At 71.5% G+C, this 55,604-nt stretch carries 52 protein-coding genes and 1 tRNA gene (1 of these 53 cut by a window edge); 24 read left to right on the top strand and 29 right to left on the bottom strand.

Translation table 11 applies throughout. From position 1 onward, the window contains the following. The first annotated feature begins 572 nt into the window (after positions 1-572). Positions 573-1,241 carry an HNH endonuclease family protein gene (locus ACYVOO_RS33685; protein WP_461019522.1) on the top strand — a complete coding sequence of 223 codons (669 nt, stop codon included), beginning with the start codon at positions 573-575 and terminating at the stop codon, positions 1,239-1,241. 80 nt (positions 1,242-1,321) lie between these two features. Here the strand turns inward: ACYVOO_RS33685 and ACYVOO_RS33690 are convergent, their stop codons facing one another. The 7 genes from ACYVOO_RS33690 to ACYVOO_RS33720 all read right to left on the bottom strand — a co-directional run bounded on the left by ACYVOO_RS33690 (position 1,322) and on the right by ACYVOO_RS33720 (position 5,761). Then, a complete protein-coding gene (locus tag ACYVOO_RS33690) occupies positions 1,322-1,876 on the bottom strand; it encodes an EF-hand domain-containing protein (protein ID WP_461019523.1) in 555 nt (184 codons plus the stop codon). 263 nt (positions 1,877-2,139) lie between these two features. Then, the gene (locus ACYVOO_RS33695; RefSeq protein WP_461019524.1) at positions 2,140-2,643 is read right to left on the bottom strand and encodes a hypothetical protein; all 504 of its coding nucleotides are present in this window, start codon (positions 2,641-2,643) and stop codon (positions 2,140-2,142) included. A gap of 21 nt (positions 2,644-2,664) precedes the next feature. Next, positions 2,665-2,949: a hypothetical protein gene (locus tag ACYVOO_RS33700; protein WP_461019525.1), complete on the bottom strand. Its 285-nt coding sequence runs from the start codon at positions 2,947-2,949 to the stop codon at positions 2,665-2,667. Next, positions 2,946-3,263, bottom strand: coding sequence for a hypothetical protein (locus tag ACYVOO_RS33705; protein ID WP_461019526.1), 318 nt, complete (start codon positions 3,261-3,263; stop codon positions 2,946-2,948). The genes ACYVOO_RS33700 and ACYVOO_RS33705 overlap by 4 nt, the downstream gene beginning before the upstream one ends. Then, positions 3,260-3,688, bottom strand: coding sequence for a hypothetical protein (locus tag ACYVOO_RS33710; RefSeq protein ID WP_461019527.1), 429 nt, complete (start codon positions 3,686-3,688; stop codon positions 3,260-3,262). Before ACYVOO_RS33710 ends, ACYVOO_RS33705 begins: the two co-directional genes overlap by 4 nt. Positions 3,689-4,072: 384 nt before the next feature. Continuing rightward, entirely contained in the window at positions 4,073-4,387 is a 315-nt protein-coding gene (locus ACYVOO_RS33715) for a 4a-hydroxytetrahydrobiopterin dehydratase (RefSeq protein WP_461019528.1), read from the bottom strand. A gap of 12 nt (positions 4,388-4,399) precedes the next feature. Beyond that, on the bottom strand, positions 4,400-5,761 hold the full coding sequence (locus tag ACYVOO_RS33720; protein ID WP_461019529.1) for a helix-turn-helix domain-containing protein: 1,362 nt from the start codon (positions 5,759-5,761) through the stop codon (positions 4,400-4,402). Positions 5,762-5,817: 56 nt separating this feature from the next. Here ACYVOO_RS33720 and ACYVOO_RS33725 point away from each other — a divergent pair, with 56 nt between their 5' ends. The 3 genes from ACYVOO_RS33725 (at position 5,818) to ACYVOO_RS33735 (ending at position 9,295) form a co-directional block, all read left to right on the top strand. Further along, the gene (locus ACYVOO_RS33725; protein ID WP_461019530.1) at positions 5,818-7,041 is read left to right on the top strand and encodes a Clp protease N-terminal domain-containing protein; all 1,224 of its coding nucleotides are present in this window, start codon (positions 5,818-5,820) and stop codon (positions 7,039-7,041) included. A 126-nt stretch (positions 7,042-7,167) separates the two neighbouring features. After that, positions 7,168-8,613, top strand: a complete 1,446-nt coding sequence (locus ACYVOO_RS33730) for a sensor histidine kinase (RefSeq protein ID WP_461019531.1) — start codon at positions 7,168-7,170, stop codon at positions 8,611-8,613. A 16-nt stretch (positions 8,614-8,629) separates the two neighbouring features. Further along, the gene (locus tag ACYVOO_RS33735) at positions 8,630-9,295 is read left to right on the top strand and encodes a response regulator (protein WP_461019532.1); all 666 of its coding nucleotides are present in this window, start codon (positions 8,630-8,632) and stop codon (positions 9,293-9,295) included. A 367-nt stretch (positions 9,296-9,662) separates the two neighbouring features. Here the strand turns inward: ACYVOO_RS33735 and ACYVOO_RS33740 are convergent, their stop codons facing one another. The 4 genes from ACYVOO_RS33740 to ACYVOO_RS33755 form a co-directional block, all read right to left on the bottom strand. Next, a complete protein-coding gene (locus tag ACYVOO_RS33740; RefSeq protein WP_461019533.1) occupies positions 9,663-9,947 on the bottom strand; it encodes a hypothetical protein in 285 nt (94 codons plus the stop codon). Next, positions 9,944-10,201 carry a hypothetical protein gene (locus ACYVOO_RS33745; RefSeq protein ID WP_461019534.1) on the bottom strand — a complete coding sequence of 86 codons (258 nt, stop codon included), beginning with the start codon at positions 10,199-10,201 and terminating at the stop codon, positions 9,944-9,946. The genes ACYVOO_RS33740 and ACYVOO_RS33745 overlap by 4 nt, the downstream gene beginning before the upstream one ends. Positions 10,202-10,254: 53 nt before the next feature. Further along, positions 10,255-10,689 (bottom strand): hypothetical protein, encoded by a 435-nt coding sequence (locus ACYVOO_RS33750; protein WP_461019535.1) that lies wholly within the window; start codon positions 10,687-10,689, stop codon positions 10,255-10,257. Positions 10,690-10,786: 97 nt separating this feature from the next. After that, entirely contained in the window at positions 10,787-12,043 is a 1,257-nt protein-coding gene (locus ACYVOO_RS33755; RefSeq protein WP_461019536.1) for a helix-turn-helix domain-containing protein, read from the bottom strand. A 276-nt stretch (positions 12,044-12,319) separates the two neighbouring features. On the opposite strand from ACYVOO_RS33755, the gene ACYVOO_RS33760 reads away from it, so the two are divergent. Then, entirely contained in the window at positions 12,320-12,829 is a 510-nt protein-coding gene (locus ACYVOO_RS33760; RefSeq protein ID WP_461019537.1) for a GNAT family N-acetyltransferase, read from the top strand. Positions 12,830-13,241: 412 nt separating this feature from the next. On the opposite strand, the gene ACYVOO_RS33765 is transcribed toward ACYVOO_RS33760, so the two are convergent. Further along, positions 13,242-14,366, bottom strand: coding sequence for an aminopeptidase P family protein (locus tag ACYVOO_RS33765; RefSeq protein WP_461019538.1), 1,125 nt, complete (start codon positions 14,364-14,366; stop codon positions 13,242-13,244). A gap of 128 nt (positions 14,367-14,494) precedes the next feature. Between ACYVOO_RS33765 and ACYVOO_RS33770 the strand changes: the two genes are divergently transcribed. From ACYVOO_RS33770 to ACYVOO_RS33785, 4 genes are all read left to right on the top strand, one after another. Next, positions 14,495-14,893 carry a TraR/DksA family transcriptional regulator gene (locus tag ACYVOO_RS33770; RefSeq protein ID WP_461019539.1) on the top strand — a complete coding sequence of 133 codons (399 nt, stop codon included), beginning with the start codon at positions 14,495-14,497 and terminating at the stop codon, positions 14,891-14,893. 150 nt (positions 14,894-15,043) lie between these two features. After that, positions 15,044-16,891 carry an alkaline phosphatase D family protein gene (locus ACYVOO_RS33775; RefSeq protein WP_461019540.1) on the top strand — a complete coding sequence of 616 codons (1,848 nt, stop codon included), beginning with the start codon at positions 15,044-15,046 and terminating at the stop codon, positions 16,889-16,891. A 116-nt stretch (positions 16,892-17,007) separates the two neighbouring features. Continuing rightward, positions 17,008-18,999 carry an FAD/NAD(P)-binding protein gene (locus ACYVOO_RS33780; RefSeq protein WP_461019541.1) on the top strand — a complete coding sequence of 664 codons (1,992 nt, stop codon included), beginning with the start codon at positions 17,008-17,010 and terminating at the stop codon, positions 18,997-18,999. A gap of 141 nt (positions 19,000-19,140) precedes the next feature. Continuing rightward, positions 19,141-19,677, top strand: a complete 537-nt coding sequence (locus tag ACYVOO_RS33785; protein WP_461019542.1) for a DoxX family protein — start codon at positions 19,141-19,143, stop codon at positions 19,675-19,677. A 102-nt stretch (positions 19,678-19,779) separates the two neighbouring features. Here ACYVOO_RS33785 and ACYVOO_RS33790 read toward each other — a convergent pair whose 3' ends face one another. Continuing rightward, positions 19,780-20,508, bottom strand: a complete 729-nt coding sequence (locus ACYVOO_RS33790; RefSeq protein WP_461019543.1) for a superoxide dismutase family protein — start codon at positions 20,506-20,508, stop codon at positions 19,780-19,782. Positions 20,509-20,748: 240 nt separating this feature from the next. Between ACYVOO_RS33790 and ACYVOO_RS33795 the strand changes: the two genes are divergently transcribed. The 6 genes from ACYVOO_RS33795 (at position 20,749) to ACYVOO_RS33820 (ending at position 26,828) form a co-directional block, all read left to right on the top strand. Then, complete coding sequence (locus ACYVOO_RS33795; protein WP_453349871.1) at positions 20,749-21,417, top strand: DedA family protein; 669 nt, start codon at positions 20,749-20,751, stop codon at positions 21,415-21,417. Between the two features lie 93 nt (positions 21,418-21,510). Continuing rightward, on the top strand, positions 21,511-22,161 hold the full coding sequence (locus ACYVOO_RS33800; protein ID WP_461019544.1) for a GNAT family N-acetyltransferase: 651 nt from the start codon (positions 21,511-21,513) through the stop codon (positions 22,159-22,161). 190 nt (positions 22,162-22,351) lie between these two features. After that, positions 22,352-23,503, top strand: coding sequence for a glycoside hydrolase family 26 protein (locus tag ACYVOO_RS33805; RefSeq protein ID WP_461019545.1), 1,152 nt, complete (start codon positions 22,352-22,354; stop codon positions 23,501-23,503). 84 nt (positions 23,504-23,587) lie between these two features. After that, positions 23,588-24,955 (top strand): ABC transporter substrate-binding protein, encoded by a 1,368-nt coding sequence (locus tag ACYVOO_RS33810; RefSeq protein WP_461019546.1) that lies wholly within the window; start codon positions 23,588-23,590, stop codon positions 24,953-24,955. A gap of 176 nt (positions 24,956-25,131) precedes the next feature. Next, on the top strand, positions 25,132-25,932 hold the full coding sequence (locus ACYVOO_RS33815; RefSeq protein ID WP_461019547.1) for a carbohydrate ABC transporter permease: 801 nt from the start codon (positions 25,132-25,134) through the stop codon (positions 25,930-25,932). Positions 25,933-25,946: 14 nt separating this feature from the next. After that, complete coding sequence (locus ACYVOO_RS33820) at positions 25,947-26,828, top strand: carbohydrate ABC transporter permease (RefSeq protein WP_461019548.1); 882 nt, start codon at positions 25,947-25,949, stop codon at positions 26,826-26,828. Between the two features lie 112 nt (positions 26,829-26,940). On the opposite strand, the gene ACYVOO_RS33825 is transcribed toward ACYVOO_RS33820, so the two are convergent. Next, on the bottom strand, positions 26,941-28,143 hold the full coding sequence (locus ACYVOO_RS33825; RefSeq protein WP_461019549.1) for an RNA-guided endonuclease InsQ/TnpB family protein: 1,203 nt from the start codon (positions 28,141-28,143) through the stop codon (positions 26,941-26,943). A gap of 146 nt (positions 28,144-28,289) precedes the next feature. On the opposite strand from ACYVOO_RS33825, the gene ACYVOO_RS33830 reads away from it, so the two are divergent. Continuing rightward, positions 28,290-30,971 carry a glycoside hydrolase family 2 protein gene (locus ACYVOO_RS33830; RefSeq protein WP_461019550.1) on the top strand — a complete coding sequence of 894 codons (2,682 nt, stop codon included), beginning with the start codon at positions 28,290-28,292 and terminating at the stop codon, positions 30,969-30,971. Next, a complete protein-coding gene (locus ACYVOO_RS33835; RefSeq protein WP_461019551.1) occupies positions 30,968-32,029 on the top strand; it encodes a LacI family DNA-binding transcriptional regulator in 1,062 nt (353 codons plus the stop codon). Before ACYVOO_RS33830 ends, ACYVOO_RS33835 begins: the two co-directional genes overlap by 4 nt. A 34-nt stretch (positions 32,030-32,063) precedes the next feature. Here the strand turns inward: ACYVOO_RS33835 and ACYVOO_RS33840 are convergent, their stop codons facing one another. After that, a complete protein-coding gene (locus tag ACYVOO_RS33840; RefSeq protein ID WP_453349881.1) occupies positions 32,064-32,276 on the bottom strand; it encodes a hypothetical protein in 213 nt (70 codons plus the stop codon). Positions 32,277-32,370: 94 nt separating this feature from the next. Here ACYVOO_RS33840 and ACYVOO_RS33845 point away from each other — a divergent pair, with 94 nt between their 5' ends. Beyond that, the gene (locus ACYVOO_RS33845; RefSeq protein WP_461019552.1) at positions 32,371-33,216 is read left to right on the top strand and encodes a DUF4231 domain-containing protein; all 846 of its coding nucleotides are present in this window, start codon (positions 32,371-32,373) and stop codon (positions 33,214-33,216) included. Between the two features lie 304 nt (positions 33,217-33,520). Here ACYVOO_RS33845 and ACYVOO_RS33850 read toward each other — a convergent pair whose 3' ends face one another. Further along, positions 33,521-34,063 carry a methyltransferase domain-containing protein gene (locus tag ACYVOO_RS33850; protein WP_461019553.1) on the bottom strand — a complete coding sequence of 181 codons (543 nt, stop codon included), beginning with the start codon at positions 34,061-34,063 and terminating at the stop codon, positions 33,521-33,523. 103 nt (positions 34,064-34,166) lie between these two features. Then, positions 34,167-34,238, bottom strand: a tRNA-Val gene (locus ACYVOO_RS33855). 180 nt (positions 34,239-34,418) lie between these two features. On the opposite strand from ACYVOO_RS33855, the gene ACYVOO_RS33860 reads away from it, so the two are divergent. Together ACYVOO_RS33860 and ACYVOO_RS33865 are read left to right on the top strand one after the other, a co-directional pair. Next, positions 34,419-35,672, top strand: coding sequence for a hypothetical protein (locus tag ACYVOO_RS33860; RefSeq protein WP_461019657.1), 1,254 nt, complete (start codon positions 34,419-34,421; stop codon positions 35,670-35,672). 51 nt (positions 35,673-35,723) lie between these two features. Beyond that, positions 35,724-35,951 carry an FmdB family zinc ribbon protein gene (locus tag ACYVOO_RS33865; protein ID WP_461019554.1) on the top strand — a complete coding sequence of 76 codons (228 nt, stop codon included), beginning with the start codon at positions 35,724-35,726 and terminating at the stop codon, positions 35,949-35,951. A gap of 43 nt (positions 35,952-35,994) precedes the next feature. On the opposite strand, the gene ACYVOO_RS33870 is transcribed toward ACYVOO_RS33865, so the two are convergent. The 3 genes from ACYVOO_RS33870 to ACYVOO_RS33880 form a co-directional block, all read right to left on the bottom strand. After that, positions 35,995-36,873: an HAD family hydrolase gene (locus tag ACYVOO_RS33870; RefSeq protein ID WP_461019555.1), complete on the bottom strand. Its 879-nt coding sequence runs from the start codon at positions 36,871-36,873 to the stop codon at positions 35,995-35,997. Then, positions 36,870-39,389 (bottom strand): phosphoribosyltransferase, encoded by a 2,520-nt coding sequence (locus ACYVOO_RS33875; RefSeq protein ID WP_461019658.1) that lies wholly within the window; start codon positions 39,387-39,389, stop codon positions 36,870-36,872. Before ACYVOO_RS33875 ends, ACYVOO_RS33870 begins: the two co-directional genes overlap by 4 nt. A 116-nt stretch (positions 39,390-39,505) precedes the next feature. Continuing rightward, entirely contained in the window at positions 39,506-40,702 is a 1,197-nt protein-coding gene (locus tag ACYVOO_RS33880) for an HpcH/HpaI aldolase/citrate lyase family protein (protein ID WP_461019556.1), read from the bottom strand. A 232-nt stretch (positions 40,703-40,934) separates the two neighbouring features. On the opposite strand from ACYVOO_RS33880, the gene ACYVOO_RS33885 reads away from it, so the two are divergent. Next, entirely contained in the window at positions 40,935-42,116 is a 1,182-nt protein-coding gene (locus ACYVOO_RS33885; protein ID WP_461019557.1) for a TerD family protein, read from the top strand. A 135-nt stretch (positions 42,117-42,251) separates the two neighbouring features. Here the strand turns inward: ACYVOO_RS33885 and ACYVOO_RS33890 are convergent, their stop codons facing one another. The 6 genes from ACYVOO_RS33890 to ACYVOO_RS33915 form a co-directional block, all read right to left on the bottom strand. Then, complete coding sequence (locus ACYVOO_RS33890; RefSeq protein WP_453349891.1) at positions 42,252-43,010, bottom strand: TerD family protein; 759 nt, start codon at positions 43,008-43,010, stop codon at positions 42,252-42,254. A 215-nt stretch (positions 43,011-43,225) separates the two neighbouring features. Then, the gene (locus ACYVOO_RS33895; protein WP_461019558.1) at positions 43,226-44,404 is read right to left on the bottom strand and encodes a DUF475 domain-containing protein; all 1,179 of its coding nucleotides are present in this window, start codon (positions 44,402-44,404) and stop codon (positions 43,226-43,228) included. 39 nt (positions 44,405-44,443) lie between these two features. Next, positions 44,444-45,028 (bottom strand): TerD family protein, encoded by a 585-nt coding sequence (locus ACYVOO_RS33900; RefSeq protein WP_461019559.1) that lies wholly within the window; start codon positions 45,026-45,028, stop codon positions 44,444-44,446. Between the two features lie 271 nt (positions 45,029-45,299). Beyond that, on the bottom strand, positions 45,300-45,875 hold the full coding sequence (locus tag ACYVOO_RS33905) for a TerD family protein (RefSeq protein WP_453349894.1): 576 nt from the start codon (positions 45,873-45,875) through the stop codon (positions 45,300-45,302). Between the two features lie 125 nt (positions 45,876-46,000). Continuing rightward, positions 46,001-46,459, bottom strand: a complete 459-nt coding sequence (locus tag ACYVOO_RS33910; protein ID WP_461019560.1) for a peroxiredoxin — start codon at positions 46,457-46,459, stop codon at positions 46,001-46,003. Positions 46,460-46,764: 305 nt separating this feature from the next. Further along, the gene (locus ACYVOO_RS33915) at positions 46,765-47,205 is read right to left on the bottom strand and encodes a DUF3052 domain-containing protein (RefSeq protein ID WP_453349896.1); all 441 of its coding nucleotides are present in this window, start codon (positions 47,203-47,205) and stop codon (positions 46,765-46,767) included. 693 nt (positions 47,206-47,898) lie between these two features. Between ACYVOO_RS33915 and aceE the strand changes: the two genes are divergently transcribed. Continuing rightward, a complete protein-coding gene (aceE, locus tag ACYVOO_RS33920; RefSeq protein WP_453349897.1) occupies positions 47,899-50,646 on the top strand; it encodes a pyruvate dehydrogenase (acetyl-transferring), homodimeric type in 2,748 nt (915 codons plus the stop codon). A 537-nt stretch (positions 50,647-51,183) separates the two neighbouring features. On the opposite strand, the gene ACYVOO_RS33925 is transcribed toward aceE, so the two are convergent. The 3 genes from ACYVOO_RS33925 to ACYVOO_RS33935 form a co-directional block, all read right to left on the bottom strand. Continuing rightward, positions 51,184-51,495: a small hydrophobic protein gene (locus tag ACYVOO_RS33925; protein WP_453349898.1), complete on the bottom strand. Its 312-nt coding sequence runs from the start codon at positions 51,493-51,495 to the stop codon at positions 51,184-51,186. 142 nt (positions 51,496-51,637) lie between these two features. Continuing rightward, complete coding sequence (locus ACYVOO_RS33930; RefSeq protein ID WP_461019561.1) at positions 51,638-52,030, bottom strand: peptidase inhibitor family I36 protein; 393 nt, start codon at positions 52,028-52,030, stop codon at positions 51,638-51,640. A gap of 208 nt (positions 52,031-52,238) precedes the next feature. Beyond that, positions 52,239-53,858, bottom strand: a complete 1,620-nt coding sequence (locus tag ACYVOO_RS33935; RefSeq protein ID WP_461019562.1) for an MFS transporter — start codon at positions 53,856-53,858, stop codon at positions 52,239-52,241. Positions 53,859-53,982: 124 nt separating this feature from the next. Here ACYVOO_RS33935 and ACYVOO_RS33940 point away from each other — a divergent pair, with 124 nt between their 5' ends. Both ACYVOO_RS33940 and ACYVOO_RS33945 read left to right on the top strand, forming a co-directional pair. Next, positions 53,983-54,633, top strand: a complete 651-nt coding sequence (locus ACYVOO_RS33940; protein WP_461019563.1) for a TetR/AcrR family transcriptional regulator — start codon at positions 53,983-53,985, stop codon at positions 54,631-54,633. A gap of 376 nt (positions 54,634-55,009) precedes the next feature. Then, on the top strand, positions 55,010-55,604 hold the 5' end (the start) of the coding sequence (locus ACYVOO_RS33945) for an alpha/beta hydrolase (RefSeq protein WP_461019564.1). The gene runs 644 nt beyond the window's last position; the window shows 595 of its 1,239 coding nt (coding positions 1-595); it begins with the start codon at positions 55,010-55,012; its stop codon lies off the right edge, out of view.

Raw genomic sequence — 55,604 nt, forward strand, 5'->3', positions numbered from 1 at the left:
CGAAAGCCGACAACGAGACCTTCACGCCGAGGAGACACCCCACCCCGGCACCGGACACCCACCACCCACGCGCCCCACACGGCCACCGTCGGACACCAAGAATCACGCGGCGCCAGCCGCGACGCACCGGTCCATACGCCGCGCCGTAGCCACCCGCCCGCACCCGGCGACGAAACCCCAAGACGCACCCAGCGACACCCTCGCCGGGCGACGGCGCCAAAAAGTTGTGGGCAATCGTCCCGCAGGCGGGACGGGTGGGCACAACCCGTGCCACCGGCCCGCAACACGCGAACGAAACCCCAAAGGGGCACCCACAACAGGCGCACCCCCACCAGAAACACGCACCCCGTGTGACCATCACCCCGCACCCCGTGAAGCGGCACAGCCCGGTGAAGGGGCAACCCCCCGTTTCCTTTTCCTGACGCACCCCGCGAAGGGGACCCGTTCGGGGGGTTGATGTGACGTGAACACGTCGTCACTCTGTTACCTGTCGCCCGTCGGGAGGAAACCTGGCGTCGGCAGCATGAAACTCTCCGCTCCACTCAACTTCCCCCCACACCAAGGGAGTTCGTATGCAACGCATGCGCCGCAAGCTCTACGCGCGTCGACGGAGGCCGGCCCTCGTCGCCCTGTTCGCCGCCCTCTTCGCGGGTCTGCTGATGTTCACCACCGGCGCTCCGGCGGCCCAGGCGGAACCGCCCACCCCGCCCTCCGCCTCCGAGGCGAAGACGATGCTCGGCGGGCTGTCCGAGGAGGCGGAAGGTTCCTCCGACGGTTACAGCCGCGACAAGTTCCCCCACTGGATCGACCAGGGCAGCGGCTGCAACACGCGGGAGGCCGTGCTGAAGCGGGACGGCGAGGGCGTCGAGACGGGCAGCGACTGCTACCCGACCAGCGGTAGCTGGACCAGCCCGTACGACGGCGAGACCTGGACCGACCCCTCCGACGTGGACATCGACCACGTCGTCCCGCTCGCGGAGGCCTGGCGCTCCGGCGCGTCGGGCTGGACCCAGTCCGAACGCCAGGCCCTGGCCAACGACCTGGACACGGCCCAGCTCCTCGCCGTCACGGACAACGTCAACCAGTCGAAGGGCGACAAGGACCCGGCCGAGTGGATGCCCTCGAAGACGGGCTACCACTGCCAGTACGCCCGCATGTGGATCTGGGTCAAGGACACCCACGGCATGACGGTCGACTCGGCGGAGAAGTCCGCGCTTACGGAGGCACTGGGCACGTGCTGATCGCTGCGCTCGGCTGAAGGGGTGGGGCGGCGGTGCGCTCGGCTGTGGCGGCGCCGCCCGACCCCTGGCCGCGCGGGCCCTCAGGTGGCCTGGTCGATCGGGCCGAGCAGCCAGTTCCCGGCGGCCTTCGGGTCGGCGCTCAGGTAGAACTCGGTGATGGCTGACCTGAATTCAGCGTGGCTTAGTGCACCGTCGCCGTCCTGGTCGAGCAGCCGGAACGCCGCCTCGGAGTGGACCGGAGGAATCCCCAGAGCGTCGTACATCCGGACGTACTCCGCCTGGCTCAGCATTCCGCTTCCGTCGGTGTCCAGCGCCCGCATCAGCGCGTCGGCGATCGCCAGCACGGCTTCCTCGAAGTGCCGGGGGTCGGTCACGTTGGTCTCCATGACCGTGATGAACTCCTGCCTGGAGATCTGCCCGCTTCCGTCGGAGTCGCCGTGGGCGAGGAGTAACTGCCACCACGTCTCGAAGGCGTTCCGCATCGCCGACGCGTTCTCCTTGTCGCCCGCACGCGCCAGACCGGCGAACAGCTCGGCCATCCCTTGCAGGTCGTCGTGGGTGAGCAGCCCGTCCCCGTTCTGGTCGAACCAGCGGAAGAGGGTGCTGAACTTCTGGGCCTTCACGTCCTCCGTCATGCGTGCTCCTTTTCCAGGTCGTCGCATCTGGTGACGGGCGTGGCGGGAGCCTGCCAGAGCCAATGACCGCGCCCCCCGGAAACGCTAGGAGCGCGGGGGCCGGAGGCCCAGGGCAGTTGAGGCCGTTCTTCTCCTTCGCCTTGGCAGGACCCGGCGTGGGGCCCCGGCACGGGGTCCGGGTGCCGGGCGCCGTCGCGCCCACGCCGGGAGATGAGGCCCGTCCCCTGGACCGCTGCCGACGGTTTCCCCAGGAGACGGGGGTCTTATGAGGTCACGTCGCGCGGAGACACGGTGACCAGTTGGAGCGTGCGTCCGCCGACGAGGGGTGCGGTGAGGATGACGGTGCGTCCCTCGTGTGCCAGAGCCTTGCCGATACGGGCATGGCGGGCGTGCCACCAGCGCCGGGGGGCGAGGAGGGTGGACACGCAGTCGCGGGGTTCGCCGTCCACCGTGAGGCGTTCGCCCTTCTCGCGCAGGCGCAGGGGGTGGCAGGCGTGGGCGGTCAGGAGGGTGGCCATGTTTCCCTCCATGATCTCGACGACCTGCCCGGAGGGCATCCAGCGCGGGTAGGTGGTGAGGAAGGCGGTGCCATGGGGGAGTTCGTACATGAGGCGCACGGCCCGGTCCTGGATGCGGCGCATCACGAAGCGCGCCTGCTGGCCTTCCAGAACGGCGACGGGGAAGCCTGCGGTGGTGGCCCAGCCGTGGGGGTCGTAGAAGACATCCTCGGGGTCGGCGGGGATGAGAACGGTGTGGTCAGGAGGCACAGGGTTGCTCCAGGTCGGGGGTCAGGGTGTGCGCACCACGCGCAGGACGACGGGTGCCGGTTCGGCGTCCGGCTCGGGTTCGGTGTCGGTGCGGCGTTTTCCGGCGCCGGAGAGGACGGCGATGGCGCGGGCCAACTCCTCACCCGTCACGGCGATGCGGTCCAGCGCGCGTCCGGCGTACCAGCGGTGGCGGTCACACAGGAACAGCGGCCGGTAGTAGGGGCTCGCCCCCGCGGTGACGTGTTCGCGTACGTCTCCCTCGTGCGCCGTGTCCTCGATGCCGCATTCGTGCTCGGGCTCGGTCACCGTGCCGCCTCCGGGTTCCGGGCGCGGGCCTCGTCCTCGGCGGCGATGTCGGCCGCGCACCCGTCACACACCTTCACGGGAACGATGCGCGTGCGCGTCTGCGGGCTCGCACCCCGTTCGTCGCCGGAGTACAGGTCGAGGACAACCTGCGTGCCGGGGGCCCGGCGGCAGCGGAAGCAGAGCGCGGCGGCCCGTCGCGCGCAGTCGTCGCAGAGCTTCACCGGAACGGTGCGCGGGGCCGCCTCGCCCCTGGGCAGAACGTAGATCTCCACCGCGCCCGGCCGCTGGCGGCAACGGCCGCAGCGCGCGCTCATCGCTGGGCCCCGCTCTCGTGCTCGCGGGGCCCGTGCTCGGCGAGGATCACGGCGTCGAGCACCACGTACAGCAACCGTGCGTCGGTGAGCCCGTGCTCCGCCCACCCCCGCACCCAGTGCGTGAAGGCCGACCGCGTGCACCAGCCAGGCGGAACCGTCACATGCTGCGCAACGCTGAGCAGTTGCACACACGTGGCCTCGGGCACGACCCACCCCTGCGTCGTGCCGGGCGGCACCAGCCAGATGAGCCGGTGCCCGTACGGATCGCAGATGACCGCCCCCGACTCACGGCCGAGCCGCGCCAGCACCCGATCCCCCAGATACGACGGGACGACCACCGCCTCCCAGTGGACTCCGGCGGGCAGTAACTCGGCGGCCACTCCCGTGGGCGGTGCCCACGGCGGTGTACTCGTCAGAGCCTTCATCGGGACGCCCCTGCCTCGGAGAGAGACAGGTCGGTAGTCTTCGGCACGTTGACGCTCCTCTACAGCGTTGGCCACGCCCCCGGGCCGTTCGCGCGGTCGCGGGGGTCTTGTCTGAGCAGCCATCACATCTCGGGTGATCCAACGAGGAAAGAGCTCAGAGGGGGGCCAGGAGGGGGCCAGGAGGGGGCCAGGCTGTCGGAGGAGGGGGCCGCGAGTGCATACGGGCGAGTGCGCGGTCCCGCCCCGCGCCGACTGCTCGCGCGGTTCGGGACCGCAGCTCACTCGCAGGAAGAAACCGAGACGGCCCAGACCGATCCTGTCGTCGGCGTGCCCGTCGCACCATGCCCACGGAGCGGGCCGCAGGAGGGGCTGCGGAGGTGAGGCTCAGGGGGCGGTCGTGGCACCGTGCGCGGCTGTGATGCGCTCCAGCTCGGCGACCAGATTGAAGTCGAGCGCGGTGACGACGGCGCCCGCCGTGTAGGTGGTGATGCTGAACGTCAGCGTCTGCCAGCGCAGGTCGACGTCGGGGTGGTGCTGGAGCCGCTGTGCGGTCTCGGCCATCTCGTTGATGACGGTGATGCTCGTGTAGTAGTCGAGCTGGTAGGTCTTGGAGATGCGGCGGGTGTCGCCGCTCCATCCGTCCCAGCGTGCGAGGTGCTCGCGGACCTGGTCCTCTGTCAGCGGGTCGCGCTCTGCCATGGTGGTGCCCCTTCACTCGTGGGCGGTCAGGCCGATACTGCCGAGCAACTCGTGGGCGCGGCGGCCGGGCCCGTCGTGCTGCCATGGCGACAACGCGGCGGCGGCCGTCCGTACTTCCCGGCGCAGCCGGGCGGATTCGACCTCGGCCACGACCTCGATCGCCGCCTCCAGCGCGATGACCGCTTCCTCCGGCCGCCGGGCGGCGGCCAGCGACCGCGCGTACCGGGCGGTGAAGACACCACTGTTGCGGCGGGACGCGGAGCCTTGGACCTGGTCCCACAAGCGCACCGCTTCGGCCCCGAGACCGAGACGCGTGTAGCAGGTGGCGCGCTGGATCTCCAGGTATGAGGAAGTATGGGGGGCGTTGCCCCAGCCGTAGGGGTCGTCCATCTGGTCGATCAGTGGAAGCGCGCTGTCGAGGGCGTGGTCGACGGCCGCGCGGTCGCCGAGCAAGGCGTGCCCGTGCGCGGCCTGCTGGAGTGCCTGGACGCGGACCTTGGCGCACAGGCCGTTTCCTTCCAGGGCCGCGGTGGCCATCTCCACCGTGGTGGGGCCGTCTCCGATGTCCGTGTCCAGCATCGCGCGGTTGGCCAGTGCGTGGGCGACCAGTTGGGCATCGTGGGCGCGGTGGGAGAGTTCCAGCGTGCGGACGCTCCAAGCGGCGGCCCGACTCATCTGTCCGGCATCCTGGCAGAGCCAGGTGGCCAGCCCGGACCAAGCCGCGGCTGTCTGCCACAACTCCCGGCGCACCGAGCCGGTGGCCCGGCCTGCCACGTGTTCCAGCACTTTGAACTGCGCTGTGACAGTGGCGCGGTGCCGCGGGCCCTGCACGGCGTCCTCTCTCCAGTGCCCGTCCAGACGGTCGCGGAAGTAGTCGACGGCCTCGGGCGGCACGGGCGAGTTGGGGCTCACTGGCAGTGCGGACAGCGCGAGGCCGCCACTGTCGGTCAGGAAGGTACGCCGGTCGATCGCCATGCCCACGTCCACTTCGAGATCGGCCAGGACCGCGTCGATCGGGTCCGTGACGCCCGTCAGCTCATCGGAGGACATTCCGAGAGCCCCCGCGATGAACGGTAACCAGTCGACAGGGCGGCGCCCACCGTGCTCGTAGCGTTTGATCTCGGTGCGGGTGAGTCCTCCGGATGCCAGTCCGGCGAGTAGATTCGCCCGCCTGGCCAGGGCGTTCTGGCTCAGGCCGAGGGCGATGGTGCGGGCGCCCGTGGGCTGCGGCGTCGGCAGGGAGTGGGCGCCGTCCGTCGCGGAGGCGGCCGGGTGGGCGGGAGGGTCTGGACGGTTGGACCGGAAGCATGGCCGGTCGGCCGAGGCGGAGCCGGAACGCGCGCGGCTAGCGTCCTTCTCGGCAGGTGACCCCACGGAACCCCACGGAACCCCGCGGAACCTCACAGAACCCCCACGGAGAGGAATGCCCGATGGACCAGCGCACGTCAGAGCGCAGCGCCGGCGCGACCACCGAGTTCGAGAGGGACGTCTTCACGCTGTTGCTGGAGACCGTACGCACGGTGGCCAAGCAGGAACGCGACGACATCGGTACGGAGAGCCTGCTGAGCGCACTCGTGGCGGGCGACTCCGCCGCGGGTTCCGCGATCGCCCCCGGCATGAAGGCCGCGGGCACCCTCGGCGGTTCGATCGGCGTCCGGGGGACAGCCGTGTGGATCAGCGACGACGCGGGTGACGGCACGGCGGGGAGCCCGGACGACGAGCGGGAGGTCGACGCGTTCTGGCGAGAGGTCCTGCACGAGGAGGCCAAGAGGCTGCGCTGGAAGAACCGGAAGAAGGCGGACGACGAGCGCGGCAGCCTTGAACTCCCGCCGATGACCGGCGCGTTGCGGGCGTGTCTGCGCAAGGCGCTGGAGGCCGCGCGGGAGGAGGGCAGCATCTCCGTGCGCGTCCGCCATGTGGCGCGCGCACTGGTCGAGCTGCCCGACACACGTGCCCGCGAGGCGTTGGTGGTGGAGAAGCTGGACGTCGCGGCTGCCACGGCCGCGCTCGACGCGTTGCGCGGGAGCGACGAGACGCCCGAGCCCGGCCCGGTGCTGGTGCTGCGCAAGGCGGGGACCTTCGGGAAGAGCGGCAATCCGCTGGCCCGGAAGTTCTTCGCCTGGATATTCGGGGGCGGCGCCGGATTCGGCTCCGCGGTCGTGGGCGTGGTGGGCACGGAGGCGCGACGCGCTGCGGTGCGGCGCGGGGTGCCGGAGCAGGAGCCCGTCGACATACTGCTGGGCATCCTGGGGCTGGACCGGGCGCTGACGGTCGCGGGGCGTGAGCTGCCCGAGAAGCTGACGGGCGCGAACCAGGGGGCGGAACTCCTGCGCCGGTACGGCGTACGGCAGGATGCTGTCGCCCGGGTGCTGCTGCCCACCACCGGGGTCGCGGCGGGGGAGCCCCCGGAGATCCGCGGCGGCGCCGACTTCGAACGCAGGCTCCTGCACGTCACAGAGTTCACCGCCTCCGCCCAGGACTCGCCGACGGTCGGCACGACCCACCTGCTGGCCGCGCTGCTCGACGAGACCGGTACGGACGCGGAGTCCGCGGCGGAGATCGAGCGTGTGCTGACCGAGGCGGGCGCCGACGTCGCCGGGCTGCGGGCCGAGCCAGAGCTGCGGGTTCCGGGAGGCGCCGCACGAAGTGCCTGACGCTGATGTCGCGGCGGTTCGCCGACGCGTACGACGAGAGCGCCTGAGCATCGGTGGAGAACGGCACCTGCACGGAGCAGCACGGCGCCGCGCAGAGCCGCACGCAGCCACACGGAGGAAGAGACCATGAGCCCGGCAGTGCGACCGCGACCGCGACTGCGGCCCCGCCCCTGGAAGCGGGTGCGCGGCGAGACCGTCGCGATCCGGGAGGCGGTGCGCGCCGCGCCCCGGCGGACGGTCGTCACCGAGTCCGTACTCGCCGGACTGGTCCTGCTGTGCTCGCTCGTACCGGTGCCACTGACCCCGGCGCCCCACCCGGTGACGGCGACCCTCCTGGGAGTGTGGACGGCGCTGCTCGTGCCCGCGCGGCGGAGGTACCCGGCCCTCACGGTGCTGGGCTGCGTGCCGGTGGCCGCCGGGGACAACGTGTGGGCGGCGGCGGTGGTGCCGTACGTCGTGTGGTCCGCCGTGCGCCGCATCGCCCCCGCACGGCGCGCCTGGGCGGTGGTCGGGGCAAGCTGCGTCGGTGTCGTGCTCGTGCTGCTCGCCGCCCAGTCCCTCACCGGGCTCCCGGAGATGCCGTATCTGGCGGGCGGCCTCGGCATGGGCGCGCTGTTCATCCTGCTGCCCGCGCTGTCCGGGCTGATGCTGGCGCGTCGCCGCCCGCTGACGCGGCTGCTGCGGGAACGCAACGCCTACCTCGAACACGCCCGCTTCCTCACCGACGAGGCGGCCCGCATGGAGGAACGGGCGCGCATAGCCGCCGAGATGCACGATCTGCTCGGTCACCGCATCAGCCTCATCTCGGTGCACGCCGGAGCCCTCCAACTCGCCGCCGAACGCCAGGCGCCCCCGCTGGCAGCGCAGGCCGGACTTCTGCACACCACCGCCGGAACGGCCATGGAGGAGCTGCGCGGCATCCTCGGCGTCCTCCGTCACCAGTCCGGCGACGACACCGGCGAGCGGGGGACCCGCGAGGATCTCTCGGCCCTGGTCGCGGCTTCCCGCAGCGCGGGGGTCGACGCCGAACTGCGCTGGGAGGCGACCGGGCCGACGGAAGCGGAAGCGCGCACCAGGCAGGCCGTCCACCGCGTCACCCGCGAAGGACTCACCAACGCGCTGAAGCACGCGTCCGGCGCGCCCGTGCGCGTCACGTTCCACGACGAAGGGGACACGGTGGTGGTCGCCGTCGTCAACGGCGCCCCGCCGGTGCCCCGCTCGCCCGGGGGCGGGAGCCGCAGCGGACTCGTCGGCCTCCAGGAGAGGATCAGCCTGCTCGGCGGCACCCTCCACGCCGGACCGCGTCCGGAGGGCGGCTTCGCCCTTTCCGCGCGGATACCCGTCCGGCCCGAATCGCCGCCCGTGCCCACCGCCGCGCCGAGGTCGGTGTCCGACGGGTCCGACGGGTCCCACGCGTTCGACGAGTTCGACGGGACGGGCTCCCGCCCCCCGCTGCCCACGGATGTCCTCACCTGGCCCCGCCTCCTGGGCGGCGGCTGCGCGGCACTGCTGGTGCTGCTGCCGACGATCGGCGGCACCATCGCCCTGCTGATCATGGCGGTTCTGCGCTGAGTTCTAGACTGAGCCGATGATCCGAGTCCTGATCGCCGACAACGAGGCATTGATGCGTGCCGGTATCAGGCTGATCCTGGAGAACGCCGACGAGGTCCGCGTCGTGGCCGAGGCACAGGACGCCCGTGCGGCCGTCGAAGCCTGCCGTGCCCACCCCGTCGACGTCGCCCTCCTCGACATCCGGATGCCCGGGGACGGCATCAGCGCCCTCGCCGAGATCATCCGGCACTCGTCCCGCACCCGGGTGGTGATGCTGACGGCCTTCGGCGAGGAACAGACCGTTGCCTCAGCGCTGCGCGCCGGAGCCCACGGCTATCTCCTCAAGGACACGGGTCCGCGCGACCTCATCGACGCCGTACGCCGCGCCGCCGCCGGAGAACCCGTCCTCGCCCCGCAGGTCACCCGTCAACTGGTCGAATTCCGGGCCAGGTCGGGGCATGGCAGCGAAGCCGCCGCACGTCGGATCGCGGATCTGACACCGGCCGAACGCGACGTCCTCCGGCTGCTGGGCACCGGCCTCTCGAACGCCGGGATCGCCGCACAGCTCCACCTCAGCTCCGGCACGGTCAAGGCCCACATCAGCAGCATCCTCACCCGCACCGACTGCACCAACCGCGTCCAGGCGGCGGTACTGGCGCAGGAGGCGGGCCTGCTCGCCCCGGGCGGACACCTCGACGCATGACGGCCGGGCTGTCCCGGCACGGGTGCCCCGGCACGGGGTCCGGGTGCCGGTCGCCGTCGCACCCACGCCGGGACGTGGGGCCCGTCCCCTGGACCGCTGCCGACGGTTTCCCCAGGAGACGGGGGCTTTATGGGGCGGGTGCGACGGTGGTCAGTTGGAGCCCGCGTCCGCCGACGAGGGGTGCGGTGAGGATGACGGTGCGGCCCTCGTGTGCCAGGGCCTTGCCGATACGGGTGTGGCGGGCCTGCCACCAATGCCGGGGCGCGAGGAGGGTGGACAGGCAGTCGCGGGCCTCCCCGTCTACGGCGATCCGCTCGCCCTTCTCGCGCAGGCGCAGGGGTTGCTCCAGATCGGTGGTGGGTGGGGGTCACGGTGCGCGCACCACACGCAGGGCGGGTGGTGGTTCGTCACCCGGCTCGGGCTCGACGGGTTCGGTGTCGGTGCGGTGTTTGCCTGCGCCGGTGAAGACGGTGATGGCGCGGGCGACGGTCTCGCCAGTGACGTGGGCGCGGATCGCGGCGAGGGGGAGGTAGGCGCCGTGCCGGGGGCAGAGCCACACTGGTTCGTGCCACGGGTAGCGCGCTGTGGGCAGGTAGCGCACGACAGGGCCCACGTGGCGGTCGCCCTCCACCTCACACTGGGGGCGGCTCACCGGTCCGCCGCCATGCTCGCGGCACGGGCCTCGTCCTCGGCGATCGTCTTCGCGCAGCCGTCGCAGACCTTCACGGGGACGGTGCGCGTACGCGTCTGCGGGCTCTCGCCCCGCTCATCACCCGAGTACAGCTCAAGGACAACCTGCGTACCGGGCGCCTGGCGGCAACGGAAACAGCGCTCGGCGGCCCGCCGCGCACACTCCTCGCAGATCCGCACAGGAACAGTGCGCGGGCCTGCCCCGTCCCCGGACATGACGTAGATCTCCACCGTGCCCGGCCGCTGGCGGCAACGGACGCAACGCGGGCTCACCGCCCGGCTCCGCTCTCGTGCGCGCGGGGCCCGTGTTCGGCACGGATCACCGCATCCAGCACCACGTACAGCAAGCGCGCATCCGTCAGCCCGTGCGGGTCCCAGCCTCGCACCCAGTGTGTGAAGGACGACCGCGTGCACCAGCCGGGCGGAACCGTCACATGCTGCGTGACGCTGAGCAGTTGCACCCACGAGGTCTCGGGGATGCTCCACCCGGCTGTTGTGCCGGGCGGCACCAGCCAGGTCAGACGGTGCCCGTACGGGTCACGGATCACAGCCCCCGACTCCCGGCCGAGCCGCGCCAGCGCCCGATCCCCCAGATATGCCGGGACGATGGCCGCGTCCCAAAACACTCCGGCAGGCAGTAACTCGGCGGCCACCCCCGTGGGCGGTGTCCACGGGCGCGTGGGCGAGTCTGCGATGGCGTCCATGACGACCCCTGTAGTCGGCGCGATCAGTTCGCTACCGACCGTAGGGACGCGGGCACAGCCGAGGGGGCACAGATCCTGCCCCCGATGCTGCCGGTTCTCAGGCGGCCAGCACGCCGATCTTCACGGCCAGCTCCGCCGCGCGGCGACGCCGCTCCGGGCTCTTGGCCTCGGTCTCCTCCAGCACGATCCGTCGCGCGTAGCCGTTGTAGCGGATCGTCTCGGGCGCCGCCTCGAACGCCTTGTCCAGTGTGGCGAGCGCGGCTTCGGGCTGCCCGTCGAGCTGGTAGCCGCGTGCCTCTTCGATACGGTGCCGGGCCCGGCGCGGCCGGGACTTGATGGTGGTCGCGTCGGCGGCGGCGGCCTGCCGGACGCTCTCGCCCCCGGCGTGCAGTTCGACCGCGACCGTCACCGCGTGCGCGCCCATGATGGCCCGCGAGAAGCTGGTGACCGGGTGGTAGTAGTCGCCGGGGAGGCGCTGCGCCTTCTTGCGGGCCTTGTCCCACCAGCCCCACGCCGAGCCCGTGTCGCCGCGCCGCGCGGCCGTGTACCCGGCCTCGAACTCCAGCGCGCCGACGATGGCCAGCACATCGTCCGGCGCGTCCGGCAGCAGCGGTTCCAGGTGGGCCAGGGCCGCCAGGGTGACCGCGTCGGCCGCGTCGTAGTGGGTGGCTCCGCTGTCGCGGTGGGCCTGGGCGGTCAGCCAGGCTGCGACGCCGATGGCGTGCGGGTCCTCGGATTCCTGGGCCGCGACCATGCCGCGCTCCGCTACCCGCCACAGGAGGCTGCTGTCGGGCTGGTAGGCGAGGAAGAACTGGGACAGCGCGTACACCTCGGACAGGACCGCTTGCGCCGCCCGGCGATCGAGAGCCGAGTCCGCCTGCCGTACCGCGAGTTGGGCGTCGTGGATCAGATCGGGCAGCAGTTTCCCGATGACTTCCCTGTGGTTCTTCGCCTCGTGGCGGGCCGTCCACGCGCTCGCCAGGCGGGCGGCGAGATGTGCGGGCGCCGGCGCGGCCCGGTCCGTCCCGGCCGGGAACGTGTTCACGGCAGCGGCCACCGCGGGCAGCCGCGCGTGTCCGGGCCCGACGAACAGCATCAGCTCACCATGGGCCGCGTTTCCCGTGAGTTCGGAGAGCGAGCGCACGCGGAGGATCTCGGCGATACGCAGGATCATGGGCAGCTTCGGTGTCTGGAGCCGCCCGTTCTCGATCTGCTTGACCCAGCTCGGTGACATGCCCAGAAGTCCCGCCAGCACGGTGCGGGGTATGCCGCGTCGCTCACGCAGGAGCTGCATCCGCTGACCGAACGCCAGCGGCTCGGCGTACGGGTCCGGGGTGACATCTTCAGACGACACGGCCTTGCCCCTTCTCTGCGCGACTGGACACTGCCAGGGTATGGCGCTGGCCCGTTTCATGGGTGAACTCGTCACACGCACGCGCCGCGCTCCTGAGCGCGCACCCGTCGCCGAGCTGGCAGTATCGATCATCCCCACCTGCGCAGACCTCATCGCTTGCTCCAGCGCAGCATGTACGAAGCGGGCCCTCTCCACACTGGCCCGTACTCGCGAGGTGGTCGCTGGTCACAGGTCGAAGGCGCCCGAGGTGACCGACTGGATCGAGGTGTCCCGCCGATGGAGCTGAAGCACCACACACACGCTGACGCACGAGACGTCCGCTCTCTGCTGCTCGACCTCCACGACACGGCGTACTCCGACAGCACGGACCCGTTCCACTCCCGGGAACGCTTCTCCGGGTACGTGGACCGATGGTCGGCGCGGGAGGACTGGCAGTGCGTGTCAGGGTGGGAGGGCGGTACTCCGGTCGGATATGCCTACGGCTCGAAGTTCAAACCGGGTGGCTGGTGGAAGGGAGCGCGCCGCCCCGAAGGCGTTCGAGGGAAGATCCTGGGCCTGTCGGAGCTGTTGGTCACTCCGCAGTGGCGGGGAAAGGGCCTCTCCCGGATCCTTCACAATGCGCTGCTCGACACCCAGGACATCGACTTCGTGACCCTGCTGGTGGAACAGAGGAAGCCTCGCGTGCAAGCGATGTACGAGAAATGGGGCTACACGCGGAGGGGCGAGGTGGAGCAGTTGGCCGACGCTCCGCCTTATGCGGTCATGGTGCGTGACATGAGGCTGTGAGCCAGTCCCCGCCCGCTTGCTGTACGTGCGCCAGAATCGTCAGGGCCACGCCCTCGCCCAGCCGCCCAGTGATCGGTTCCGTCACATGGACGGCCTCCCCCGCAACCTCCTCCTGGTCACACGGATCTTGCCCGCGTCAGAACCGCGCACCGCACTTGGGCGCGGAGCACGGAGCACGGAGAGAAGCACAGTGCGCGTCACAGCCGTTGGACGGTCGGGACGAAGCAGGACGGCACCGCAGCCGACACCAAGGTCGTCGTCTTCCGGCAGGGCACCACGCTCGCGGGGTTCTCCTCCTTCAACATCGCCTCGGTCTCCCGTGGTGAGGCGTACGAGCAGCCGACCGCGCTCATCGACGCGCAGGCCGCCAAGCTCCGCTGACCCGGACGAGCGCGGTCGGGCCCGCCCCCGCTCAGGACACGGTGCGCAGTTCGTGCGGGGTGTTGTTGAGGCGGCGGGCACCGTCCTCGGTGACGGTGACGATGTCCTCGATACGGACGCCGAAGCGGCCCGGCAGATAGATGCCCGGCTCGATCGAGAAGCACATGCCGGGCACGAGTTCCCGCTGTTCGCCCTCCACCATGTAGGGCGGTTCGTGCGTGGTCAGGCCGATGCCGTGGCCGGTGCGGTGGATGAAGAACTCGCCGTACCCGGCCTCGGTGATCACCGCGCGGGCCACGCGGTCGATCTCCTGGCAGGCGACGCCTGGCCGTACCGCCTCGAACGCGGCCTGCTGCGCGCGGCGCACCACCTCGTGCACCTCCCGCGCCTCCGGTGCGACGTCCTCGCCGACGTGCACGGTACGGGTGGTGTCCGAGCCGTAGCCGTCCTTGAGGCCGCCGAAGTCGAGGACCACCATGTCGCCCTCGGCCATGACGCGCTCCCCCGCCTCGTGGTGCGGGCTGGCGCCGTTCGGGCCCGAGCCGACGACGGTGAAGTCGACCTGGCTGTGCCCGTACTCGCGCAGCAGCGCGGCCAGGTCGGCCGCGATGTCCGTCTCGCGGCGCCCGGCGAAGGGCACGTCGAGGATGCGGCGGTACGTCTCGTCCGCCGCCGCGCCCGCGGCGGCGAGCCGCTCCAGTTCGTCGGCGCCCTTGACGGCGCGCAGCATGGGCAGCGACTCGCTCAGCGCCGTGAACGCGCTGCCCGGCACCACCGCCTGGAGCGCCAGCAGGTGCAGGGCCCAGGCGCCGTCGGAGATCCCGTATCTGCCGTGCGGGCGCAGCCGTGGGGCGACGGCCGCGTACGGGTCGCGGCCGTCGGTCCAGTCGGTGATGTGCGCCGCAGCGGCGCCGGGCGCCGCCTCCGCGTCGGGCCGCTCCAGCGCGGGCACGACCAGCAGCGGATCGGTCTCCGGGGTGAGCACCAGCCCCGTGAAGCGTTCGGTGGCCGCGGTGGGCTGGTAGCCGGTGAGGTGGACGAGGTCGGGACCCGGGGTGACGACGAGCCCGTCCAGCCCCTCCCGGCTCGCGGCCTCCACCGCGCGGCGCATGCGGTGCGCGAAGTCCTCCAGGGTGAACGGCGTCGGCGACGGCATGGGGGCGGCTCCCAGGTGCGGTTCGAGGGGTGGTGACCGACGTCAGTCTGCCGTCACGGGGCGGCGGACACGAGGCATTAAAACGGCGACGTCGGAATAGGCGCCCCGCGCCCGCCGTTCCCCCACCGATGACCGATTCGTCCCGCGACGCGCGTCACGACGCACGTCATGACGCGCCTCGCGACGCGACCGTACGCGAACGGCTGGCCGCCGAGCGCGCGGGCACGCACGCGCAGATCGCGGCGCTGAGCCGGGACTTCGACGCGATCGTCGAGGCGAACGCGCTGGTAGCCGTCGACGACGAGCACGACCCGGAGGGGTCGAGCACCGCCTTCGAGCGGGCCCACGTCGCCGCCATGCTCAGGCAGGCCCGGGAGAAGCTGGCGGCGCTGGACCTCGCACTCGAAAGGCTGGAGCGCGGCGACTACGGGCGGTGCGAGGGGTGCGGCGAGCCCATTCCCGCCGAGCGCCTTGAGGCGCGGCCGACGGCGCGGACCTGCGTGCGCTGCGCCGCAGCGCGCCCCTGACGCCCCGGTCCCGGCCCCGGCCCCGGGAAGCGCGCCCCGCGTGACGTGCGCTTCGCCACATACCGCCCCACATCCCGCGTTCCTCGTGCGGGAAACTCGCCGTACGCGCCCGACGTTCCGTACGGTGCGGGACGACAGAGGGAGGACTCCATGGTCGGGCTGCGCCTGGGACCGCTGCTGCGGTATGTGGACGAGGACACGGCGACGGTGTGGGTCGAGACGGCAGGCCCCTGTGAGGCCGAGGTGCGCTGCGACGGCACGACGGCGGGCGGCAGCGCCCGCACGTGGCACGTGGCGGGGCACCACTACGCGCTGGTCACGGTCGTCGGCCTGGAGCCGGGCACCGAGACCCCGTACCGCGTGCTGCTCGACGGCGAAGAGGTCTGGCCCCTGCCTCCGCCGGCCGCCGGAGCCGGATCCGGGGGCACCGGCACCGCGTTCCCGCCCAGCACCATCCGTACGCCCGCGCCCGACACCACAGAGCTGACGCTCGCCTTCGGCTCGTGCCGCTGGGCCGCGCGCCCCGCCGACAGCTCACACGACCCCGTGGGCCCTGACGCGCTCGACGCGCTCGCGCAGCGGGCCATCGCGAGCGGGGGCAGCGCCCGCCCGGACGTGCTGGTGCTCCTGGGCGATCAGGTTTACGCGGACGAGACGTCAGAAGCGGTCAGGGAGAAGCTGGCGCGGGGGCGAGATCTGAGCGAGCCGCCCTGGGACCAGGTCGCGGACTACGAGGAGTACACCGAGCTGTACTACGAGTCCTGGCTGGACCCCGAGGTGCGCTGGCTGCTGTCCACCGTGCCCAGTTGCATGATCTTCGACGACCACGACGTGATCGACGACTGGAACACCAGCGAGAGCTGGCAGCGCGACATCCGCGCCACGAGCTGGTGGCGCGAGCGCATCCTCGGCGGCCTCACCTCCTACTGGGTGCACCAGCACCTGGGCAACCTCTCCCCCGGCGAGCTGGCCGAGGACCCGCTGTTCGCGTCCGTACGGGCCGCGGAGGACGGCGCCGAACCGCTGCGGAAGTTCGCCGAGCACGCCGACGCCGATCCGGTGAACGTGCGCTGGAGCTACCGCCGTGACTTCGGCAGGGTGCGGCTGCTGATGGCGGACACCCGCGCCGCGCGCGTCCTGCCCGAGCGGGAGCGCGCCATGATCGACGCGCGCGAGATGGCGTGGCTGCGCGAGCAGGCCCTCCCGCGCGACCCGGGCGGCTCCGGCGAACCCGGCGATCCCGGCGAGTACGACCACCTCCTCATCGGCACCTCCCTCCCCTGGCTGCTGCCGCCCGCGATCCACGGCGCCGAGGAGTGGATCACGGCGCTGTGCGGGGGCGCACGGGGTCCACGCTGGGCGCGGCTCGGCGAGCGACTGCGCCGCGCCGCCGACCTGGAGCACTGGGCCGCCTTCCCGCGCTCCTTCGAGGCGCTGACGGACCTGGTCAAGGAGGTCGCGACGGGCCCTGGCGCGCCCGCGACGGTGTGCGTACTGTCCGGCGACGTGCACCACGCGTACATAGCCGAGCCCCGCTTCCCCGACGCGGAAGGGGAACCGGAAGCGGAGCCGGGAGCGGGGGCGGGGGCAGGACGGAGCGCCCCCGCACGCGTGGTCCAGCTCACCTGCTCGCCGATGCACAACAGCATCCCCGCCTTCATGCGGGCCGGTTTCCGCTTCGGCTGGAGCGGCGCCGGGCGCCGCCTGGGCAGGGCGTTCGCGCGGCACGGGCGCGTCCCGCGCCCCTCGCTGAAGTGGCGGCGCACGGGCGGGCCGTGGTTCGGCAACCAGCTCATGACGCTGGCACTGAGCGGCCGGGGCGCGGAACTGGCGCTGGACCAGGCCCGCGCCGGTGACGTGGACGCGGGCACGGCGACGGGCGCGGGAGGCCCCGCGCATCCCGCGCCCAGGGCCGTCACGTCCCGTTCCTGGCTGGAGCGGGTGCACACCCGCGCCCTGGCCTCCCCCGCCCCTTCCCCCACCTCGCTCGCCGAGTGAGCAATCCCACACCGGACGGGGATGTTCCGGAGTAGGGGGTGACGGCGAGGGGCTGAGCGGCATGATGGTGCGCACTTCACCGCCCCGCGCGTCGCAAACGCCCCAGGAGAGAACACGTGGCCCAGCACCACGCCATAGCCGTCGTCGGCGCAGGACCACGCGGAACGAGCCTGGTGGAGCGGCTCTGCGCCTCCGTACCCGAACTCCTCGCACCCGGCGACCGGCTGACCGTCCACGTCATCGATCCAGATCCGCCGGGCGCCGGCCGGGTGTGGCGCACGGCGCAGTCGGGCGAGCTGCTGATGAACACCGTCGCGTCCCAGGTGACGCTGTTCACCGACGACAGCGTCGAGGCGGAGGGGCCGATACGCCCGGGGCCGAGCCTCTACGAGTGGTACGCGCGGATCGCGCCGGGGCGGCTCGGCCCCGACGACTACCCGACGCGCGCCCTCTACGGCGCCTATCTGGAGTGGGTCTTCGCCGAAACACTCCGCACCGCGCCCGAAGCGGTGACCGTACGGACCCACGCGGCGCGGGCGATCCGCCTCACGGAAACGGCACCCGCACCGGAACGGGAAGCGGGACCGGAACCGGAACCGGCGGCGTCGGCTTCGCCGGGCGGCGCCGCAGCCCCCGCTCCCGGCACCCAGCGGCTCGACCTCTCCGACGGCACACACCTCTCCGGCCTCTCCGCCGTCCTCCTCGCGCAGGGCCACCTCCCCACCGCCCCGGACGCGCGGGAGCGCCGCCTCGCCGCGTACGCCCGCGAACACGGCCTGACCTACCTCCCGCCCGGCAACCCGGCCGATCTGACCGCCGAGCTGGACACCCTCGCGCCCGGTGCACCGGTGCTGCTGCGCGGGCTCGGCCTCAACTTCTTCGACCACATGGCCCTGTTGACCCTCGGCCGCGGCGGCCGTTTCACCCCCGCCCCCGCGGGCGGGCTCCGCTACCTCCCCTCCGGCCGCGAACCCCGCCTCTACGCGGGCTCGCGGCGCGGCGTCCCGTACCACGCGCGCGGCGACAACGAGAAGGGCGCGCACGGGCGTCACACACCCCTCCTGCTGACCGCCGACGTGATCGAGCGCTTCCGCAAGCGCGCCGACGCGGGCGACCCGCCGGACTTCCTGACCGAGGTGTGGCCCCTCGTCGCGAAGGAGGTCGAGACGGTCTACTACGAGACACTCCTCGCCGCCGAAGCGCCCGGTTTCCGCCCTCGCTTCCTCGACGTCGCGCACGGGAGCGCCGAGGAGGACGCGCTGCTGACGGAGTACGGCATACCCGGAGCGTCGCGCTGGGACTGGCGGTCCGTCTCCCACCCGCACGCGCGCCGCGGCTTCACGGGCCCTGACGACTTCACCCACTGGCTGCTGGACGCGCTGCGCGAGGACGTCGCCCAGGCGCGGCTCGGCAACGTACGCGGCCCCGTGAAGGCCGCGCTCGACGTCCTGCGCGACCTGCGCAACGAGCTGCGCCAGATCGTCGACCACGCCGGGCTGGCGGGCACGTCGCGCCGCGAACACCTCGACCGCTGGTACACGCCGCTCAACGCCTTCCTCTCCATCGGCCCGCCCCGCCGCCGCATCGAGGAGATGGCGGCGCTGATCGAGGCGGGCGTGCTGCGGATCGTCGGCCCGGGGATGGAGGTCTCGACGGCGGAGGCGGAAGCGGAGGCAGAAGCGGGCACGGGCGCCTTCGTGGCGCGCTCGCCTGCCGTTCCCGGCTCGCGGGTCGTGGCCGGGGCGCTGATCGAGGCCCGGCTGCCCGAGCCCGACCTGCGCCGGACCGCCGATCCGCTGCTGGCCGGTCTGCTGCGCGCGGGCGCGTGCCGCCCGCATCTGGCGGACGGCTACGAGACGGGCGGCCTGGACGTGACGCGGCGCCCGTACCGGCTCGTCGACGCGCGGGGGCGTGCCCATCCGTACCGGTTCGCCGTGGGGGTGCCGACGGAGGGGGTGCACTGGGTGACGGCAGCGGGGGCGCGTCCCGGGGTCAACTCCGTGACGCTGACGGACACCGACGCCGTGGCCCGCGCGGCGCTGCTGTCACTGGGGCATCGGAAGGTGTCCCATGCACAGGTGGTTGAGCTTACAAGTATTGATAGGTAATCCTTAACCTGCGGCGATGGATTCTCCGTCCATGGTTCTTCATCGCTGGTTCTTCATCGCCGGTTCTCCATCGATCGGTTTCTTCATCGCCCGGTTCTCCGTCGTTCGGTTCTCCGTCCCCAGACCGAAGGAGCCACCTCCATGTCCGCATCCGCGCCGCTGTCCCCAGCAGCCTCAGCGCACTCCTCGCCCAACTCCGCCCGGTCCGCCGACCCCGCCCTGGGCCCGCTCGCCCGGTTCGGCGCGACAGCCCAGCCGTACGTCATCGCCGGGTTCCGTGCCGTCGTCGGCGGCCTCTTCGCCTGCCACGGCGCCTCCAAGCTCTTCGGCGTCATGGGCGGTGCGATGGGCTCGCAGGGCGGGACCGTGCCCCAGTTCACCTGGCCAGGCTGGTACGCCGCGGTCATCGAACTCGTCTGCGGCCTGCTCGTACTGACCGGCCTCGGCACCCGCGCCGCCGCGCTGCTCGCCTCGGGTTCCATGGCCTACGCGTACTTCAAGGTCCACCAGCCCGAGGCACTGTGGCCCATCCAGAACCAGGGTGAACTGGCCGCCGTCTTCTGCTGGGCCTTCTTCCTGCTCATCTTCACGGGGCCCGGCGCCCTCGCCCTCGACGGCCTCTTCTCCCGTAAGGGCCGCGCTGAGCGCGCGGCCCGTACGGGTCGCGCGGCGGCCTGACGGACAGAGGGCACGCGGACGGGTGGGGCGCCCACCTCACCCGTCCGCACCTGCGCCCTGTGACCTGCGATCTGCGCCCTGTGACCTGCGCCCTCGCCTGAGCTAGCGGGCGCCCGAGATGAAGGGCGCCGTGAAGCAGGCGACGCGGTCGCCCGCCTGGCCCGCCTCGCCGCGTCCCGTGTGGGTGGCGTGCTCGTGCAGGACGAGGGAACGCGCCTCGCCCTGGCGGAAGTGCCACTTCTGGCTGGTGCTCGCGCGGCCGTTGCCCTTGTCGTCGGTGGTGAGGTCGAGCCAGACCTCGTTGTGCCTGTTCGCGTACGCGGGGTCCGTCGAGGGCTGCTTCGGGTCCTTCCTGTCCTGGTAGTGCGGTCCCGAGGCGTCGGGCGCAGCGCCGCACGGCTGGGTGTGCACATGGACGCCGTAGGTGTGGCCCGGCCTGACGCCGTGCACCTCCGCCTCGATCTCCATCCCCTGCCCGGTCACCTTCTGCGCCACCCTGACGCGCGCCCCTGCCGGAACCAGGGTCGGATCGTGCGTGACCGCGCGGGGCTTCCGCGCCCCCTCGGCCTGCGCGAACACGGCGCTCGCGCGCATCCACCGCGCGGACTGACCGTCGAGGCCGCCGCCGACCAGACCGCCGAGGAGGGCCGGGGTGCCGTCCGCGGCCCCGCTGGGGCCCGCTGCCGGATTCGCGGGACCTGCCGGACCCGCCGGGCTCGCCGCGCCGGTCGCGAGCACGGCCGCCAGCACGACCCCGGCCCCCACACCCGCCGTTCTCACCTTCCCCCTCGCTCCCGCCTTCGCCTTCGCCTTCACTCTCGTCTTTGCCATCGCCATCACCATCGCCGAATCCTCCACCGCTGTACGCCGCCCTTCGACGGCCCTCCACTGCTGTCCGTATCCGGTCGAACGCTGTCGGGTACGTCCGGGTCACGGCCATGCGTATCCCTTCTGCGAATGAGATCGGCGCCACGCCTCCCCAGCGGCTCCCAGGGGGTTACGCGGGCGTACGCTGTACGGCGGTAAACGGAAGTGAAGTCTTTTCGGGGCAAGGGAGAAACGGGGCGCGGCGTGCTGGAAACCCTGGGTTCCGTGACCGCCTCCCCGTGGATCTACGCGATCGTCGCGGCCTCCGTCGTCCTCGACGTCTTCGTCCCCCTGCTGCCCAGCGGGGTCCTCGTGATCACCGCGGCGACGGCCGTCGCGGGCACCACGGCGGCCGACGCCGCCGACCTCCCGAGCCACGCCGCGCGGCACGTCGCCGCCTTCCCCCACCTCCCCGAGATGTTCGCGCTGGTGCTGTGCGCCACGGGCGCCTCGGTCCTCGGCGACCTCGTCGCCTACCGGCTCGCCTGGCGTGGCGGTGACCGCTTCGACCGCGCCATCGCCCGCTCGCGCCGTCTGACGCTCGCCCAGGAGCGGCTGGGCCAGGCGCTCGTACGCGGCGGAGGCGCCCTCGTCGTCCTCGCCCGCTTCGCGCCCGCCGGACGCTCCGTCGTCAGCCTCACCGCAGGCGTGGCACACCGGCGCGCCGCCGAGTTCGTGCCGTGGTCGGCGCTGGCCGGGCTGGCGTGGGCCGCGTACAGCGTGGGGCTCGGCTACTTCGGCGGCAAGTGGCTGGGCGGCGCGGGCTGGCTCGGCACCGTGGTCTCGGTGCTCGCGCTCTTCGCGGCCGGGACGCTGGCCGCGTACATGATCAGGCGTGGCCCGAAGGACGAGCCGGTCCCGGCGGCCCAGTAGTCACCGGCGGTCCGGTAAGGGGTGCCCGCCTGGGGGCGCGTCCCTTACCAGGCGGCCCCCGTCGCCCCGTACCGGTGGTGCGAGCATGGCCGCATGAGCGATCCCCGTACACACGCAGCCGACACCCCCGCCCCCGGCCCCGGTTCCGCTCCCGGACCCGCGCCCGTCTGGCAGGTGCGCCCCGAGCGGCAGGGCGAGCGCGAGGCCGTACGCCGCGTCAACCTCGCCGCCTTCGAGACCGCCGAGGAAGCCGACCTGGTGGACGCGCTGCGCGAGGACCCGGAAGCCTGGCTTCCGGGGCTCTCCTACGTGGCCGTGTCCGCGCCGGGCGCGCTGGCCGGGCCCCTGGGCGAGCCCGTCCCCGAGCCCGGCGAGGGCGGGGACGGGAACGAGAACGGGGGCGAGGTCGCCGGGTTCGCGCTGCTGACCCGTTGCCACGTCGGCGACGTACCCGCGCTCGCGCTCGCGCCGTGCGCCGTACTGCCCGCGCACCAGGGCAGGGGCGCGGGCAGCGCCGCGATCCGGGGCGCGCTCGACGCGGCACGGGAGGCGGGCGAGCGCACGGTGATCGTGCTCGGGCACCCCGCGTACTACCCCCGCTTCGGCTTCACGCCCTGCGCGCGCTTCGGCATCACCCCGCCGTCCGGGCAGGAGTGGCCCGACGAGGCGTTCCTCGCCCTCTCCCTGGACGGCGGCGACCCGCCGCGCGGCCCGGTGCGGTACGCGGCGCCCTTCGGCATCTGAGCCGTCCACGAGCCTCGGCCCTCCTCCCGCCCTCGTCTTTCCGGGACCCGCGCTCCGGGCCCGCGTCCGTGCGCCGTTCGCGACGATGCCGTGCCGCACCCATTGACCCTTAACCGGTTCAGTGCTTGCATCCCCGGCCATCGACCTGAGCGACCCAAGCGGCCCCACGGACGAATCGACGAGGTCTGCCATGCGCCCCACACGCACGCACCCCCGCACACGCCCACACGCACGCAGGACGAGGAAGAGGAGGGCCCTCGCCCTCGGCGTCGCCGCCCTGTTACTCGCCGGAACGGGCGTCCCCGCCGCCGTCGCGTACGAGGAACACGCCCCCTCCCCCGCCTCGACGGAACCGAAGCAGTCGGCAGGAACCGGTTCAGCTCGCGCCGCCGCCCCCGGTGCCGCCGCCACCCCCGGCGAACTCGTGTCGTATCTGAAGAGCATCACCGGCAGCCGCACCGTGACCGGCCAGCACAACAAGGAGCCGCTCTCGCAGCCCACCCAGTACACGGAGCAGGCGCACGGGATCACGGGCGTCTACCCCGGTCTGTGGGGTGGTGAGTTCGGCTTCGGGGCGAGCGATCTGGACGACCGGCAGACCATGGTCGACGAGGCGAAGAACCAGTGGAACAGCGGCTCCCTCGCCGCCCTGACCTGGCATGTGTGCCCGCCCACCCGAGGCTCGTCGTGCGGCTGGGAAGCGGGCACGGGGATCATGGACGAGCTGTCCGCCGACCAGTGGACCGAGCTGACCACCGACGGCACGGAGCTGAACTCCGCCTGGAAGCGGCGCCTGGACGAGATCGTCCCGTATCTCCAGCAGTTGGAGGACGCAGGCGTGCCCGCGCTGTTCCGGCCGCTGCACGAGATGAACGGCGACTGGTTCTGGTGGGGCGCGCACGGCGGCGACCACGGGACCCGCGCGCTGTACCAGCTCACCCACGACTACCTCACGCGGGAGAAGGGCCTGGACCACCTGGTCTGGGTGTGGAACGTGGACGCCAAGGGAGCCGCCGGGCAGATGCCCGACTACTACCCCGGGGACGCGTACGTGGACGTCGTCAGCGTCGACGCCTGGAACGACGCGGGCTTCCCGAGCGGTGAGCAGTACGCGACGCTCCAGGACCTCGCGGCCGGCAAGCCCCTGGCCCTCGCCGAGGTCGGCCGCATCCCCTCGCCCTCCGACCTCGCGGCGCAGCCGGAGTGGACGTACTTCATGGTCTGGTCCGAGATGCTCACCGACCCCGTGTGGAACACCCCGGAACGCATCCGGGAGACGTACGCGCACGAACGCAGCCTGAACCAGGGCGAGCTGGGCGTCGGCGGCGCCGCGCCCCGATGACCCGCTACCGGCCGAGCACCACGACGTACCGCACGCATCGCACCGCACTGCCAGAACTCTCCTACTCCAGCGAGGGAAGAGCCGATGACAGCACGCCGCGTCCGTACGACGGGCCGTTCCCGTACGGCCCGAGGGGTCCGGGTGGCCCGGCTGGCCCCGGGCGACTCCCGCCGCAGGCGCAGGGCCGCCGCCCTGCTCGGGGCCGCCGCGCTCGGCCTGACCGCCGCCGCGTGCGGCGGCTCGGGCGGCGGCGCTTCGAGCGACCCCAAGACGCTCACCGTCCTCTCGCAGTACGTGAAGTCGACCCCGGGCGGCAAGGTCTTCCACGAGGAGGCCAAGGCGTTCACCGAGGAGACCGGCATCAAGGTCAAGGTCGTCGAGGCCGGTGAGGACCTGGACGAGACGTACGAGACCTCGCTGACGGCGGGCAAGGAGGCGGACATCGTCTTCGTCAACGTCTACGACAAGTCCCTGGGCTGGTCCAAGAACGGCGCCACCGTCGCCGCGACGGACTACATCGAGGACTGGGGCCTCAAGGACAAGGTGCTGCCGCAGGCGCTCACCGAGTGGACGGACTCGGACGGCAAGCTGATGGGCTTCCCGTACGCGGGCTTCAGCTGGCCCGTCTGGTACAACACGGCGCTGCTGGAGAAGGCCGGGGTGGAGGAGATTCCGGCCACGACGGACGAGCTGATCGCGGCGGCGAAGAAGCTGCGCGCCAAGGGCATCGCACCGATGGCGGTGGGCGGCAAGGACTGGAGCGGTCAGAAGGTGCTCTCGCAGGTCGCCCAGGCGTACTCCACAGCCGCCGAGACGCGGAAGCTGTACGCGCAGGGCGGCTTCTGCGCGTCGGCCGACGCGATGAAGGGCATCGAGCTGTTCGTGAAGCTGCGCGAGGCGGGCGTCTTCATCGACAAGGCGCAGGGCTTCACGTTCGAGACGATGCAGAGCAAGTTCTGGAACCGGCAGGCGGCGATCATGTCGCAGGGCTCCTGGGCGCTGGCCGAGGTGCCGGAGAAGACGGCGGAGCAGACGGTGATGGCCGGGCTGCCGATCCCCTCGGGCAGCACCTTCGACAAGCCGACCGCCTTCCGCGGCTACACCAGCACCGGCTTCTGGATCAGCCCCAACGGAGACAAGAAGGCCGACTCGGTGAAGCGGTTCATCCAGCACTTCTACCAGCAGGAGGTGGCCGAGCGGTTCCTCGACGACGCCAGCATCATCACCTCCGTCGAGCTGGACGAGAAGCGGCGCGCGACGGACGACGACCTGCTCGACCAGTCCCTCAACGACCTCCCCGCCAAGGCGGACTTCGCGCAGCTCCCCGACCTCCAGATCCCGGCAGCCGCCAACACCCCGCTCGTCCAGGCGACCAGCCTCGCCTTCGGCGAGGACGCCGACGCGAAGAAGATCTGCGCGGCGATGGACCAGGCGTACAGCGGAGTCAAGTGATGGCGGCGGCCCCCTCCGCCGTGGCGGAGCGTGTTTCGCCGCCCGACGGCCGCAAAGGGGACGGCCGACGGTACGGGCGGGGCGGGCCCTCTCGCGCGGCAACGGACGCGAGAGGACGCAGGGGCGCGAGTCCCACGCTGTGGGCCGTTCCCGCGCTGCTCTGGTACGGCGTCTTCATGGCGGGCCCGCTCGTCGCGATGTTCGTCATCAGCGGCAACGAGTGGGCCAGCCTCGTCGCGCCGCACCGCTGGATCGGCTCGGCCAACTACGGGGACGTGCTCGCGGACCCCGTGTTCTGGGACGCACTGACCAACACCCTGATCCAACTGGCCGTGGCCCTCCCGCTGATGATCCCGCTCGCCTTCATGCTGGGCTACTACCTCCAGCTCAAACCCCCGGGCCACCGGCTGCTGCGCGTGCTCTGCTTCACCCCCGGGCTGCTCTCGCTCTCCGCCAAGGCCATGATCTTCTTCGGGATGCTGGCACCCGACGGCGGCGTCAACGGGCTGCTGACCTCGGTGGGCCTGGAGTCGTCCACCACGCCCTGGCTGGCCGACCCCGCCACCGCGCTGGCCGCGATCATCGCCGTCGACGTCTGGAGCGGCATCGGCTACACGGCGGTGCTGTTCGCGGCGCGGCTCGCCTCCGTGCCCGAGACGGTCTACGAGGCGGCGGCGCTGGACGGCGCGGGGCACTGGCGGCGCATGTGGCAGATCTCGTATCCGGTCTGCAAGGACTTCTTCGGCGTCGCGACGATGCTCCAGTTCCTGTGGACGCTCTTCAACTCGGCGGCCACCGTGCTGATGCTCACCCAGGGCGGCCCCGGCACCGCGTCCACGACGCTGTCCTTCCTGATGTACCAGAAGGCGTTCCTGCAACAGAACATCGGCTACAGCCAGGCCGTCGGCACCCTGCTCTTCGTCCTCGGCCTGCTCGGCATGGTCGTCATCCGACGGCTGCTCCGGCAGAACTACTGAGGGGAGGCCGGGCCATGGCACACGCCACACGCGGCGCAGGCACCACAGGCGCCGCGCGGCGCGGACGCGTCCCGCACGGGAAGGGCCTCATCGCGGGCCACGTCGCCGCGTGGACGTACGCGCTGCTCCTGCTCGTCCCGCTCTACTACCTCGTCGTCTCCTCGCTCAAGGACAACCAGCGCGTCCTGACCGACCCGTTCGGCCTGCCCACCCAGTGGCTGACGGACAACTTCGTCCGCGCCTGGGAGCTGGCAGCGCTCGGCCCCGCGCTGGGCAGCTCGGCGCTGATCACCCTCGGCGCGGAGGCCATCAGCCTTCTGCTGGCCTTCCCCGCCGCCTACGGGCTCGCGCGCAGCGGCGGACGTACAGCGGCCGTCGTGGAGAAGGTCTTCGCGCTCGGGTTCCTCATCCCGGCCTTCGCCGCGCTGGTGCCGACGGTGCTGCTCGCGGTCGAGCTGGGCATGTTCCAGACCCGCGCCTTCCTGGTGCTGTTCCTGCCCGCCACCTCGCTCCCCCTCTCCGTCATCCTGCTGACCCAGTTCCTGCGCACCATCCCGGCCGAGCTGGAGGAGAGCGCGCTGATGGACGGCGCGGGGCGGCTCACCGTGCTGCTGCGCGTCTATCTGCCGCTGTCGGTGCCGGGGGTCGTCACCGTGGCGATCCTGAACTTCCTGGGGTTCTGGAACGAGTACCTCTTCAGCCTCGTCATCCTGGGCCCCGACCCCGATCTGCGCACGGTCCAGGTCGCGCTGCCGTCGCTCACCTCGGCGGTGATGGTGCAGTACGGGATACTCTCCGCCGCCTGTCTGATCACGCTGGCTCCCGTCTACGTCGTCTACACCGCGCTCCAGCGCCGCATGGAGGCCGCCCTCGTCGAGGGGGCCGTGAAGTCGTGAACCCCGAGCACCTCTCCGAGCACCGCCCCGAGCATCCCGTCGCGCCCCCGAACCGCGTTCCGCGGACGAACGGAGACCGTTTGACGCTCTCCCCCGTAAACGGGGGAGATTCTTACGGCTCGCGCCGTGAGACTTCCTGTTTCATCACCGACTGCCCGCCCGGAGAACTCCGTTGAGGTCTTACACCAGCTCCGCAGGCTTGGACCGCCCGTCCGGCGGCAAGCAGGTTCTTCGCCGCGTTCACGTCCCTGTCATGGGTCGTGCCGCAGCCCTCGCATGTCCAGGTGCGGACGTTGAGCGGCATCTCCTCCTGGAGGGTGCCGCAGGTGGAGCACAGCTTGGACGAGGGGAAGAAGCGGTCCACGACCACGACCTCTCGCCCGTACCAGGCCGCCTTGTACTCCAGCATGGAGCGGAATTCGCTCCAGCTCGCATCCGAGATGGCTCGGGCGAGCGTGTGGTTCTTGACCATGTTGCGCACGGTCAGGTCCTCAATCACGAGCGTTTGGTTTTCGCGCACGAGTCGAGTGGTGAGCTGGTGGAGCAGGTCGCGGCGCCGGTCAGCGATGCGGGCGTGCACCCGGGCGGCCTTGCGCCGCGCCTTGGCCCGGTTGTTGCTTCCCCGGGCCTTCTTCGCGAGGTTGCGCTGGGCCTTGGCCAGGCGAGCGCGGTCCCAGCGTTCATGTCGGGGATTGGCGATCTTCTCCCCGGTGGACAGGGCCAGAAGGTGCGTCAGGCCGACGTCGATACCGACCGCCGTATCCGTCTTCGCCAGCGGCTTCACGGATGCGTCGTCGCACAGCATGGAGACGAACCAGCGTCCGGCCGCGTCCTGGGAGACAGTCACCGTCGAAGGGCTCGCCCCTTCGGGAAGGGGCCGGGACCACACGATCTCCAGCGGCTCGCGCATCTTGGCGAGGGTCAGCTTCCCCTCGCGGAAGCGGAAGCCGCTGGTGGTGTACTCGGCGGACTTCCGGGACTTCTTCCGGGACTTGAAGCGCGGGTACTTGGCCCGCTTGCCGAAGAAGTGAGTGAACGCCGTCTGCAAGTGCCGCAGGCACTGCTGAAGCGGCACCGAGGACACGTCGTTGAGGTAGGCCAGTTCCCCGGTCTTCTTCCACACCGTCAGCATCGCCGAGGTCTGGTGGTAGTTCACCCGCTCCTGCCGCGCCCACGCCTCCGTGCGTGCGGCGAGAGCGAGGTTGTAGACCTTGCGCACACAGCCGAACGTGCGCGACAGCTCAGCCGCCTGCGCATCGGTCGGATAGAAGCGGTACTTGAACGCCCGCTTCACCTGGCCCGTAGTCACGCTCACAAACTAGCGAGACTGCGACTTAAGACCAAACCCGCGGGGCAGAGCACCGCCTTTCGCCCCGGCGGCGAAACCCCGCTCGTTGCCCTGCTCCGCAGGGATCCGATTCCTCCCCGCCCTCAAGGACGGGGTTTCCCCGGAGGTACCCGATGAAGGACGTCACGCCGCTGTGCGAAGGCTGGACGCTGCACCACGAGACGCCGTGCCACGAGGGCCGGTCCGTGCCCGCCACGCCCGCCACCGTCCCGGGCTGCGTCCACACCGACCTGCTGGCGGCGGGACTGATCCCGGACCCGTACCTCGGCGAGAACGAGCGCGACGTCGCCTGGGTGGGCCGCGCCGACTGGACGTACACGACGACGCTTCCCGCGCGGCAGCAGCCGTCCCCCGCTTCCCCCGAGTACGAGCACGAGCGCACCGACCTGGTCTTCGACGGGCTCGACACGGTCGCCGCCGTCACCCTGGGCGGGCGCCTCCTGGCCACCACGCGCAACATGCACCGCAGCTACCGCTTCGACGTCACCGAGGCGCTCCGCACCGGGACGGACCGGACCCTCGCCGTCCGGTTCACCTCCGCCTACACGGAGGCGGAGTCCGAGCGGGACCGGCTCGGCGACCGCCCCAACTCGTATCCGGAACCCTTCCCCTACCTCCGCAAGATGGCCTGCTCCTTCGGCTGGGACTGGGGCCCGACCCTCGTCACCGCCGGGATCTGGAAGCCGGTGCGTCTGGAGCACTGGTCCACCGCACGCCTCGCCTGCGTCAGGCCGCTGGTGACGGTGGAGGCCGACGGCACCACGGGCCGCGTCGAGGCGCACGTGGAGATCGAGCGCGCCGCCTCGGGCCAGGGCCGCCCGCTGACCGCCGAGCTGCGGGTGGCGGGTGTGCGGGCGACGGTGCCGGTCGCCCCTGACGCGACCGGCACCGTCGTCACGCTGCGGGTTCCCGACGTGCGGCTGTGGTGGCCGCGCGGGCACGGGGAACAGCCGCTGTACGACTGCGAGGTGACGCTGCACGGCCCGGCGAAGGAGGGCCCGGCCGAGGACGGCACCGGGGGCGCCACCCTCGACTCCTGGACCCGGCGCGTCGGCTTCCGCACCGTCGCCCTCGACACGTCACCCGACGCGCACGGCACGGCCTTCGCCCTCGTCGTCAACGGCCGCCGGATCTTCGCGCGGGGCGTCAACTGGATCCCCGACGACACCTTCCCGTCCCGCATCACCCCGGCCCGTTACGCGCACCGCCTCCGCCAGGCCGCCGAGGCCAACGTGGACCTCGTCCGCGTCTGGGGCGGCGGACTCTACGAGTCCGAGGCGTTCTACGACGCCTGCGACGCGCTCGGACTGCTGGTCTGGCAGGACTTCCCGTTCGCCTGCGCCGCCTACCCGGAGGAGGAGCCGCTGCGCTCCGAGGTCGAGGCGGAGGCCCGCGAGAACGTCACCCGGCTCGCGTCCCACCCGAGCCTCGCCCTGTGGTGCGGCAACAACGAGAACCTGTGGGGGCACGAGGACTGGGACTGGAAGCCCAGGCTGGGCGAGCTGAGCTGGGGCGAGGGCTACTACCTGGACCTGCTGCCGCGCGTCGTCGCCGAGCTGGACCCCACGCGCCCGTACTGGCCCGGCAGCCCCTGGTCCGGCTCGTGGGACCACCACCCCAACGACCCCGCGCACGGCACCCACCACTCCTGGGAGGTGTGGAACCGCACCGACTACGCCGACTACCTGCGCGACGTACCCCGGTTCGTCGCCGAGTTCGGCTGGCAGGCGCCGCCCGCCTGGGCCACGCTGCGCCGCGCCCTGCCCGATGACCCGCTGACCGACCCCGCCTCCCCCGGCATGCTCCAGCACCAGAAGGCGGCGGACGGCAACACCAAGCTGGCCCGCGGCCTGGCCCGCCACTTCACGGGACGGTCCGGCAGCGTCGCGGAGGGGTCCTGCACCGTCGCGGAGGGGGCCGGGGCCACGTCGTCGTCCGTCGAGCGCGAACTCGGCTTCGACGCCTGGCACTACCTCGCCCAGCTCACCCAGGTACGGGCCGTCTCCACGGGCATCGAGCACTGGCGCTCCCACTGGCCGCGCTGCGCGGGCACCGTCGTGTGGCAGCTCAACGACTGCTGGCCGGTGACCTCTTGGGCGGCGGTCGACGGCGACGGGCGCGCCAAGCCCCTCCACCACGAGTTGCGGCGCCTCTACGCGGACCGGCTGCTGACGTTCCAGGAGCGCGAGGGGGCGCTGACGGTCGTCGCCGTCAACCAGTCCCGTACGGAGTGGAGCGCGCGTCTCGTGCTGCGCCGCCACTCGGCCTCGGCCGACGGTGCCGTGCTCGCCGAGTCCACGCTGCCGTTCACCGCCGGACCCGACGCGGTCGCTGTGGTGCCGCTGCCGCCGGAGACGGCGGGGCTCGGGGACGCGGCGAAGGAGTTCCTGACGGCCGAGACCGAGGGCGTCGCCGAGGGCGGGACCGGGACCGACGGCCTGCGGGCCCTCCACTTCGCCTGCCCGGACAGCGAGTTCGCCTGGCCACGCCCCCGTATCGACGTCGCACTCGCGCCCGGCGACGAGGAGAGGGACGGAACGAAGCTGGTCGTCACGGCCCACACCCTCGTACGCGACCTGCTCCTCCAGCCCGACCGGCTCGCGCCCGGCGCGGCGGCCGACCACGGCGTCCGCACCCTGCTGCCCGGTGAGAGCGTCACCCTCACCGTCACCGGCTGGCCCCGGCCGAGCGCCGAGGCGGCCCGCACGGCGCTGTACTGCGTCAACGCGCCGGGCGGCCTGGCCCGCATGGCCCCGCTGGGCGACGTCGCGGCCACGGGCGGCCCGGCCGCATGACCACCCGCCGCGCCCGCCGCCCGGGGCCTGCCGCGGGCCGCCGCGTCACCATCAACGACGTGGCGGCCCGCGCGGGCGTCTCCAAGGGCGCCGTCTCCCTCGCGTTCAACAAGCGCCCCGGTGTCTCCGACGCCACCCGAGCGCGCATCTTCGCCGCGGCGCGCGAACTGGGCTGGGCCCCCCACCTCTCGGCCCGCTCCCTCTCCAACTCCAAGGTGGACACCGTCGGCCTGGCCATCGCCAGACCCGCGCGGATGCTGGGCCTCGAACCCTTCTACATGGAGTTCATCTCCGGCATCGAGAGCGTGCTGAGCGAGCGCTCCTGCTCCCTGCTGCTGCGCCTCGTCCGCGACCACGACGAGGAGACGGCACTCCAGGAGACCTGGTGGCGCTCCCGCCAAATCGACGGCACCATCCTCGTCGACCTCCACCAGGACGACCCGCGCCTCCCTGCCGTGCGGAGCCTGGGCATCCCGGCCGTCGCCGTGGGGCACCCGTCGCTCGCTGAGGATCTGAGCTGCGTGTGGACGGACGACGCGACGGCGGTGACCGAGGCCGTCCGCTATCTCGCCGCGCTGGGGCACCGGCGCATCGCGCGCGTCGCCGGGCCGCCGTCGCTGGGGCACACCGCGATCCGCACGACGGCGTACGAGGAGACGCTGCGCGCCCTCTCCCTCTCCTACCGCCGCACGCTCCCCACCGACTTCTCGGGCGAGGAGGGCGCGCGGGCCACCCGTACGCTGCTGGCCTCGGCCGACCGCCCGACGGCGGTGATCTACGACAACGACATCATGGCGGTGGCCGGGCTCTCCGTCGCCTCCGAGATGGGCCTCGCGGTCCCGGCCGACGTCTCCCTGCTGGCCTGGGACGACTCCCAGCTCTGCCAGTTGACCCACCCGACGCTCTCGGCGATGAGCCACGACGTGACCGCGTTCGGCGCCGAGGTGACCCGTCGCCTCTTCCAGCTCCTGGACGGCACCTCCCCGCCCCCGGGCCCGGTCCGCTCCCCGACCCCGTCCCTCATTCCGCGCGGCAGCATCGCGCGGCGGGATCGGTGAGGGGGCCGGGCCGGGGAGCCGGGGTGGGGGCCGACTACTCGTTCCGGTCGTGAACGCCCGGCTGCAACACCTCGTCGAGCACCTCGCGCACGGCACCGTAGGCGACATAGTTGACGGCGAAGGCAAGATCCTCGGTGCTGCCCACTTCCTCACCGACCTCCTTGAACTTCGCCTCTTCCTTGGCGGCCCAGTCCCGGGCACGACGGATCCGTTCGAGCAGTTCCTGTCCGTCCACGATGTCAGTCATCCCCGCAACGTAACCCTGAGCGTGGCCCGTAAACGGCTGGTCGGTAGGGTGACCGGTCGCTACCGGTCGCTTCTGCTGGTTCCGGGGGGAACGTATGGCACAGGACAGCGCGCTTCTGACCATCGAGGAAGGGGCGATAGAGGTAGAGGAGGACCTGAAGAAGCACCGCTTCCTCCAGCGCCTCACACTCCTCTGGTTCCTCGCCAGCGTTCTCGTCGTGGCGGGCCTTCTCGTACTGGTCAACGTCGTGGTGACGTTCGAAGCGCCGAAGCGGGGCGAGGGGGGCGGGCAGGGCCTGGCCAACGTCATGACCGTCCTGTTCGGCGGGGCCTCCACCGTGGCCGCCGCGGTCAACTGGTACCGCATGAGGTCCAAGATCGACGACCTCGTCGTCGAGCAGCGCAAGCTGGAGGCGCGACGGCGGCTCGCGCTGGCGGCTCAGGACGACGCCCGGTCCATCCCGAACGCCTTCAGCGAGTACCGCGAGTCGATCCCCCTGGTGCGCGACGAGTACCGGCGGAGCGCGGACCGCTACCGCTCCCGCCACAACCGTTTCCAGTTGACGGTCATCGTCGGCTCGATCCTCACCTCCGTCGCCACCACAGCGGCGGCCGAGGAGGGCATCTGGAGCTGGCTCGCCGTCTCGACAAGCGCCCTGGTCAGCATCTCCGCGGGCATCATCTCCTACTACAAGTTCCGCGAACGGAGCCTCAACCTCCAGCAGACGGCGGACGCGATCGACCTGGAGCTCCAGGCGTACCGGCTGGGCATCCGCCGCTACAAGGGCGTGCCCCCGGCCGAGGCGTCGGCGACCTTCGCCGAGGAGGTGGAGCGGCTCCGCGAGGAACAGCGCAAGAAGGAACTGCAACTGGAGCAGCCTCCGGAGATCTCGCCCGACGTCCACTCGTCCCCGAGCCAGGGCCGCCCCGCGCAGATCTGACCGCTCATGGTGGTTCCGCTGACGGGTCTGACCTCGCCTGGCACGCCGCGCCGTCACTTCTTCCGCCGCTTGCGGCCCTTCTTCTTCCGGCGCTCAATGGTGTACGCCGACCAGTCCCCACGATGCAGGTAACACCGCGACGCACCCACCATCGCCAGGTTCCGGCACCGAGTCCCCTTCTCGGTCATCGCCCCACACCTAGACTGCGTCCCCACAACGGACCACCTCCCGCCCAGGCTGCCTCCAGTCCAGCTCCCCCGGAAGGCGCGTACCGGTCGCACGGAATGCCCGGGGGCGCAGACGGTCAGGGCCGACGGTGAACCGACACCGCGTACGCTCCACCCGCGTAGGGCTCGCGGTCCCACGTCGCGTACCGCGCCTCGGGCGTGAGCCCTGCGGCCACGCAGTGCGCGTCGTAGTCGTCGACGGTGTAGCCCCGGTCCAGGGAGAAGCCCGCCACCAGGCGACCTCCGGCCCGTACGTGCGCCGCGACCCCGGCGACCAGGGCCGGTTCCGTGCCCGGCGGGGTGAACAGGGGAACGTTGCCCGCCATCACCACGACGTCGAAGGACCTGCCGAGGTCGAGGGCGGTCAAGTCGCTCAGGTGCCAGGGGATGCCGGGCGCGAGGCGACGGGCGGTGTCCAGCATCGACGCGTCGACGTCCACCCCCACCACGTCGACCCCGTGCCGCGCCAGATCGATCGCCACCCTGCCCGTACCGCACCCCGCGTCGAGCACACTGGCCGGTTCCAGGGAGCGCACCAGCGCCGCCTCACCGTGCACGTCCCGGCCCTCGGCGGCAATGCTGTCGAACCGCGCCTGATACTCCTCGCCATCCCACGCCATACGCCCACCCTGACACACCCCCAACACCAGCCACGGCCGCCCCCAGCACGCGCCAGGGCCCCTCCGAGATCACTCGGAGGGGCCCTGACCTGCGCGTATGACGTGGGCACAACTGGGATCGAACCAGTGACATCTTCCTTGTAAGGGAAGCGCTCTACCGCTGAGCTATGCGCCCCAGGCGTAATGAGCCCACACACTACCCTGCCACCGCACCGGCCGCGCAAACCGTCTCAGGGCGCGGGGCAGGCCGGGGAGGGTGCGAACGAAACGGCTCGTGTGTTCGTTGCATGGGGGTGGGAGAATGACCACCGGTTCACTGGCTGCGGTGCGCGGGGAGAGAGGTTACGTGACGGCGATGAACGGCGGCGGCACCCGTCGCTGGAGCTGGGGCAGCGGTCGCTCGGAGAGTCAGCGGGCCGACGCGCAGGCCGCCAAGGACGCCGCCGCTGCCGCCTTCTACGAGCTGGACACCGCACAGCGCGATCTGCGGATCTCCATCGAGACCCTCAGCGCCGTCGACGACTCCCCCGCCGCCCGTAAGGCCGTCCGGGACTTCGAGGAGTTCGGAACCCGGATCGACGAGGTCAGCCACGCCTACATCACCACCGTGGACGCGCACGACCTGGACCGTGACGATCTCGATTCCGGCTCCGCCGCACGCGCCCGCGCCGAGCTGGACCGGGCCAAGCAGGATCTGGAGCGCACCAAGGCCGATCTGGAGCGGTTCGGCCAGGGCCTCGCCTCCCTCCTCACCCAGGCCGAGAACGAGCTGGCCCGGCTCGTCCCCGCCGTCGAGCGGGCCCGGCAGGGGCTGCTGGCCGCCAGCAACGCGCTGGACTCCGCGCGTGCCGCCGGGCTCCAGGCCGACGAGCTGGCCTCCCGGCTCGCGGCCCTCTCCCCCGAGCTGACCAAGCTCAACGAGGGCGCGGGCAGACACGGCATCCAGGACACCCTGCGCCGCGCCGACCGCGTCGTGCGCGAGGCCGAGGCCATCAGGGGCGAGGCCGAGCGGCTGCCGGAGCGGGCCGCCGAGATCGACAAGCGGCTCTCCTCCCTGCGTACGCGCACCCAGGCGCTGCACACCCGCGCGGGCCAGGTCGAGCCCGTGCTCAGCGAGCTGCGCCGCCGCTTCAGCGCCGCCTGCTGGCAGGACCTCCAGCAGGTGCCGGACCAGGCGGCGAGATCCGTGCGGCAGGCCGAGGAGAGGCTGGCGGAGGCCCGCAAGGCGCGCGACGAGCAGCGCTGGGCCGACGCGACGTCGCTGCTCTCGACGGTCCGCGCGCTGCTCAACACCACGGACGAGTCCGTGAAGGCCGCCGGCGACCGGCTCCAGCGGCTCAACGAGGTGTCGTTCGACCACTCCAAGGAGGTCGAGCGCACGCGTTTCGCCATCCGCGACGCGCAGAGGCTCGCCATGGCCGGACGCAGCACGCCCGACCCCCGGCACGCCCGCCCGCTGGACGACGCCGTGGAGCGCGTGGACCGCGCGGTGGCCTCGCTCACCGGCCGCCACCCCGACTACTGGCATCTGCTGACCGAGCTGGACGCGGTGAAGGAGACCGTCCGCATCGTCGTCGAGCAGATCAGGGAGCAGCGGGCCGGCCAGTAGGCCCCCAAGAACGGATGCTGCGACGCGCGACGCATCGCTTACTCTTCCGTCATGCCTCGTTACGAGTACCGCTGCCGCGAATGCGGGTCCACCTTCGAACTGAGCCGTCCGATGGCCGAGTCGAGCGCCCCCGCGAACTGTCCGGAGGGGCACGACGACACCGTCAAGCTGCTGTCGACGGTCGCCGTCGGCGGCTCCGCTTCGGCCTCGGCCGCCTCCGCAGCGCCCGCACCGGGCGCGGGTGGCGGAGGCTGCTGCGGTGGCGGCTGCTGCGGCTGATCCGCACCCCCGCCCGCGCCCACGCGCCCCAAAGGACGCGCCCTCACCCCACCGCCGCGCCCACCTCGCGCAGAATCCGCTCCCCCGCCGCCACGCCCCGCTCGGGCAGCGCGGTGATGTGGGGCGCGTGCCACCCCTCGTCGGCGAGTTCGCCGTGGCCCGGGCGCCAGCCCTCGTCCGCCGCGAGGAGCAGGTCGGCGTCGAGGAGGGAGTCACCGGCCGCGTACGTGCGCGTGGCGCCCGTACGGCGGGCGACCTCCGCGATCGCGGCGCTCTTGGTCAGCGGGCGCGGCACGGCGTAGATCTTGCGGCCCTGGAGGGAGACGGTCCAGCCGCGGGGCGCGGCCCAGTCGCCGAGTTCCTTGACGTAGGTATCGGGCAGCCGCGCGCGGTCCACCACGAGGTACGCGAACAGGTCCTCGGCCACCCGCTCCTTGAGCACCCAGCCGCTTTCTTCGGCACCCGAAGCCGTACGCAGCATGTGCGCGCGGACCTCGTCGAGCGGCGCGCACTCCGTGAGGCGTTCGCGTACGCGCGCGTGCCAGTCGGGGTCGGACTCGCCGTCGACGAGCAGGTGGCCGCCGTTGGCGCACACCGCGTACCGAGGGGTCGGGCCCGGCAGGTGGATGCGCCCGTACTGCTCGCGGGTGCGGGTGGTGGTGGGCACGAAGACGGTACGGGCGGCCAGCGTCGCCAGCAGCTCAGCGGCCGTCTCCGTCAGGTAGGAGAGCGGTTTGCTCTCGTACACCTCGACGCACAGCAGCCGCGGCGCCGCCGCGTCCGGCACGGTCAGGCCGAGGGCAGCGGCCGAGTAGATCAGCGTGCGGTCCAGATCGCTCGCGAACAGCGACGACGGCGCCCCCGAAGCGGAGCCGGACGCGGAGGGAGACGCGGCCGGAGACGCGGCCGGATGCGTGGTCATCGGGACGCCACCGCCTTGCCGTCCGCGCCGGTCGCGCCCCTCGTGAAGCGTGGATGGATCAGCCCGACGCAGCGGTACGGCAGCCCGTCGACCTCCTCCACCGGCACACCGCGCTGCTCCGCGAGCAGCCGCACGTGGTCGAGGTCGCCCCCCGCGTCGCGCCGCGCCAGCACCCGCCAGGGCACCCGGCGCAGCAGCACCCGGGTCGTCTCGCCGACGCCGGGCTTGACGAGGTTGACGTCCCCGATGCCGTACTCCTCGCTGATCCGCTCCACCGCGCGCCAGCCCTCCCAGGTGGGCGCGCGCTCCGCTTCGGAGGCGGCGAGCAGCGTCCGCGCGCCCTCGTCGGCCTGCGCACGCACCTCGCCGAACCGGGACTCGACCGCCTCCAGGAAGAACCGCGAGACGTCGGTCTCCGCCAGCTCGCGGTAGAACTTGCCGCCGTGGAAGTCGTACGGGCCGACGAGGTCGGCGCGCAGCACGGTGCGCGAGATCAGCCCGGAGACCGTGGAGTTGAGGCAGGCGGAGGGGATGAGGAAGTCCTCGCGGGTGCCGTAGGTGCGTACGCAGCCGCCCGGGTCGGCGAGGACGGCCAGCTCCGGGTCGAAGCCCTCGAACGGCGCGAGCGCGTCGGCCAGTTCGCGGGTGATGGCGCCCTTGCCCGTCCAGCCGTCCACGAAGACGACGTCGGCGGGGTCGTGCCGCTCCGCGAGCCAGCGCAGCGCGGCCGTGTCGATGCCCTGGCCGCGCACGATGGACACCGCGTAGTGCGGCAGGTCCAGGCCGTGCGCGTGCAGCGCCCAGCGGCGCATCAGCACGCCGACGGGCGTACCGGCGCGCGCCAGCGACACCAGCACCGGGCGCCGCCCGCCCCCAGCCGGCCCGCCCGGCCCGCCTCGTTCGGCGAGCACCGTCTCGGTCACCGTGCCCACGGCGCGGGCGATGCGGGCGGCCGAGGCGTCGAGGGCACTGTGGAAGAGCCGCTGGTACTCGGCGCTGGGCTGGTACTCGACGGGCAACGACTCCGCGTAGTGCGCCCCGCCGCTCTGGATCGCCTCCTCGCGCTCCTCCGTCGGCGCTTCCAGTTCGACGTCCGAGACGTCCTGGAGCAGCCAGCCCACGTCGTCGGGCGCGTACGAGGAGAACGCCGGGCCGCGCAGCGGTTCGCGCAGCGGCGCGTAGGAGGGTACGACGCACAGGAGGACGGCGTCGGTGTGCCGGGAGAGCGCCGCCAGCAGCCCGTCAGGGGCGTGCAGCCGGGGCGTGTCGCCGGCCGAGTCCGTCACGGCGACGACGGCGTCGAAGCGGCGCGAACGGTCGGCGCCGGGCGCGACGTTGTACGCGTAGCGCGGACCGTGGCCCTCCCGCGGCCTGTCGTGCGCGGGGAAGGTGAGCGCGGTGCGTATCGCGTAGCCGGGGTCGTCCACGGCGAGTGCGGGGGAGCGGGTGGTCGTGGAGAACCGCACCTCCACCCCGTCCGCCGCTCCCCGTTCCGCTTCCGTTTCTCGTTCCGCTTCCAGCTCCGCCTCCAGCGCGGTGGCGAGTCGCAGCGGCGCGTACATCAGCTCCTCGTTACCGAGGACGAGCACACGGCGGGCGTGCGGCGGCAGTTCGGCCGCCAGGCGCCGGGCCATCGCGGGGAGGACGGCTTCGAGGTGCTCGCGGTGCGCGGCGGTGAAGCCGTGGCGCCCGCCGTCGGGCAGGCCCAGGGGCCAGCCCAGCTCGACGCGCCGCACGTTCCCGACGCCGCCGGGCGTGACGGGGCCTTCCTCCGCCCCGTCGTCGGCCCGCGCCCTCTCCTCGTGGCTGTACTCCGTGACGAGGCGCTGCCCGCGCTCCAGCACGTCGTCGGGAAGGGAGACGGCGCCACCGGCCAGGGCGACGATCTCGACCCGCGCGCCCAGCTCGGCGGCGAACTTGTCCAGCTCGGCGCTGTCCGCCTCGGACCGCATGTCCACCAGCGCGACGACCACGTAGCGCTCGCGCGGATAGCGGCGGTGCAGGGACGCGACGGTGTTGCGTATGGTCCGGCCCGTCGAGAACTCGTCGTCCACGAGGACCAGCGGCGCGCCCTCCGCGAGCAGTTCCGGATCCTCCGGCAGCAGCAGATGCGAGGTGGCGTGGCTGTGCTCCTCCTCGAAGCCGCCGACGGGGGTGACGCCGCGCACCGGGCGCCGGGTCGAGTGCAGATAAGCGCGCGCGCCGACGCCGTCGGCGACGCTGTGCCCGAGACCGGTCGCGGTCTCCGCGTACCCGAGTACCACCGCGCGCGCCGCCTCCGCCTCGCCCAGCAGCGCACGCACCCGGCGTCCCAGCTCCAGGCCCGCGCCGTGCACCGTGCCGGGGCGCTGCGGGACGTGCTTGCCCAGCACCTGCGAGACGAGCAGGTGGGCGCGCTTGGGGTTACGGCGCAGGGCCAGGCCGAGCAGTTCCCGCAGGCCCTCGCCGGTCAGCCCGACGTCCAGGCGCTCCGCGACCCATTCGCCGGACCAGGTCTCCGTCGCCCCGTCCGCCATGTCTTTCCCGCTGACCGCACCGTTCCCGTCCACCGCGCCCACGCCCACGCCCACTCCGTCCACCTTGTCCGTCCCGCCACATTCACCGCGTCCGCCCCGTACAGCCTGCTCGTCGCTCACTTGACCCCCGCCGCCAGCAGCTCCACGAAGCCCACGCCCTCGCGGGCGACGCCGAAGACCTCGCCGCGCAGCAGGGTGCGCTCGGCCCAGGCGCGGTGGGGCTTCACCTCGTTCATCTTGTTCGTGTAGGCGGAGCGCAGGACTCCGCCGCCGCAGCGCTCCGGGCGCAGGATGTCCGTCGCGTCGGAGAACTCCTCGTGGCTCACGACGGACAGCGCGTGCACGGGCGCGACGTGGGAGGGGTGGATGCACGTCTTGCCCAGCAGCCCGTTCGCGCGGTCCAGCTCGATCTCGCGCAGCAGCCCGTCCATGTCGTGCGCGATGAGGTTCGTCCGCAGCTCCTCGGCCCGCCCGCTCAGGAAGGGGCTGCGCCGGAGCTGGGGCTTGAACATCCGCTCCTGGAGCCTGAAGTACTCCCACACGGGCCCCGTCACGGTGAAGCCGGTGCCGTCCGCCCTGCCCAGCGCGTTGACGACGTCCCCGATGACGGAGGCGACGAGCTGCACGTCGTAGGCGGTCATCTCGGGCGTGCGCCGCAGCCCGTAGGCCGAGCAGAAGTCGGTCACGCCCAGGCGCAGGGCCAGTACGCGGTCGCGGTACTTGTTGACCGCGCGGGATATCCCCGTCAGGGTCTCGGCACGGGTCTCCATGTGCAGCAGCTCGGGCGACTCCAGCACGGGCATCGCGAACAGCCGTCGCCCACCGGCCGTCTCGGCCTCGTCCAGCGCCTCCAGGAACGGGATGCCGCGCTCCTCGGTGAACTTCGGGAGTACGAATCCGGACACCAGCCGTGCGGCCGGACCGAGCCGGTCGACGAGGTCCGGTATCTGTTCCGGCTCCCGTACCCGGATGAACAGCAGCGGCGGCTCGTCGGCCCCGTCAGCGCCGGTTCCGGTCCCGGTTCCGGAGGTGGCGTGGGCCAGCTCGCCGAGCTGGCGCACCAGGTTCTCCTCGGCGGCCACGACCTCGGCGTCATCGATGGAGTCCTCCAGGCACAGCACCATCGAGACCACCCCACGAGCGCCCTGCCGCACCACGTCGGAGGCGAGGGAGGCACGGGTGGCCGGGCTGTAGAGCGTGGCGCCGAGCGCGGCTGCCAGCGTGCGGGCCGGTGAATCCGGTGTGAACTCGGCGGGCTCCTGGTGGAAAAGCGTCTGCCGGAGTTCAGGCGTGAGATGCCTGAAATGGCGCATGGATGCCCTCGTCTCCCCGTCTCTTTCGCAGCCGTCCGACCTTGGTGGCTGTGACGCGGCGCTGTCTTTCGGCCCGCCTCGGCAGCGCTGCCGTGGCGGAATCTGGCCGCTCATCGTACGTACGAGGGTGGGTCAAGAGTTCCTCAAGCGGGTGAAAAACACGTTACCCCTGGGTACACACGCCTCTCCCCCCGCGTTGTCGCGGAGTGCGGCTGGAGGGCAGGATGAGTCTATGACGCACGCCATGTTGAAGGGGTCGAACATCCAGCTGGAGACGTCGGCGGTGCGTGCCGTCCTGTGCTGGTCACCGGGGACGGGGGCGCCGGACGTGGACGCCTCGGCGCTGCTCCTCGGTGACAGCGGAGCGGTCCGCTCGGACGACGACTTCATCTTCTACAACCAGCCCCGGCACCCCTCGGGAGTGGTCAGGCACCTCGCCAAGACCCGGGAGTCCGGTGAGTCCGGCGGCCTGATGGACACCGTCGAGGCCGATCTGTCGGCGCTGGACGCCACCGTCGACCGGGTGATGCTGGCCGCTTCGGCGGACGGCGGCACCTTCGCCGACGTACGCGAGCTGCGGCTTCTCCTGTACGCGGCGGGGACGGAGGCCGATCCGTCGGCCGAGCCGCTGGCGCGGTTCGAGATCGAGCCGGAGACGGGCTCGGAGACGGCGATGATCTGCGGCGAGCTGTACCGCCGCGGGGACGGCTGGAAGTTCCGGGCGCTGGGCCAGGGCTACGACACGGGGCTCATCGGGCTCGCCACGGAGTTCGGCATCTCGGTCGACGAGGGCGAGGTCAGCCAGGAGGTCACCCCGCCGCACGGCACGGGCGGCGAGAACGGCCCCGAGACGACGGCGACGCCGACGCCCACACCTGCGTCCGTATCCGCGTCCGCCTCCGCCTCCCCGTCCGCCGATCCGGACGGGGACGCCACCGTGCCGTACGTGCCGGGCCCCGAGACCCTCGGCCCCCTCCCCGTGGGACCTGGGGGCGCTCCCGCGGGTACGGTGCCGAAGCCGCCCGGCGAGCCGGACTTCCCGGCTCCGGAACCGGTGCCCGAACCGCGTCCCGAACCCCAGCCGGGCCCCGAACCGCAGCCCGTCCCGGACCCGGTCCCCGGGCCAGGGCCAGGGCCCGCCCCGGAACCGCCCTCTCCGGAACCCCAGCCGCAGCCCGCGGGCGCGCACGGAGGTGGAGGCGGGGCCTTCGCCGCGGCCGGCGCGGGCGCCATGGGAGGCCCGCACGGCGCACCGCACGCGCCGCAGCCGGGGTACGGCTATCCGCCGCCCCCGCAGCAGCCGCCGTCCACCCAGCCCGCCTACGGGTATCCGCAGCCCACGTACGGCTATCCGCAGCAGCCGGACCCGAACTTCCAGTTGCCGCCCCAGGGCCCGCAGTTCCTCCACGCATGAGGTGAGGTCGGCCGGGACCGCCGGAACCGCCGGGACGCGTACGTCCCGGCGGTCGGTAGGTACGTCGGTACGCCGCGACGGGCCGGGCCCAGCCCCCGCAGCCCCGCAGACGGCGCTCCCGCAGCCGCAGCCCCCTCAGACCTTGCCCGCCTTGTAGCCGCGGCCCCACTGGAGGCCCCAGCCGTAGAGGCGGTCCAGCTCCGCCTGGAAGCCGTACACGTAGCGGCCCTCGCGGCGGACGATCAGCTCGCCCTTGTGGTGCTCCAGCAGCATCACCGCGCAGGAGCGCGCCTGCGGCGCCCGCTCGTCGAGGCCGACCTCCACGCGGGGTCCGTTGCTCGGGAAGAGGGACACGATGGCGTGGGTGCGGTCGAAGGCCGGAGTGCCGTCGTAGATATAGACGAAGATCAGCAGGCGCTTGATCTCGTCCTTGTGGTCAAGGTTGATGTAGATCGTCTCGCCGGAGGCCGAGCCGAACCTGTCGTCCCCGCTGAGCTTCACATACGGCGGGGCGTTCATGTCGCCGAAGAAGTTGCCGAGCGGCTGCACGACCCCCTTGCTGCCGTCCACCAGCTCGTACATGCACGCCAGGTCCAGGTCGACGTCGACGACGCCGTGCGTGTGCGCCTGGACGACGTCGGGCTTGAGCGACTGGAACGGATGCCGCAGCGAGGAGCTGCGGCGCGGGCGGCCCTCGATGTCCGAGCTGCGCATCCGCCAGGAGAGGTTGACCCGCATACTTCCTCTGTCGGCGCCCTGCTCGGTCAGCGAGACCATCGAGTTCCGCTTCGTCAGTTCCACCGCGTACGTCGAAGGGCCGCCGACCGTATCGAACTTCGGCCCGTGCCGCCTCATCCCCACGCCGCGCCGCCAGTTCTCCCACAGGGAGACCATCACGCACCCCCACTCGGAAACTCACCAGAAACTCACCAGGAAAAATGCTCCAACTGCGGCGGGGCGGTACCGAGGACGGGACCTCGGTACCGCCCCGCTTGGAGCGTTCCGCAATCGGACCGCTGTGACACATGCCGGGGGCTCACCCCGGAACGGGTCCCGCGCGGTCGGGTGGCGACGGCCGGGGCGCCGGGCTTCGCGGCGCCCCTGGCCCGTCAGACCTGCGAGGTGACCTCCGGCTTCTTGGAGGAGCCACCGCCGTCGTCACCGGACTCGTCGTCCTCGCCGTCACCACCGCCGTTGGCCGCGATGGCGCGGTTGCGCCGGACCGAGGACCAGAAGGAGGCGGCGATCAGGAGGACACCGAGCAGGCCGGTGATGACCTCGTTGATCTGGAACTTGATGGTGATGAGGAGGATCGCGGCGAGCGCACCGATCGCGTAGTGCGCGCCGTGCTCCAGGTAGACGTAGTCGTCGAGCGTGCCCTGACGGACGAGGTACACCGTCAGCGAACGGACGTACATCGCACCGATGCCGAGGCCCAGCGCCATCCAGAAGATGTGGTTCGTGATGGCGAAGGCGCCGATGACGCCGTCGAACGAGAAGGAGGCGTCCAGCACTTCGAGGTACAGGAACATGAAGAAGGCCGCCTTGCCCGCGAGGCCCACCATGCTCGGGTCCTTGCCCTGGCGCTTGGCCTCTTCCTCGGCCTCCTGCTCGCGTTCCTCCTCCTCTTCGAGCTTGTTCTCGAAGTGTCCGGAGAGGCCGCCGACCATCAGATACGTGATCAGACCCGCGATGCCCGCGAGCATGACCGTGCTGGACTTGTCGGCGTGGCCGCCGCCGTGCTGGTGCGCCGAGACCGCGAGGGTCATGGCCGAGACCAGCAGCACGATCAGCGCGATGCAGACGGACAGCATGTCCACCTTGCCGAGCTTGGCGAGGGGACGCTCCAGCCAGGCGAGCCACTTGTGCTCACGGTCCGTGAAGATGAAGTCGAGGAAGATCATCAACAGGAACATCCCGCCGAAGGCCGCGATGGCCGGGTGGGCGTCGGTGACGAGCTGCTCGTACTGGCCGGGCTTGTCCAAGGCCAGTTGCACGGCCTCGATGGGCCCGACCTTGGCTGTGATGGCGACGATGACGACCGGGAACACCAGCCGCATTCCGAACACCGCGATCAGGATGCCGATGGTGAGGAAGATCTTCTGCCAGAAGGCATTCATCTTTTTCAGCACACCGGCATTGACGACCGCGTTGTCGAAGGACAACGAGATCTCCAGGATGGAGAGCATCGCCACCAGTGCGAACGCTTCCCACCCCCAGAAGAACGCAGCGCAGGCGAGTCCGACGGCGGTGACGCCGAAGGACCAGCCGAAGGTTCTCAGAAGCACTGGCTACCCAATCCGCTTTACGTAAGACAGGACGATGGATTACGAAACGTTGACTCCGAAGTCTAGAGCGATGCCTCTCAGCCCAGAGGCGTACCCCTGCCCAACCGCACGGAACTTCCACTCCCCGTTGTACCGGTACAGCTCGCCGAAGATCATGGCGGTCTCCGATGAGGCGTCTTCCGTGAGGTCGTAGCGGGCCAGCTCCTGGCCGTCCGCCTGGTTGACGACACGGATATAGGCGTCGGTGACCTGCCCGAAGGTCTGCTGACGGGGCTCGGCGTCATAGATGGAGACCGGGAAGACGACCTTGTCCACCTGGGCGGGGACGAGGCCGAGATCGACCAGGACCGTCTCGTCGTCCCCGGCACCGCTGCCGCTGCCGCCGACCAGCTCGTCGCCGGTGTGCTCGACGGAGCCCTCGGGGCTCTTGAGGTTGTTGTAGAAGATGAAGTATTCGTCGCCGAGAACCCGCCCGTTCGCGCACAGCAGCGCGCTGGCGTCGAGATCGAAGGCGGCGCCGGTCGTGGAGCGGGCCTTCCAGCCCAGCCCGACCTGGACCTGGGTCAGGTTCGGTGCAGCCTTCGAGAGGGAGACATTGCCCCCCTTGGCGAGCGTGACGCCCATGTTCCGCTTCCTCTCCCCGGTACTGATGCACCCGCTGATGCATCCAGTGTGTCCACACCGCCCGGCGCCGCACACCTCCTGAACACGGAAGTCTGCGGCGCCGGGACACTGCCGTAAAGCGCGTGGGACCTTGTGATCGTTTCGCACGCACTGTTCTTTGTGGCCAAGGACGCCAAAGGCGACAAGGACGGCAAGGGACGGCCAGGGGTGTCCGCCGTGCGCCGCCCGGAGGCCCAGGCGCTTCCGCCGTGCGCGGCGCCGCCGCCGCCCGTCAGACGTTGACGCCGAAGTCCTGCGCGATGCCGCGCAGGCCCGAGGCGTACCCCTGCCCGATGGCGCGGAACTTCCACTCCGCACCGTGGCGGTACAGCTCGCCGAAGACCATGGCGGTCTCCGTCGAGGCGTCCTCACTGAGGTCGTAGCGGGCCAGCTCGTTGTTGTCGGCCTGGTTGACGACGCGGATGTACGCGTTGCGTACCTGGCCGAAGCTCTGCTGGCGGGCCTCGGCCTCATAGATGGAGACCGGAAAGACGATCTTCTCCACATCGGCGGGGACGCCGGCGAGGTTGACCTTGATGACCTCGTCGTCCCCCTCGCCCTCACCGGTGAGGTTGTCACCGGTGTGCTCGACGGAGCCGTCCGGGCTCTTGAGGTTGTTGAAGAAGACGAAGTTCTGGTCGTTCCCGACCTTGCCCTCGGAGTTCGTCAGCAGCGCGCTGGCATCGAGGTCGAAGTCCGAGCCGGTGGTCGTACGGGCGTCCCAGCCGAGACCGACGATCACGGCGGTGAGGTTCGGCGCCTCCTTGGTCAGCGAGACGTTGCCGCCCTTGCTGAGGCTGACTCCCACGAGTCCTCCTGGATATTGTTCGTAAGGAGCACCGCGTGACCGCGTGCCGTGCCCCCGTATTACGGATGCCGTCAGATCAACGAGTCGATCCTAGTGAGCGGTTCCCCCGGGCTCACAGTGTTCGCTCAGAGGGATTCCAGGGCCTTCACGTAGTCGTCCAGATCGCGCGCGTCCGGGAGCCCGTTCACCACGGTCCAGCGCACCTCGCCCGCCTTGTCGATGATGAAGGTGCCGCGCACGGCGCAGCCCTTCTCCTCGTCGAAGACGCCGTAGGCGCGGGACGCCTCGCCGTGCGGCCAGAAGTCGGAGAGCAGGGGGTAGTCCAGGCCCTCCTGCTCGGCGAATACGCGCAGGGCGAACGGCGAGTCGTTGGAGACGGCGAGCAACTGGACGTCGTCGTTCACGAACTTCGGGAGTTCGTCGCGCAGGGCACACAGCTCACCGGTGCACACACCGGTGAAGGCGAACGGGTAGAAGAGGAGGACGACGTTCTTCTTCCCCTGGAAGTCGAAGAGCGATACAGCTTCGCCGTGCTGGTTCCGCAGCGTGAAGTCCGGAGCCTTGGTGCCGACCTCGATGGCCATGGGTGGGGAGCCCCTCTCTTGGGTCTCTTGGGTGGCTTGCCTGCCTGACGGGCCCAGTCTTGCACCTCGGCGCGGCACGGTGCGGACCAGGCGCGGGGCCGGAAGCGGCACAGACGCGGGCGCGGACGCGGAACGGTGCCGGGAACGTGGGCGCCGGGAAGCGGCACGGAACGGTGCCCGGCGCGGGGCCCGGCAGCGGCACGGAACAGCGTGGGCCCCGACGGACTCGCCGTCGGGGCCCACGCCTCGGTCTCTGCGTCTCTACGCCTACGCCTCAGTCTCTGCCGTTCGGCCGGCTCTGCCCGTCAGCGCTTGCCGGAGCGGGCCGCCTTCGGGGTGACCAGGCGGCTGCCGGTCCAGTCCTTGCCCGCGTTGACGCTGCTCGTCTGGGCCAGGCCCGCGGTCTGGGCTGCCTCGCCGATCTCGCTGGGCTCCACATAGCCGTCACGGCCCGTCTTGGGAGTCAGCAGCCAGACCGGGGCGCCCGCGTCGATCATCGTGGTGGCGTCCACCAGCGCGTCCGTCAGGTCGCCGTCCTCCTCGCGGAACCACAGAATCACGGCATCGGCCACGTCGTCATGATCTTCATCGACGAGCTCCGTACCCGTGATGGCCTCGATTCCCTCACGGAGTTCCTGCTCGGTGTCGTCGTCGTAACCGAGCTCCTGGACCACCTGCCCGGGCTGGAAACCCAGCCTCGCGGCCGGGTTGGTCCGCTCCTCCGCGTGGTCCGCGGTCGCGCTCACGGATTGCCTCCTGTCATCTTTCTTGAATATGCCTGGCGCCCCGCGCGCACGCGAAGCATTGGCCGTAGTCCACACGGGCGGGACGGATCGCGCAAGTACCCAGCCCTCCATCCCGCCCAAACGTTGACGTCTCACCCCACAATGCCTGATCAACAGTGATTCACACCACAGGGATCTGGCGCGGATCAGCCGGGTTTGCCCCGGCTGGCCCACGGGGGCCGAGGCGCGGGGCGTGCACCGCGCATGCCCAGCGGCGCGCGCGGCGCGGACTCCGCCGCGCGCCGTGCGCCTACCCGGGCCGCGCGAGACCAATCGCGACCGATCGCGACCGTTAGGGGCGGGTGGGCCCTGGCGGGGACGGGCGGGCACGGGTGGGGACGGGCGAGAACGAGACAGTGCGGCCCGTCCCGCCATCCGGGGGACCCGGGGGGCCGGGGCACGTGGGGGGGCCGGGGCACGCGCGAGGGCAGGGGCGGGTACGGGCCGGACAAGGGGGCGAGGGGTGATCCCTCGGACGCCCACAACGGGATCACTGGGCGTAAGGTTGCGATTTGGCCGTCATCCACCTTCCCGGACCTGTCCCGGAATCAGCGGGAGTTACCTCTCGGTAGAGATGACGTACGCGCGGCAGCGGTACACGATGGAGGCGGCGCGACACCTATACAGAGCAAGACCGAACAGCGAAGGAACAGCGTGGCTTCCGGATCCGATCGCAACCCGATCATCATTGGCGGCCTTCCCAGCCAGGTCCCGGACTTCGATCCCGAGGAGACCCAGGAATGGCTCGACTCGCTCGACGCGGCCGTCGACGAGCGGGGCAGGGGACGTGCCCGCTATCTCATGCTCCGTCTCATCGAGCGCGCCCGCGAGAAGCGCGTGGCCGTGCCGGAGATGCGCAGCACGGACTACGTCAACACCATCGCGACCAAGGACGAGCCGTTCTTCCCCGGTAACGAGGAGATCGAGCGCAAGGTCCTGAACGCGACCCGCTGGAACGCGGCCGTGATGGTCTCCCGGGCCCAGCGCCCCGGCATCGGTGTGGGCGGCCATATCGCCACCTTCGCCTCCTCCGCCTCGCTCTACGACGTGGGCTTCAACCACTTCTTCCGCGGCAAGGACGAGGGCGACGGCGGCGACCAGGTCTTCTTCCAGGGCCACGCCTCGCCCGGCATCTACGCCCGCGCCTTCCTGCTGGACCGCCTCACCGAGACGCAGCTCGACGGGTTCCGCCAGGAGAAGAGCACCTTCCCCAACGGTCTCTCCAGCTACCCTCACCCGCGGTCGATGCCGGACTTCTGGGAGTTCCCCACCGTCTCCATGGGCCTCGGCCCCATCGGCGCCGTCTACCAGGCCCGGATGAACCGCTACATGGAGGCGCGCGGCATCGCCGACACCTCCAAGTCGCACGTGTGGGCCTTCCTCGGCGACGGCGAGATGGACGAGCCCGAGTCCCTGGGCCAGCTCTCCCTGGCGGCGCGCGAGGGCCTGGACAACCTCACCTTCGTCATCAACTGCAACCTCCAGCGGCTGGACGGGCCCGTCCGCGGCAACGGGAAGATCATCCAGGAGCTGGAGTCGTACTTCCGCGGTGCGGGATGGAACGTCATCAAGCTGGTCTGGGACCGCTCCTGGGACCCGCTGCTGGCGCAGGACCGCGACGGCGTGCTGGTCAACAAGCTCAACACGACGCCCGACGGCCAGTTCCAGACCTACGCCACCGAGAGCGGCTCCTACATCCGCGAGCACTTCTTCGGCGGCGACCAGCGGCTGCGGGCCATGGCCGAGAACATGACCGACGACCAGTTGCTGCACCTGGGCCGCGGCGGCCACGACCACCGCAAGGTCTACGCGGCATACAAGGCGGCCAAGGAGCACCAGGGACAGCCGACGGTCATCCTCGCGCAGACCATCAAGGGCTGGACGCTGGGCCCGAACTTCGAGGGCCGCAACGCCACGCACCAGATGAAGAAGCTGACGGTCGAGGACCTCAAGGGCTTCCGCGACCGGCTGCACCTGCCGATCCCGGACAAGGAGCTGGAGTCCGGCCTTCCGCCGTACTACCACCCCGGTCCGGACTCGGAGGAGATCCAGTACATGCACGACCGGCGGCGCGAGCTGGGCGGTTATGTGCCCACCCGCGTGAACCGGTCGAAGCCGCTCCAGCTCCCCGACGCGAAGGCGTACGCCGCCGTCAAGAAGGGCTCGGGGCAGCAGCAGATCGCCACCACGATGGCCTTCGTGCGGCTGCTCAAGGACCTCATGCGGGACAAGGAGATCGGCAAGCGCTTCGTGCCGATCGCCCCCGACGAGTACCGCACCTTCGGAATGGACTCCTTCTTCCCGTCGGCCAAGATCTACAACCCGCTGGGCCAGACGTACGAGTCCGTGGACCGCGAGCTGCTGCTGGCCTACAAGGAGTCCCCCACCGGCCAGATGCTGCACGACGGCATCACCGAGGCGGGCTGTACGGCCGCGGCCATCGCGGCGGGCTCGGCCTACGCCACGCACGGCGAACCGCTGATCCCGATCTACGTCTTCTACTCGATGTTCGGCTTCCAGCGCACCGGCGACCAGTTCTGGCAGATGGGCGACCAGCTCTCCCGCGGCTTCGTCCTGGGCGCCACCGCGGGCCGCACGACGCTGACCGGCGAGGGCCTCCAGCACGCCGACGGCCACTCGCAACTGCTGGCCTCCACCAACCCGGCCGCTGTGGCCTACGACCCGGCCTTCGGCTTCGAGATCGCCCACATCGTCGAGGACGGCCTGCGGCGGATGTACGGCTCCAGCGAGGAGCACCCGCAGGGTGAGGACGTCTTCTACTACCTCACCGTCTACAACGAGCCGATCCGCCAGCCCGCCGAGCCGGAGAACGTGGACGCCGAGGGCATCCTCAAGGGCCTCTACCGCTACCAGGAGGGCGAGAAGGGCACGCACAAGGCCCAGATCCTCGCCTCCGGCGTGGCGCTGCCCTGGGCGCTGGAGGCCCAGCAGATCCTGGCCGACGAGTGGAACGTCCGCGCCGACGTCTGGTCCGCGACCTCCTGGAACGAGCTGCGCCGGGAGGCCGTCGCCGTGGAGGAGCACAACCTCCTCCACCCGGAGGAGGAGCAGCGCGTGCCCTACGTGACGCGCAAGCTCCAGGGCGCCGAGGGGCCGAAGGTGGCCGTCTCCGACTGGATGCGGGCGGTGCCCGACCAGATCGCCCGCTGGGTGCCCGGCACGTACCAGTCGCTCGGCGCCGACGGCTTCGGCTTCGCCGACACCCGTGGCGCCGCGCGCCGCTTCTTCCACATCGACGCGCAGTCGATCGTCCTCGGCGTGCTCACCGAGCTGGCCAGGGAGGGCAAGATCGACCGCTCGGCGCTGAAGCAGGCGCTCGACCGCTACCAGCTCCTCGACGTCGCCGCCGCGGACCCGGGTGCCGCGGGCGGCGACGCGTAGTCCTTGCCGGACGGGCCGCACCCGGCGTCACGGGGTGGCGTGAACACCTACGCCGCCGGGTGCGGCGGCCCCGCAAGTCGCTCGCTGGGTGACGGAGCTGTGCACGTCGCGTCGCCGAGTGGGGCGGCCGTGTGCGTCCCTTTGTGACGGGGCCGCGTACGTCCGCCCGTGGAGCGCCCACGTCGCCTGATGGGGTGCCCCCGTCGGCGGGCGACGCCACATCGGCGTGCCGAGGCGTGCGGGGTGGCCCCTCGGCGGGTCACTTCGCCGTACGGGGCAGCTCCCTCAACGGGGCGCCTCGCCGCGCAGGGTACGGGTGCGGTGTGTAGGGGCGCAGGTGCGCAGGACGTGGAGGCCGGGGTTCGCCGAGGGTGGTGGCCCCGGCCCTTTGCGTTCCTGGGGCTCGTGCGGGCCGGGCCCTGAACCTTGCGCGGGACCGGGTTCTGACCGTGGGGCCTGGCCCCGCTCAGGGTCAGGCGCCGCGCAGGTCGGAGCCCGTGCCTCCCCGGGTGGGCCGGGACCGCTCAGCAGGCGTCGTCAGAGTATGCCGCCCACGCCCATCGTGCCGCCGCCCGCGCCGGTGAGCCATATCAGTGCCAGCAGCGTGTCCAGGGCGCCGAGGACCACGGCGATGAGGGCGGGGATCGAGCGGGTGCCCGTCCAGCGGCGGCCCATCGCGAGCCAGCCGCAGACGACGGCGACCGGGCCGAGGACGATGCCGAGGGTGAAGAAGCCCGCGACCGCGCAGATCAAGCCCACGATGCCAAGGGTCTCCCGGTCCGCTGTGACGCGTCCGGCGAAGGAGCCCCGGCGCGTGCGGGGGCGGGTGGAGTGCCGATAGCCCGTCATCGTCCCTCCCAGGGTTGTCGTTTCGGGCTCGGAGACCAAGTGCCCCTTTCCCCGGCCGATAGGCACGGTTTCCTCAACGGCCCGCCCCGTCCCAGCGATTGGGCGCTCTCTCGGACGCGGTGCGGTGACGGCGCCCTCCATCTCAGTTCTCCCAGACCTTGAAGGCCCGCACCCGATACGCGCCCTCGGGCGTCCAGGAGCCGGAGGGGTGGGTGCTGAACTCGGCCGTCTCGGCGCACTCCGCGCTCTGATAGACGGTGACGGGCCGCCCCGTGCGGTTGGCGAACGAGGCCGCTTCCGTGCCCTTCGGCAGGGGGACGCAGCTCTCGATGTCGACGTCACTCAGCTCGTACGTCCGCCGCTCGCCCTCGAAGCGCGCCGCCTCCCAGAGGCACAGCTCCCCCGCGCCGCACTCCCCCAGTCTCGGCTGCGGCTTCTTCGACGGGGCCGCCGACGCCGGAGGCGCCGGGGCCGCGGCGAGCTGGAGCAGGGCGCCCGCCGCCATCACGACCGCGCAGGCATGGACCGCTCGCATATGGATCACTCCCCCGTGTGCCGCACGTCCGCGCCTGTCGCGTCGTGCGTGTGATCAGCCTCGAACGGCGACGGCCGGTCTGCCAAGGGCAGACCGGCCGTTTCACCACCATGGGGCACGGAGTTATCCACAGGCTCCGAAGGATCCACAGATTCCGGGGAATTCCGGCGGCTCCACAGGCTCCCGGGCCGGGGCCACCGGTCCCGGCTCAGACGTGGACCGAGGGACCCGCGTCGTTGGAGCCGCGCTTCGTGAAGACGGCGACTCCCGCCGCGACGACCGCGACGATGCCCGCACAGGTGAAGGCGAGGCCCATGCCGGAGATGAAGGAGTCGTGCACGGCCTTCGTCATCGCCTCGGCGATCTGCGCGGGGGTGCCCTTCGGCGCGGGCGGCGCCATGCCGACCTCGGCCAGGCCCTTGAGCTGCTCTGCCTGCTCGCCCTTCAACGGCGGAAGCTGGGAGTCCGCCCACTTCTCCGGCAGCGAGCTGTCGACACGGGAGGCCATGACGGCGCCCAGCACGGCCGTGCCGAGGCTGCCGCCGACCTGCATCGCGGCCTGCTGGAGGCCGCCAGCGACACCGGCGTGCTCCAGCGGCGCGTTGCCCACGATGACCTCCGTCGCGCCGACCATGACCGGCGCGAGGCCCAGGCCCAGCAGCCCGAACCACAGCGAGGTGATCGCGGTGCCGCTCTCGGCGTCGAGCGTGGAGAGCCCGAACATCGCGACCGCCGCCACCACCATGGCGCCGACCAGCGGGATGCGCGGGCCGACCTTGGTGATCAGTGAGCCCGCCAGCGGCGAGGCGACGATCATCATCGCGGTCAGCGGCAGCAGCCGCAGCCCGCTGTCGACCGGGCTCATGCCGTGCACGTTCTGGAGATAGAACGTCACGAAGAACAGGCCGCCCATGAAACCGAAGGCCATCAGCACCATCAGCACGGTGCCCGCCGTCAGCGGCACGGAGCGGAACATGCTCAGGGGCAGCAGCGGCTCCTTGGCCTTGGTCTCCCAGAAGCCGAAGAGCAGGAAAGCGACGATCGAGCCGCCGAGGAACAGCAGCGTCTTCTCGTCGCCCCACGACCACTCGGGCGCCTTGATGAGCGCCCAGATGAGGCAGAACATCGCGACCGACAGCAGCACGATGCCCGGAACGTCGAAGGACCTGGGCGCCTTCTCCGCACGGTGGTCCACCAGGAGCACCACGCCCAGCACCAGGGCGATGACGCCGACCGGGATGTTGATGAAGAAGACCGACTCCCAGTTGACGTGCTCGACCAGGAGACCGCCCACGATCGGCCCCGCGGCGGTGGAGGCGCCGATGACCGCACCCCAGATGCCGATCGCCGCGTTGAGCTTCTCGGCCGGGAAGGTGGCCCGCAGCAGGCCGAGCGCCGCGGGCATCAGCAGGGCGCCGAAGATGCCCTGGAGCACGCGGAAGAAGATGACGAGCGAGACGCTGCCGCCCAGACCGATCGCCCCGGAGGCCGCGGCGAACCCGACGACGCCGATGAGGAAGGTCTGCCGGTGGCCGAAGCGGTCACCGAGTTTGCCCGCCGTGATCAGGGCTACGGCGAGGGCCAGCAGGTACCCGTTGGTGATCCACTGGACGTCGGCGAGCGAGGCGCCGAGGTCCTTCTGGATCGCCGGGTTCGCGATGGCCACGATCGTGCCGTCCAGGGCGACCATGGTGACGCCGAGCGCGACGGTGACGAGGGTGAGCCAGGGGTGCCCCCTGAGCCCCTTCCTGGCGCCCGTTATCTCTGAGTTGCGCGGTCCGGGCGGTTCCGGTGTCCCGTCCGCGACGGTGGTGGTCTGGGAGCTCATGGGGGCGAGGCTAATGTCAGCCGCTGACAATTGACAAACCGAATTATTCGCCGGTAGATGTCAGGTGTCTCACAGATATCGCGAGGGAGAAGATCAGCAGGATGAGAACCGGAGGTGGCCGAAAGTGACCGGACTGCGCGAGCGCAAGAAGCAGCGCACCCGGGACGCACTCATCCGCGCGGCCCACGAGCTTTTCGTCGCCAAGGGGTACGAGGCCACCACCGTCGACGAGGTCACCGACACCGTGGACGTCTCCCAGCGCACCTTCTTCCGCTACTTCACGAGCAAGGAGGACGTCGCCTTCGCCCTCCAGGACCTGGTCGAGCAGCGCTATCTGGAGGCGGTGCGCGAGCGGCCACCGGGCGAGGCGCCCATCGAGGTGCTGCGCCGCACCCTGGACGAGACGTGGCAGAGCATCGGCGAGACCATCCACGAGATCGTCCCCATGCAGCTCCATATGCGCATGTGGCAGGTCATCGAGACCACGCCCGCGCTCGTCGCCGTCCACCTGCGGCGCTCCGTGGAGATGGAAGAGGCCCTCGTCACGGAGATCGCGCGCCGCCAGGACCTCGACCCGGAGAAGGACCCGCGTCCGCGCGTGCTCGTCGCCGCGTACTCCGGCGTGATGCGGGCCGCCGGACGCCGCTGGGGCTGCGGCCAGGACACCTCCATGACGGCCGCGCAATGCTTCATGGAGTCCTACGTGGACGCACTGGGCCCCGCCCTCACTGACGAGTGGGCGAGCACACCCCCACGCGTGACGGCTGACGGGTAACAGTTATCAGCTAACAGATAACAGATAACAGATAACAGATAACGAAATCTGTCACCCGACCCCCACCCCTTCACCCCCAACCCCCTCACCCCCACCAAATACGGCGCGTACGGGTGCGGTCCACGCGGACGCGGCACAATCGTGCCCCGGTACGCATGAGCGAGAGGCCCGCAGAGGCCGCCGGAAGCCCTCGACCTGCGGCGGAGCAGCGCGGGGCGGCGCGGAGCCGGGGCCTGCGGCTCACCCTCGCGGGTGACTCCGTAGCGTCACGGATGACAGCACGGCCGCCCGATCTGACCCAATTACCCACGCCGAAACGTGAGATGGCTCACCGGATACGCGAGCACACAGCCGCGTCTCCTAGGGTGTCCCGCTAGTGACTTCCTTCTCCGCATTCGGCAATCCCCTGTCCGGATCCGGCTTCCCGGCGACGGGAGCCCCGGGCTCCACCGCCTGGCGCGCACTGCTCGCGCTGGCGGTGGTGCTCGTGCTGCTGGCGACGACCGGATGGACCGCGATCCGCAAGAGCGACGACACGCCGGGCCCCCGCGCCGCGGCGCTGCTCGCCTGGGAGAAGGGATCCGTCGCCGGGCGGGCACTGCCAGCCCCCGACTGGCGGCCCGGCGCCATAGCGCGCTTCTTCCGCACGCTGAGCACGGCGCAGCAGTACCGGCTGGCCGACCGATATCCCCTGGTCGTGGGCAATCTCGGCGGCGCGCCCGTGACGCTGCGCTACCGCGCCAACCACGCGGCGCTCGAAGACGCCCGCGACGTCGAACGCAAACGCATGACCGACCAGCGGCTCACCGACGAGGGGCGGAACGAGGCGGGCCGCCGTATGCACCGCTTCGAGTCGATGCTCCATCCGGGCCGTCAGATCCTCTCCTTCGACCCGACGGGGCGCGGGCGCGCCGCCGAGGTCTTCGGGGACCTGGACCGGGCCCAGAGCGTCTCCGTCGTCGTCCCCGGCG

The sequence above is a fragment of the Streptomyces daliensis genome, assembly GCF_054782395.1.

What these genes read in the sequence shown, in the direction of transcription:
- ACYVOO_RS33775 (WP_461019540.1), top strand. Translation starts at nt 15,044, where the DNA reads ATGGTCGGGCTGCGCCTGGGACCGCTGCTGCGGTATGTGGACGAGGAC.
- ACYVOO_RS33770 (WP_461019539.1), top strand. Translation starts at nt 14,495, where the DNA reads ATGACCGATTCGTCCCGCGACGCGCGTCACGACGCACGTCATGACGCG.
- ACYVOO_RS33845 (WP_461019552.1), top strand. Translation starts at nt 32,371, where the DNA reads ATGGCACAGGACAGCGCGCTTCTGACCATCGAGGAAGGGGCGATAGAG.
- ACYVOO_RS33750 (WP_461019535.1), bottom strand. Translation starts at nt 10,689, where the DNA reads ATGGACGCCATCGCAGACTCGCCCACGCGCCCGTGGACACCGCCCACG.
- ACYVOO_RS33810 (WP_461019546.1), top strand. Translation starts at nt 23,588, where the DNA reads ATGACAGCACGCCGCGTCCGTACGACGGGCCGTTCCCGTACGGCCCGA.
- ACYVOO_RS33870 (WP_461019555.1), bottom strand. Translation starts at nt 36,873, where the DNA reads ATGACCACGCATCCGGCCGCGTCTCCGGCCGCGTCTCCCTCCGCGTCC.
- ACYVOO_RS33925 (WP_453349898.1), bottom strand. Translation starts at nt 51,495, where the DNA reads ATGACGGGCTATCGGCACTCCACCCGCCCCCGCACGCGCCGGGGCTCC.
- ACYVOO_RS33860 (WP_461019657.1), top strand. Translation starts at nt 34,419, where the DNA reads ATGAACGGCGGCGGCACCCGTCGCTGGAGCTGGGGCAGCGGTCGCTCG.
- ACYVOO_RS33935 (WP_461019562.1), bottom strand. Translation starts at nt 53,858, where the DNA reads ATGAGCTCCCAGACCACCACCGTCGCGGACGGGACACCGGAACCGCCC.
- ACYVOO_RS33765 (WP_461019538.1), bottom strand. Translation starts at nt 14,366, where the DNA reads ATGCCGTCGCCGACGCCGTTCACCCTGGAGGACTTCGCGCACCGCATG.
- ACYVOO_RS33690 (WP_461019523.1), bottom strand. Translation starts at nt 1,876, where the DNA reads ATGACGGAGGACGTGAAGGCCCAGAAGTTCAGCACCCTCTTCCGCTGG.
- ACYVOO_RS33865 (WP_461019554.1), top strand. Translation starts at nt 35,724, where the DNA reads ATGCCTCGTTACGAGTACCGCTGCCGCGAATGCGGGTCCACCTTCGAA.
- ACYVOO_RS33685 (WP_461019522.1), top strand. Translation starts at nt 573, where the DNA reads ATGCAACGCATGCGCCGCAAGCTCTACGCGCGTCGACGGAGGCCGGCC.
- ACYVOO_RS33930 (WP_461019561.1), bottom strand. Translation starts at nt 52,030, where the DNA reads ATGCGAGCGGTCCATGCCTGCGCGGTCGTGATGGCGGCGGGCGCCCTG.
- ACYVOO_RS33805 (WP_461019545.1), top strand. Translation starts at nt 22,352, where the DNA reads ATGCGCCCCACACGCACGCACCCCCGCACACGCCCACACGCACGCAGG.
- ACYVOO_RS33910 (WP_461019560.1), bottom strand. Translation starts at nt 46,459, where the DNA reads ATGGCCATCGAGGTCGGCACCAAGGCTCCGGACTTCACGCTGCGGAAC.
- ACYVOO_RS33880 (WP_461019556.1), bottom strand. Translation starts at nt 40,702, where the DNA reads ATGCGCCATTTCAGGCATCTCACGCCTGAACTCCGGCAGACGCTTTTC.
- ACYVOO_RS33900 (WP_461019559.1), bottom strand. Translation starts at nt 45,028, where the DNA reads ATGGGCGTCACGCTCGCCAAGGGGGGCAATGTCTCCCTCTCGAAGGCT.
- ACYVOO_RS33760 (WP_461019537.1), top strand. Translation starts at nt 12,320, where the DNA reads ATGGAGCTGAAGCACCACACACACGCTGACGCACGAGACGTCCGCTCT.
- ACYVOO_RS33820 (WP_461019548.1), top strand. Translation starts at nt 25,947, where the DNA reads ATGGCACACGCCACACGCGGCGCAGGCACCACAGGCGCCGCGCGGCGC.
- ACYVOO_RS33730 (WP_461019531.1), top strand. Translation starts at nt 7,168, where the DNA reads ATGAGCCCGGCAGTGCGACCGCGACCGCGACTGCGGCCCCGCCCCTGG.
- ACYVOO_RS33735 (WP_461019532.1), top strand. Translation starts at nt 8,630, where the DNA reads ATGATCCGAGTCCTGATCGCCGACAACGAGGCATTGATGCGTGCCGGT.
- ACYVOO_RS33790 (WP_461019543.1), bottom strand. Translation starts at nt 20,508, where the DNA reads ATGGCAAAGACGAGAGTGAAGGCGAAGGCGAAGGCGGGAGCGAGGGGG.
- ACYVOO_RS33710 (WP_461019527.1), bottom strand. Translation starts at nt 3,688, where the DNA reads ATGAAGGCTCTGACGAGTACACCGCCGTGGGCACCGCCCACGGGAGTG.
- ACYVOO_RS33875 (WP_461019658.1), bottom strand. Translation starts at nt 39,389, where the DNA reads ATGGCGGACGGGGCGACGGAGACCTGGTCCGGCGAATGGGTCGCGGAG.
- ACYVOO_RS33890 (WP_453349891.1), bottom strand. Translation starts at nt 43,010, where the DNA reads ATGGTCTCCCTGTGGGAGAACTGGCGGCGCGGCGTGGGGATGAGGCGG.
- ACYVOO_RS33745 (WP_461019534.1), bottom strand. Translation starts at nt 10,201, where the DNA reads ATGTCCGGGGACGGGGCAGGCCCGCGCACTGTTCCTGTGCGGATCTGC.
- ACYVOO_RS33850 (WP_461019553.1), bottom strand. Translation starts at nt 34,063, where the DNA reads ATGGCGTGGGATGGCGAGGAGTATCAGGCGCGGTTCGACAGCATTGCC.
- ACYVOO_RS33800 (WP_461019544.1), top strand. Translation starts at nt 21,511, where the DNA reads ATGAGCGATCCCCGTACACACGCAGCCGACACCCCCGCCCCCGGCCCC.
- ACYVOO_RS33835 (WP_461019551.1), top strand. Translation starts at nt 30,968, where the DNA reads ATGACCACCCGCCGCGCCCGCCGCCCGGGGCCTGCCGCGGGCCGCCGC.
- ACYVOO_RS33715 (WP_461019528.1), bottom strand. Translation starts at nt 4,387, where the DNA reads ATGGCAGAGCGCGACCCGCTGACAGAGGACCAGGTCCGCGAGCACCTC.
- ACYVOO_RS33725 (WP_461019530.1), top strand. Translation starts at nt 5,818, where the DNA reads ATGGACCAGCGCACGTCAGAGCGCAGCGCCGGCGCGACCACCGAGTTC.
- ACYVOO_RS33705 (WP_461019526.1), bottom strand. Translation starts at nt 3,263, where the DNA reads ATGAGCGCGCGCTGCGGCCGTTGCCGCCAGCGGCCGGGCGCGGTGGAG.
- ACYVOO_RS33785 (WP_461019542.1), top strand. Translation starts at nt 19,141, where the DNA reads ATGTCCGCATCCGCGCCGCTGTCCCCAGCAGCCTCAGCGCACTCCTCG.
- ACYVOO_RS33830 (WP_461019550.1), top strand. Translation starts at nt 28,290, where the DNA reads ATGAAGGACGTCACGCCGCTGTGCGAAGGCTGGACGCTGCACCACGAG.
- ACYVOO_RS33815 (WP_461019547.1), top strand. Translation starts at nt 25,132, where the DNA reads ATGGCGGGCCCGCTCGTCGCGATGTTCGTCATCAGCGGCAACGAGTGG.
- ACYVOO_RS33885 (WP_461019557.1), top strand. Translation starts at nt 40,935, where the DNA reads ATGACGCACGCCATGTTGAAGGGGTCGAACATCCAGCTGGAGACGTCG.
- ACYVOO_RS33840 (WP_453349881.1), bottom strand. Translation starts at nt 32,276, where the DNA reads ATGACTGACATCGTGGACGGACAGGAACTGCTCGAACGGATCCGTCGT.